Below are 57,671 nucleotides of genomic sequence, written 5' to 3'. Positions count from 1 at the left end.
TTCCCAGGTTTCCTTTTGACAAAAAGAAAAACCTTTTCCATATATACGGAAAAGGTGCAGAATTCGACTAAGTATCCTTCCCTACGCTGGCATTACCCAGATCAGGTGCGGTCGAAGTTTAACACTTCCTCTCAGACTGTACACAGACTCCCGTATCTTATATGGAGATATAGTAACGCAAATACAAGGAAAAGTCAAGGAAACTGTTTACAGAAAACCATGAAAAAGAATTTGAAGCCAATTGCTCCAAACTCTTTCTTAACTTTCTTATTTAGCCTCGTACCAGGTTGCTCCTTCATTTTCATCTGCAATGAGGGGAACACTGAGCTGGATGGCTTCTTCCATGGTTTGTTTCACTAGAGTTTTGACGGCTGCTAGTTCTGCTTTCGGAACCTCAAGGACGATTTCATCATGCACTTGCAAGAGCATCTTGGTCTGATAGCCACCTTCAACTAGAGCTTTGTCTAGCTGAATCATAGCAATTTTGAGAATATCCGCCGCCGATCCCTGGATAGGGGAGTTAATGGCTGTCCGCTCCGCAAAACCACGAATGTTAAAGTTGCGCGAATTGATATCTGGTAGCTCTCGACGGCGCTTAAAGAGGGTCTCTACATAGCCCTTATCACGCGCCTCACGCACCACTTCTTCCATATAGTTTTTGATTCCAGGAAAACGTTCAAAATAGGTATCAATATAGGCTTTGGCTTTCTTACGGCTAATACCAAGATTATTTGCCAAGCCAAAGTCTGAAATCCCGTAAACAACTCCGAAGTTAACCGCCTTGGCATTACGACGGTCGTTTGGAGTCACATCCTCAGGACGCTCAATTCCAAAGACCCGCATGGCTGTCGAAGTATGGATATCCGCCCCCTCTTGGAAGGCCTTAATCAAGTGCTCATCTTTAGAGATATGCGCCAAAACGCGCAACTCAATCTGTGAATAGTCGGAGCTAAGAAGGACACTATCCTCCCACTCTGGCACAAAAGCCTTACGAATGAGGCGACCTTGTTCCAAACGCACAGGGATATTTTGCAAGTTTGGATCTACACTAGACAGGCGCCCGGTTTGAGTCAAATCCTGCACATAGCGCGTGTGAATCTTGCCATCATCCAAAATCCAATCCTGCAAACCAATCACATAAGTGGATTGAATCTTAGCAATCTGACGGTAGTCTAAAATTTTCTTAACAATTGGCGCAATCGGAGCCAGACGCTCTAGCACATCTACGGCTGTCGAGTAACCTGTCTTGGTTTTCTTGGTGTATTCTAGGGGAAGACCGAGCTTTTCAAAGAGAAGCACACCCAACTGCTTGGGTGAGTTGATATTAAACTCCTCACCAGCTAGCTCATAAATCTCCTGAGTTAGCTTTTCAATGACAAGCTCATTTTCAGTCTGCATCTCAAGCAAGGTCTCTTTCTTGACCGTAATCCCAGCGATTTCCATCTTGGCAAGGACAAAGGCCAGAGGTTGCTCCATGTCATAGAGGAGATCTAACTGTCCATGTTCACTGAGTTTTTCAAGTAAAACCTGCTCTGTCTCAACCAATACAGCAACCTTGCGAGCCAAGTGCTCCAAGAATTTCTCTCTCTCAGGAATGGCTTTCTTGACCCCCTTACCGTAGAAGGTCTCATCATCGACCATGTAAGTCTGACCATAGAGACTCGCAATGGTTGAAATTTCATTATTCTCGACAGTAGACAGGAGGTATTTAGCCAAGCGACTGTCAAAAGCAGGGGCCTGCAAATCCAAACCAAAGCGATTTAAGAGGACTTTAGCTTTCTTAAAGTCATACACTTTCAGAGGTGTTTTTTCCAGAAATTCCTTGAGAATCGGCTCCTGCAAGAGCTCAAGTTTATCTGTAGCGTAGAGTGTATTTCCACAAGACCATGCAAAACCAACCAAGTCATCTGTATGGTAGTTCTCCCCAAAGAGTTCAAAGTGGAAGATGGAGTCGGCACTCAGCATGTCATGACTGACTTGCTCAACAATAGTGAAATCCAAACTTTCAGGCGCATCCGTCGACGAAATATTTAAAGCTTGCTTGAGTTGTTTGAAGCCCATCTCATCATAGAATTTCCCAAGATTTTCCACATTTGGTCCACTATAGACCAAATCATCAAGGCCAATCTCAATCGGTGCATTTGTTTCAATAGTCGCCAACGTTTTAGATAGGAAGGCTTGTTCCTTATCATTGATGAGATTTTCCTTCATCTTGGATGCCTTCATTCCATCGATATTTTCATAAATACCTTCGAGCGAGCCGTGTTCTAGCAAGAGCTTGATGCCCGTCTTTTCACCGATTTTCGTGACACCAGGGATATTATCAGACTTATCCCCCATCAGGGCCTTGAGATCTATAAACTGAGCTGGTGTGAGTCCCATCTTTTCCATGAGATAAGCTGGTGTAAAGGCCTCAAACTCAGCCACACCTTTCTTGGAAATCTCGACCACCGTACACTCATCCGTCAACTGGATCAAGTCCTTGTCCCCGCTGACAATGGTCACATCGAAGGAATCTTTCTCAGCCAAACGGCCTAGGGTCCCGATGATATCATCCGCCTCATACTGGGGCAACTCATAATGGCGAATTCCAAGATGGTCTAACAACTCACGAATGAAGGGAAATTGCTCACGAAACTCATCTGGAGTTTTAGCGCGACCACCCTTGTAGTCTGCATACATCTCTGTTCGGAAAGTCGTCTTACCTGCATCAAAAGCTACCAAAACATGGCTGGGTTCAACTCGCTCCAAGACATGATTCAACATGAGTTGAAAGCCATAGATTGCATTGGTATGAAGACCATTAGCATTTTTAAATCGATCCAGTTGCTGATAGAGCGCAAAAAAAGCTCGAAAGGCAACAGAAGATCCATCAATTAATAATAATTTTTTCTTGTCCATACACCCATTATAAAGGAAAGCGGGGAAAAATACCATCGGAAAGAATAGACAAATGGTCGTGAAGTCCTCTTTTTTATATTCCTTCTAAACTCTAGCTCCGTTACTATCTACTCGATAGCCATCCACAATGGTATTCACTGCTAAAGCTCCTGAAGCATTGACGTAGTAATATTTTCCTCCTACTTGGAACCACTGACTAGACTTCATAGCCCCTGAACTCTCCAAATAATACCATGTTCCGTTTTCCTTGAGCCATCCTGTCTGCATCTCCCCCGATGCCTTTAGATAGTACCAATGCGAACTATCCTTTACCCAACCTGTTGACATGGTCCCATTGTCTTTAAAGTGATACCAACTGCCGTTTATTTCCTTCCAACCAGTTGCGAGTTTCCCGTTCTCACGGTAATTCCAAATACCGTTTTGCTTCTTCCAACCATTTTCCACTGATTCTGTTTCCGTATGCTGGACGTATCTTCTCGTTCCACTATAGGATAGGTAGCTAAGCCATTTATAACCGTCCTTTTCTACGATTTGGTCGTAGCTAACATTTTCACCAGGATAGTAGTAGTCAATAACTTGTGCTGTACTTGACGGCTGGTTTCGAATGGCAGATTTTTGAGTAAACGTGTGAGTCCCACTAGACGCCAACCCTGACCTGATAGGATTTCCAGTTCTACCATCATTCCCTACCAAGTCCTTAAAATGGATAAAGCCTGTCATAGAGCTAGATTTTACGCTTCGACGATTGTATTTCTCCCTAACACCATAGTTATACTCTTCGATCTCAATCGTGTCCCCTGATACATTAGACACCCAGGCCACATGTCCGTAGTAACCTTCTGTCGACCAAGCAATAGATCCAACTTCTGGCTTAGTGTCAACACGGTAGCCTTCTCTCCTTGCGCGGTGCCCCCATTCATTCGCATTACCATAGGCAGGAGGGATCTCAAAGCCATTTACACTACTCAAACGAAAGGCTGCAAAAGACGTACACTGGCGAGAATACATCCGCCACTGATCGATTTCAACACTACCATTTTTGTAGTGAATCGGATAGTCATCTCCACGCGCTACACTGTCAGCCTGAACCGATTCCCCACCAAACAAAAAAGTACTCGTAACGAACAAAGTAGCCAGTCCTACACCCAACTGAGTATATCCACTCTTCTTAACTCCTGATTTTAAAAACGTCATTCATTCTCCTTAATAATATAAATTTCCGAGGTTACCCTCGTTTATACTATTCGGGAGAAAAAGAAAAAAGTGAGCAAAGCTCACTTCATTTTAGGATTCTTGGTCTAGATAGCGAATTAAATTCTTTTCTGTCAGGATATCTGAGTAGGTGAAGGATTCCACATAGACATTTGCTTGTTTGTCTCCCTCAACGTCCCCAAATTCAACGATAAATAGAGACGGATAAACTTCAATTAGCTTACCAAATCTATTTTTTTGGCGCTTACGGCCATTCTCCAAAGTCATTTCAACGACTTGTCCCTCATGCGCCTTGATTTCTTCTTTGATTTTTTTCATCTTGGCTACATCTGTAAATGCATCTGACATCTTATGCCTCCCTCTTTGAGATACTTGAAAATTTATTGTATTCTTTTTGGAAAATCAATTCCACCGTTCCACGAGCTCCACTACGGTTTTTCTCGATGATAACCTCTACCTTATTATTTGGTATGCCTTCTTCTTCACCACCACGCTCATAGTAGTCGTCACGGTATAGAAAAGCTACGATATCCGCATCCTGCTCAATGGAACCCGATTCACGAATATCAGACAAGACTGGTCTCTTATCCTGACGCTGTTCCACACCACGAGATAACTGACTGAGAGCAATAACTGGAACCTTTAGCTCCTTAGCTAGGATTTTTAACTGACGAGAAATTTCAGAGACTTCTTGTTGGCGGTTCTCACGACCAGTCCCTGTGATAAGCTGTAGGTAGTCTATCAAAATCAAGCCTAGATTGCCTGTTTCTTGAGCTAATTTACGTGAACGAGAACGAATCTCCGTAATCCGAATTCCTGGAGTATCATCGATGTAGATACTCGCGTTGGCTAGGTTTCCTTGAGCAATGGTATATTTTTGCCACTCCTCATCGGTCAATTGACCCGTACGGATAGAATGGGATTCCACCAAGCCTTCTGCCGCCAACATACGGTCTACTAGGCTTTCTGCACCCATTTCCAGTGAAAAGATAGCTACCGTCTTGTCCAACTTGGTTCCGATATTCTGAGCAATGTTCAAAGCAAAGGCTGTTTTACCAACCGCAGGACGAGCTGCTATAATAATCAGTTCCTCCTCATGCAATCCGGTCGTCATATGGTCCAAATCACGGTAACCTGTCGCAATACCTGTGATATCAGTTGTTTGTTGTGACCGAACTTCTAGATTCCCAAAGTTGATATTCAGAATATCACGGATGTTCTTGAAACCACTACGATTGGCGTTTTCACTGACATCAATGAGGCCCTTTTCAGCTTGAGCAATGATTTCATCTACAGGTTTAGAAGCTTCATAGGCTTGGTTGACAGACTCTGTCAACTTGGAAATCAAGCGACGTAGCATAGACTTTTCGGCTACAATTTTGGCATAATACTCTGCATTAGCTGAAGTTGGTACAGAGTTGACAATTTCAACAAGGTAGGACAAGCCACCAATATTTTGGAGATCTCCTTGACTATCCAAAATCGTCCGAACTGTTGTCGCATCAATTGCTTCACCACGATCTGACAAGTCCACCATCGCTTGGAAAATCAACCGATGAGCATACTTAAAGAAGTCTCGAGAATCAATGTATTCCCGTACAAAAACGAGCTTACTCTCATCTATAAAAATAGCCCCCAGAACAGATTGTTCTGCCAAAATATCCTGAGGTTGAACTCGTAGTTCTTCTACTTCTGCCATCCGACTTTCCTTTCTTTTACAATCTTGTCAAGAAGTTGTAAACTTACCCTTCCTTTACACGAAGATTGATGACACTTGTAACATCTTGGTAGATCTTCACTGGAACATCAATCAAACCTACTGCTCGAATTGGTGCTTTTACTTGAATGTGACGTTTGTCAATCTTGATACCAAATTGCTTTTGCAGTTCTTCCGCAATTTTCTTGTTGGTGATTGACCCAAATGTACGACCATCTGGTCCAACCTTTTCAACAAACTCTACAACAGTTTCTTCTGCTTCAAGCTTGGCCTTGATGGCCTTTGCTTCAGCAATCATCTCTGCATGAGCTTTTTCTTCAGATTTTTGTTTTCCACGCAACTCGCCCACTGCTTGAGCAGTCGCTTCCTTAGCCAAATTCTTTTTAATCAAGAAGTTTTGAGCGTAGCCAGTTGGCACTTCCTTGATTTCACCTTTTTTCCCTTTTCCTTTGACATCTGCTAAAAAGATTACTTTCATTCTTCTTTCTCCTTTTCCTTTAGTTCATCTAAGACAAGTTGAGTCAATTTTTCTCCTGCTTCTGACAGACTCATATTCTCGATTTGCGCAGCCGCTAGATTAAAGTGACCACCGCCACCCAACTCTTCCATAATGCGTTGGACATTGATTTTACTGCGGCTTCGAGCTGAGATTGAGATAAATCCTTGTGTATTTTTCGCTAGAACGAAACTGGCTTCAATACCGGACATAGCCAACATAGCATCGGCAGCCTTACTGATAACAACTGTGTCATAAGTGGTTGTGTCCTTAGCCTGAGCAATTAAGACATCTGAACCTAACTTACGACCTTGTAAAATGAGTTCATTTACCTCACGATATTCTTCAAAATCTGTCGCAGCAATCTCCTGAATAGCAATACTATCGCTTCCACGTGTCCTGAGGTAGCTAGCCACATCAAAAGTTCGACTCGTTACTCGCGACGTAAAGTTTTTGGTATCCAACATCATACCAGCCATTAGTACACTAGCCTGCATACGACTCAAACGATTCTTCTTAGAATTTTGGAACTGAATCAATTCTGTTACCAACTCGCTCGCACTACTTGCCCCACTTTCAATATAGGTGATTACTGCATTCTCTGGAAAATCCTGATCACGTCGATGGTGGTCAATGACAATGGTTTGAGTGAACAGTTTGTAAAAATCTTTCGACAAGGTCAAAGCCGTCTTCGAATGATCCACTAGAATCAACAAAGAGCGCTTAGTAACCAGCCTCATCGCATCAGACAGAGGCAAGAGCTTGGTGACACCCTCTTTTTCCAAGAAATTGACCGCACGCTCGATATCTGGCGACATTTGATCTGCATCGTAGACTGCATAACTGTCTTCTGTAATATTGCTCGCAAACAACTGCATACCGACAGCAGAACCCAAAGCATCCATATCTAGATTTTTATGACCAACTACAAATACCTGATCCACACTGCGAATCTTATCTGAAATAGCTGTCATCATCGCTCTCGTACGTGTTCTCGTTCTCTTAACAGAGGCTGCAGAGCCACCACCAAAATAGACAGGATTCTTGGTTTCATCATTTTCCTTGACGACCACTTGATCCCCACCACGAACCTCAGCCAAGTTCAAGTTCCTTAAAGCAACTTTCCCTATCTCATCATGATTTCCATCACCATAAGAAAAGCCCATGCTCAAGGTCAATGGCAACTGTCTCTGCTTTGCCTCCTCACGAAAGGCATCAATCACAGAGAACTTATCATTCATTAAGCCCTCAAGAACTGTGTAATCAGTAAATAAATAAAAGCGGTCCATCCCCACACGCCGAGAAAACATAGCGTACTTACTAGCAAATTCTGAAACAAAATTGGCTACAAAACTATTAATATGACTGATATCCGAGTCGGAGGTTGCGTCTTCTAGATCATCATAGTTATCTACCGAGATGACCCCAATCACTGGTCGACTAGTTACCAATTCGACAGTTGCTTCGTATTCCCCTGAAACGTCAAAGAAATACAGGACACCTGAAGCCTTATCCATATGAACGGCATAGCGTGTTTCCCCCAAGGTAGCGTAAGAACCAGGGTTCCCCACAGAAGCCTTGATGATAGTTTGAATTAACTCAACATCAATTTCGCCTTCTTCAGTCGTTAAAATCAACTCAGCATAAGGATTAAACCATTCGACTTCGCCAGTAGATAAGTCTAATTTCAGAACACCAACTGGCATTTGCTCAAGCAGCGTATTCAAACTCTCCTCTGCCTGATGATTTACATATTGGATTTGTTCAATTTCGCTCTTTTCATACTGTTTTTTTTGCCAAACGAATAAAAGCAGATAAAGAAGTACAAATAAAAACAAAACACTTATTGTTACAGCAATATTATGCGAAAAAATAATCAGCAATGTTAAGATTCCGAAAGTTGCAATCCCTAGTAGAACCGCAGAAATCGGAGTTAAATTATTTTTTTTCATTCTAAACCTCTTGCGCATTATTATATCACAAAAGCCCTTAAAAAGCGACCTTTAAAAAGAGGTAAGTCTCCTTTTACTTATTGATTTTTTATGGTTTGACTGCAAAAAGGAGAATAAGCCCATTATCCTCCTGCACATCTATATACTCTAGTTACTATCACCTAACGTTCCACGATAATAGCAATTCCCATCCCTCCCCCGATACAGAGAGTTGCTAAACCAGTCTTAGCATCACGTTTCATCATCTCATGTACCAGAGTCACTAGGATACGGCAACCTGAAGCCCCAATTGGATGACCAAGAGCAATGGCACCACCATTGACATTGACAATATCTGTGTTAAAGCCAAGTATTTTCCCAACCGCACAAGCCTGGGCAGCAAAGGCTTCATTTGACTCAATCAAGTCGAGATCATCAACTGTCAAATTGCCTTTTTCAAGAGCTTTGCGAGTTGCATAGATCGGTCCACATCCCATCATCTTAGAATCCAAACCTGCACTTGCATACGAACGAATACGAGCAATGACTGGAAGTCCTAATTCTTCAGCTTTTTCAGCACTCATGACCAAGACAGCCGCTGCTCCGTCATTGATACCTGAGGCATTACCCGCTGTAACAGAACCGTCTTTTTTGAAAACAGGATCTAGCTTAGACAAGCTCTCCAAGCTAGAATCTTTTCTAGGAAATTCATCTGTATCAAAGACGATAGGAGTGCCTTCACGTTGAGGAATGACCACCGGAACAATCTCTTCCTTAAAGCGTCCAGATTCTATAGCCGCCACTGCTCGTTTTTGTGATTCCAAAGCAAGAGCATCTTGTTCATCCCGGCTAATACCATATTCTTCGGCTACATTCTCAGCTGTAATCCCCATATGGTATTCATTAAAGGCATCAGACAAACCGTCCTTAATCATGGTATCTACAACTTTCGAATCGCCCATACGACCGCCCCAACGGAAGCTTGGCAAAACATATGGAGCCTGACTCATGTTTTCAGCACCACCAGCCACAACAATATCTGCATCGCCACACTGAATCGCTTGAGCAGCCAAATGCACTGCCTTCAAACCGGAACCACAGACCTTATTGATAGTAAAGGCTGGTGTAAATTCAGGGACTCCCGCATGAATACTCATTTGGCGAGCTACGTTTTGTCCTAAACCTGCGCCTAGGACATTTCCCATAATCACTTCATCTACCTGCTCTGGTTTAATATTCGCTTTTTCCAAAGCACTCTTAATTACCAAAGATCCCAAATCAACAGCAGAAACATTCTTCAAGCTCCCGCCAAAGGAACCTAAAGGTGTTCGCACTGCCGAAACAATAACTACGTCTTTCATGACTACCTCCATTTGAAACTATAAAATTCAAGATTTAGCATCAGAAAAGCTCAACCAAAAGCAAAAGTGGTTTACACAATTGTAAACCACTTTTACATAGCTGTCAAGATTTTATGATTCCTTAACTTCTAGCAAACCAACTTCACCATCCTCACGGCGATATAAAACATTTGTTGTTTGATCTTCTACGTCTACATAGATAAAGAAATCATGTCCCAACAAATCCATTTGAAGAAGCGCTTCTTCCAAATCCATTGGTTTCAAATCAATTTGTTTTGAACGAACCACTTTTGGTTGCACAACATTTGCATCTTCAACTAGAGCATCTGTAAAGAGTTGGCTTGTCGCAACCTTATTTTTATTCTTGCGTTCGATTTTTGTTTTATTTTTTCGAATCTGGCGTTCAATTTTATCTGTTACAAGATCGATAGAACCATACATATCTTGAGAAATATCTTCTGCACGAAGAGTAATTGACCCAAGTGGAATTGTTACTTCAACTTTTGCTGTTTTTTCACGGTAAACTTTCAAGTTGACACGTGCATCCAACTCTTGTTCAGGTTGAAAATATTTTTCGATCTTTTCGAGTTTAGAAACTACATAATTGCGAATTGCTTCTGTTACTTCTAGGTTTTCACCACGGATACTATATTTAATCATATAAGTACCTTCTTTCTAAACATTTTTATTTTTCTAACTATATTATAACGCTTTCATTTTCATTTTGCAAATTTTTTCCTCATCTTACAAGGGAAAAAGTTTTGACTTCCAATACACCTGCATCTTCAAAAAGTCGCTTTACACGATTGATAGTCGCTCCTGTCGTATAGATGTCATCAATGAGCAAAATCTTCTTAGGAAGAGGGGCTTCCGTTTTGATATAAAATGGAATTTCAGTAGCTAATCTTTCCGAGCGATTCTTAGAAGAACTAGCTTTCTCTTCTCTTTTCCCTAATAAGCCTTGAAAAGAGAATCCTGCTGCCTCAACCAAACCTTCAACCTGATTAAATCCTCTCTCAAGCAATCTTTCAGGACTTAAGGGAATTACTACAAATTCATAGCCTCTATACTTTTTCAATTCATTAGCAAGAACAGGAGCAAAAACCTTTCTAAGCAGAAAATCCCCATCAAACTTATATCGACTAAAGAAGTCTTTCATAGCTTGATTATAGGTAAATATCGCTTTATGGCTGACTTGAATGCCTTCTTTACACCAAAGTTTACAATCTTGACACTTTGTTGACACGTCTATTTTCATGCAGTTTGGGCAACAATCCTCACCAATCTTCTCAAAAGTAGACTCACAAGCTGAACAAATATAGTTGCGCTCATTCTTCAAAAGAAAGAGATGACTAAAAGTCAAGTCACTCTTTGTGGTCTGTCCACATAATAAACAGTTCATAGTCCCGCCTCCTTGTTCATCTGCTTGATTTCCTTGATTGCCTTTTTGATGGAAGTATTTAATCCATCATGAAAGAAGAGCAATTCACCAGTCGGTCTATCCATACTGCGCCCAACTCGCCCTCCAATCTGAATCAAGCTAGACTTGGTAAAAAGACGATGATTAGCTTCTACAACAAAAACATCCACACAAGGAAAGGTAACTCCACGCTCCAAAATTGTCGTACTGATAAGTATCGTCAACTCTCCATCTCGAAAAGCTTGCACCTGCTCTAATCTATTTTCTGTGACAGAGGACACAAAGCCGACTTTCTCATTGGGAAAATGCTCTTGCAAGAGTTCTTTCAACCTCTCACCTTTCTGAATTTCTGATGCAAAAAGAAGTAATGGAAAACCAGTTCGTCTCTGTTTCTCAATATAGGTTTTTAACTTTGGTGACAACTGACTCTTATCTAAATAACGATTAAAATCCGATAACCAAACTGGCTTTGGAATAATCAATGGATTTCCATGAAATCGTCTCGGCAAGCTTAACCTTTTTAATTCTCCTGTGCGAACCTTCTTATCTAACTCATCTGTAGAAGTCGCTGTAAGGAATATCCTTAACCCTTCCTCCTTTACACTTTGATTTACAGCATAGTAAAGCACCGAGTTGTCAACATAAGGAAAGGCATCTACTTCATCCACTATCAGCAAGTCAAAAGCATGATGAAATTTTAACAACTGATGAGTCGTTGCAACTACTAGGGGAGTTCGAAAATAGGGATCTGATTCGCCATGGAGTAGTGCTATGTCGCAAGCAAAGTCATTCTGAAGTCGCTTATACAGTTCCAAACATACATCGATTCGAGGACTAGCCAAACAAACTGCGCCACCATCATCAATCACTTTGGCCACAACTTGGTAAATCATCTCTGTCTTTCCAGCTCCTGTTACAGCGTGAACCAAGGTTGGCTCTTGTTTGTCTACCGCTTGAAGCAGTCCCTCTGACACTTTTTTTTGAAAAGGTGTTAACTGACCACGCCATTTAAGAACATCTTGCTTCGGAAAAACCTCCTGCGGAAAATAGTATAAGGCTTGATCACTCCTGACTCGCTTCATAATTAAGCACTCCCGACAATAGTAAGCACCGATGGGCAAATACCATTCTTCTAGAATAGTACTATTACAACGTTGGCAGAACAATTTTCCCTTCTCTTTTCTCATTGCTAGAAGTTTCTCAGCCATCTGACGTTCTTCTTTCGTTAATTCTTTCTCAGTAAACAAGCGACCTAGATAGTTTGGATTTACTTTCATACTTCTTTATTCGTAAAAATCTAGCGCTTTAGGTAATTTTTTAGTACAATTAAATCATGGAATTTAGAACAATTAAAGAAGACGGGCAAGTCCAAGAAGAAATCAAAAAATCGCGCTTTATCTGTCATGCCAAGCGTGTCTATAGCGAAGAAGAAGCTCGTGACTTTATCACTGCTATCAAAAAAGAACACTACAAAGCCACCCATAACTGCTCTGCTTTTATTGTAGGGGAACGCAGTGAGATCAAGCGTACCAGTGATGATGGCGAGCCTAGTGGTACTGCTGGAGTCCCTATGCTTGGCGTCTTAGAAAATCATAATCTTACTAATGTCTGCGTAGTGGTTACCCGCTACTTTGGGGGAATTAAGTTAGGTGCTGGCGGTTTGATTCGCGCTTACGCAGGAAGCGTAGCTTTGGCTGTCAAAGAAATTAGTATTATTGAAATCAAAGAGCAGGCTGGCATAGCCATTCAAATGTCTTACGCTCAGTATCAAGAATATGGCAATTTTCTTAGAGAACATAATCTCATGGAACTCGAGACAACCTTCACAGATCAAATTGATACCATAATTTATGTTGATAAGGAAGAGAAAGAAAATACCAAGGCTGCTCTTGTGGAGTTTTTTAATGGAAAGGTTACTTTAACAGATCAAGGTTTACGAGAAGTTGAAGTTCCTGTAAACTTAGTGTAAACAAAGGAGAACAATATGGCATTTGGAAAATTCATTCAAGGACTCGCTGGTAACTTTAGCGAGCAAAACAAAGAAACTCTTATCAAAGAATATGGACAATATCTACTAGAAAATGAAGAAATTCAAAGTGGATATAAACTGATTCGTGACTCAATTATATTTACAAATATCCGTATTATCTTTACAGATAAGCAAGGCGCTACTGGTCGCAAGATGTCTGTGAAATCTATCTTTTTGATGAACATTGTAAATGTTGAAATGGAAACTGCAGGAGCAGGTATAGATGATAGTGAAATTACTATAACTTATTTAGAAAATGTCTTTCTAAAAGCACATAATGAGCGTTTTAGTGTTCATAAATTTGAATTCCCTAAGAAAACGGATATTGTTCCACTTTATACCTATTTATTAGAATTGGCTTATCACAATCGCTTGAAAATTAATGGCTTAGACCTTTGATATAAAAAAATCCTATCACTTTGATAGGATTTCTATATTTTACAAATAGCCGAGAGCACGTTATACTAGTATCATCTTATATAAAGAGGTATATCTATGACTATTTATAACAATATCACTGAACTAATCGGACAAACACCAATTGTTAAACTCAACAATATCGTTCCAGAAGGTGCCGCAGATGTTTATGTAAAACTTGAAGCTTTTAACCCTGGATCGTCAGTAAAAGACCGTATTGCCCTTAGCATGATTGAAAAGGCTGAACAAGATGGTATTCTAAAACCAGGTGCTACTATTGTTGAAGCAACAAGTGGGAATACTGGAATCGGACTTTCTTGGGTTGGTGCTGCTAAAGGATATAAAGTTGTTATCGTCATGCCAGAAACGATGAGTGTGGAACGACGTAAGATTATCCAAGCCTATGGTGCTGAACTCGTCCTTACTCCTGGTAGCGAAGGAATGAAAGGAGCAATCGCCAAAGCTCAGGAAATCGCTGCTGAACGTGACGGATTCCTGCCGCTCCAGTTTAACAATCCAGCTAATCCTGAAGTACACGAAAGAACAACAGGAGCTGAAATACTAGCTGCTTTCGGTCCTGATGGACTAGATGCTTTTGTGGGTGGGGTCGGTACTGGTGGAACAATCTCAGGTGTTTCTCATGCACTCAAAGCAGCAAATCCAAACATTCAAGTTTATGCAGTTGAGGCAGACGAATCAGCTATCTTATCTGGGGAAAAACCAGGACCTCACAAAATTCAAGGTATCTCAGCTGGATTTATTCCTGATACACTTGACACAAAGGCCTATGACAGTATCGTTCGCGTAACGTCAGATGATGCTCTAGCACTTGGCCGTGAAATTGGTGGAAAAGAAGGCTTCCTTGTTGGGATTTCTTCTGCCGCAGCCATTTATGGAGCAATCGAAGTTGCCAAAAAATTAGGTACAGGTAAGAAAGTCCTTGCTCTAGCACCAGATAACGGCGAACGTTATTTGTCTACAGCACTCTATGAATTTGAAGTGTAGTCTCCTAAATGCACTTAGCCCTTATTAAAGGGCTTTTTATTTACCTATAGGGAACTCTCTTCAGCATAAGAAAAAGGAAGCAAATTGCTTCCTTTTCAATTAGTTATTCAAGGCTGCTGCCATTGTAGCTGCAACTTCAGCTTCGAAGTCGTTCGCAGCTTTCTCAATACCTTCACCAACTTCAAAGCGAGCGAACTCAACTACTGAAGCGTTAACTGAATCAAGGTATGCTTCAACCGTCTTGCTGTCGTCCATGATGTAGACTTGTGCAAGAAGTGTGTATGCTTGGTCAACTTTAGTGTTGTCAAGCATGAAGCGGTCCATTTTACCTGGGATGATTTTGTCCCAGATTTTTTCTGGTTTGCCTTCTGCAGCCAATTCAGCTTTGATGTCAGCTTCAGCTTGAGCAATTACTTCGTCAGTCAATTGAGCTTTTGATCCATACTTCAAGTGTGGAAGAGCTGGCTTACCAACCATTGCACGGCTTTCGTTGTCTTGGTCGATTACGTGGTTCAATTGTGCCAACTCATCTTTAACAAATTGTTCATCCAATTCTTTGTAAGAAAGAACTGTTGGTTTCATCGCAGCGATGTGCATTGAGATTTGTTTAGCAAGCGCTTCGTCTCCACCTTCAATAACAGAGATAACACCGATACGGCCACCATTGTGTTGGTATGCTCCAAAGTGTTGTGCATCTGTTTTTTCAAGCAAAGCAAAGCGACGGAACGAAATTTTTTCACCGATTGTAGCTGTTGCAGATACATATGCAGCTTCAAGAGTTTCACCTGAAGGCATTGTCAAAGCGAGAGCTTCTTCGTTGTTAGCTGGCTTTCCTTCAGCGATTACTTTCGCAGTAGCATTTACCAAGTCAACAAATTGAGCATTTTTCGCAACGAAGTCAGTTTCAGCATTTACTTCAACTACTGCTGCAACGTTCCCGTTAACAAATACACCAGTCAAACCTTCTGCAGCAACACGGTCAGCTTTCTTAGCTGCCTTAGCCATACCTTTTTCGCGAAGTAATTCGATCGCTTTTTCGATATCACCTTCAACTTCAACCAATGCTTTCTTAGCGTCCATAACACCGGCACCAGATTTTTCACGCAACTCTTTTACAAGTTTAGCTGTAATTTCTGCCATTTTGATTCTCCTATATTTTTTAAAAATAGGAGAGCTGGGCTACGCCCCGCCCTCCTAGGTAATTACTATTTATATGAATTAAGCGTTGTCGCCTTCTACTACTTCAACGATTTCTTCGATTGAGTCTGCTTGAGCTTCTGAAGCTACAAATTCTGCTTCAACTGCTGCTGCATCTTCACCTTGACGTCCTTCGATGATAGCATCAGCCAATTTAGCTGTGATCAATTTAACCGCGCGGATAGCGTCATCGTTAGCTGGGATGATTACATCGATATCGTCTGGATCAGTGTTTGTGTCAACCATCGCTACAACTGGGATACCCAATTTTTTAGCTTCTTTAACAGCGATTTGCTCTTTATGTGGATCAACTACATACATTACATCTGGGATACGAGGCATGTCTTCGATACCACCCAAGAATTTTTCAAGACGTGCACGTTGTTTGTTAAGAAGTGCAACTTCTTTCTTAGGAAGAACGTCGAAGATTCCTTCTTCTTCCATGCGTTTGATTTCTTTCAAACGAGCGATACGTTTTTGGATAGTTCCCCAGTTAGTAAGAGTTCCACCCAACCAACGGTGGTTGATAAAGTATTGACCTGAACGTACAGCCTCTTCAGCAACAGCGTCAGCAGCTTGTTTCTTAGTACCAACAAACAATACAACTGCATCGTTAGCTGCTGCATCACGCATAAAGTCGTATGCTTGGTCAGCGTATTTTACAGTTTGTTGCAAGTCGATAACGTGGATTCCGTTACGCTCAGTGAAGATGTACTTAGCCATCTTAGGGTTCCAGCGACGAGTTTGGTGACCAAAGTGTACACCAGCCTCAAGAAGTTGTTTCATTGAAATTACTGCCATGAGTATTTCTCCTTTTTGTTTTTTCCTCTTCTCGATTTCAACTTGCAAAACGACCCAAAGGCAACAGCTTCACAATTCATCAAGAATGAGTATTATCGTTTACACGACAAGTTTCATTCTACCATATTTTATCAACATTTTCAAGTGATTTAGTCGATTTTTAGTAGAAGTCACAGTTTAAAAACAATAAAAGAGGTTCAAAATCGAACCTCTCCTTTTCGTTCATTAGTTTGGATAGATGTATGTTACGTAACCTTCAGAAGTTGTAGTTGGGTTGAACCATCCACGTTTGTTTCCGATTGTACGATCTCCACCGTAGTTTGATTCTGATACTTGAATACGAGTTGATGATGAAACTGCTGTAACAACCGCTACGTGTCCATAACCACCATCATTCCAACATGCAATCGCACCAACTTGTGGAGTTGAACCTGTACGGAATCCTGCTGCAGCTGCACTTGTTGCCCACTGAGCTCCGTTGCCCCAGTAATCTCCAGCCCAAGGTGCCAATGTTTTAGCTCCCCAAGTACATTCACCAGTTGGGTAACTTGATGCATTTGAGCTATATGTTGGACGAGTTCTAGTTACAGTTGGAGCAGGTGCTGGAGTGTAGCTTGAATCCTCATCATCAGATGTTGATGTCGCTTGCACTTGAGCTGAGAAACTTGTGTTTCCAGAAGCAACAACTGACTGTTGTTGGCTTGTTTGACGAGCTTTGTAAGCTGCTTCTGCTTCAGCTGCTGCTTTCGCTTCTGCTTCTGCAGTTGCTTTTTGTTCTAGCAAACTAGCTTTTTCACCTTCTGCAGTAGCTTTCTCAGCAGCAAGATTCAACTCTGCAACCTTCAGCTCAGCTTGCTTAGTTGTCAATGCCTGCGCATCATCAGCCAGTTTTTGTTGGTTAGCAATAACTGTATTGATTGCTTCATTATTGGCTACTTGTTTATCAGAAATTGCTTTTTTATCAGCCTTTTGTTGCTCCAACATTTTGTTGTTAGCCGATACAATCTCGCTCATTGCAGCAACACGCGAAATGGCTTCCGTGATTGATTTTGAGTTTACAATTGTATTAATGTAGCTAGTCGCAGCTCCATTTGTCTGTGCGCTACGTGCTTGTTTTTCTAAAGAAGCATTACGAGCCACGATATTTTTAGAAAGCTCTGTAATTTCTCCCTCAAGTTTTTTAGATTCAGCTTGTAATTTTTCGTTTTCGGCTTGCAAGCTTGCTTGCTCTGCTTGAATTGTTGAAACTTGACCTTGGATTTGATCCACTTGCTTTTGAGCTTCTTGCTGTTGCGCTGTCAAATCACTAATCTTATTATCTTGAGCAGCAATTTTTTCATCAGTTGTTTCTGCACGAACAGTTGTCAATACTGCCGTTTGTGAAACCAATACTGTACTTAACAAAAGTGACGCTAAGATTTTTTTCTTCATATTCTGTCGATACTCCTTCTATTTGAGACATTACTAGTATACCAAAAAAAGACATAATAAATATTACGCCTTTGTTACATTTATATTTCTTTCTTATAGATAAATCTTTTCAAAAATAAATTGAAAAATGACAATCCATAAAAAGTTCAGAATCATTGATGGGACAAGGCTATAGACGATGAATACCGGCATGGAATCTACAGTCAATCCCACAGCAAGAGCCAAAAGATAGCTCCCCATATCAAACAGAAAACTGATCACAATAATGGTCAACATCCTTGTCCAACGATTTGTCAAAATCACGCTGTTAAACTTGTGGAGCGAAGCACCAATCACGATAAACAAAAGCGTGGCAATTCCAATCAAGTGGAAAAAATAAATATCGTAAACCAAACCAACTATACAACAATATGCTAGATAGAGATACTCCGATACCTCGATTGTCTCAAATAAGAGAAACAAAAATAGAAAATGACTGGCTAAATGAAAGTGGGGGAAAAAGGATTCCACCAGTTGTCCAATATGAGCATCAATTAGAACAACAAAAGGGAGTAAAAAGAAAATTCCAACTTGTTTTAACAGTCTCATTACTAATTCCCCACTAACTCTACCACATGAAGATTTTTGGTGTCAGCACTTAACTTTACAGTTACCTCTCGTGTTAGATAATCACTGCTGTGCGTTGTACCAACAACCTCGCCAACAGGAATATCCTTAACATTAAAGTTTCCAAGCCCCCCTGTAGTCACCTTGTCTCCTGCGCTAATGTCACTGTTACTATTTAATTGGCTAATTTTAAGCAGTTCTGACTCCTTATCATAACCAACGATAATCCCGTAAATTTCAGTAGAACCATGTAGGATTTTAACGGAAATTTTGTCGGAATTTTCAGTGTTTGTCAGCAAGTTGACTGTTGTTGAATGCTCCTCTACTTTTGAAACACTACCAATCAAGCCACCGTTTGCAATGACCAACATGTTTTCAGAAACTCCTTTTGAACTTCCTGCATCAATTGTTAACTCTTGCTTCCAAGATACTGGAGCACGCATAATCACATCTGCTGCTAAGGTTTTTGTAGCCTGTAATTTTGACTTCATATCCAGCAGCTGACGTAGTTGTTCATTCTCTGATTTTAAACGTTCTGATTGATTAGACTCCACCTCTAATTGATAGAGTTGTTTTTTCAGACTTTCGTTTTCATTGTAAGTCTGTGTCAAATGTTCCAAATCTGATTTGAAAGCATCAAACCACTGAAAAGGTTTTTGAACAATTCTATCTACTAAGGAAATTCCATCTCCTAGTTTTGTCACAATAGCACTTGAATAAGTTGTAACTAATAGTACAGAAACTGCCAGAACTGTGACAAAAACGATGATTAGATATTTTGATTTTTTAAAACGGTTCATATTCCTACCTTTTTACTAAAGATCTACTACTGTGATTTTTTATCAATCTTATAAATCCACTAAGATTTTAAGAAAAATAAGAGACATCCCAGCACCAGAATCACAAGAATCGCCAGTGTATCCTTTTGACTCCATCTCAACTGTCTATACTGACTTCTGCCCTTTCCTCCCTGATAACCACGCGCTTCCATGGCTATTGCCAATGAATCTGCACGCTTTAAGCTAGTAGCAAAAAGAGGAATTAAAATCGGAATCATAGCCTTTACTTTTTGAACGATACTGCCTTCGCCAAAATCAACTCCACGGGCTTTTTGAGCATTCATAATCCGTGTCGTATCATCCATCAAGGTTGGAACAAAACGCAAACTCATTGATAACATGAGACCAATTTCATGCACGGGAACTTTCACGCGTTTTAGAGGCGCTAAAAGAGATTCAACTGCAGCTGCCAAACTCAAAGGCATGGTCGTTAACGTTAGCAAAGTTGAAAAGAAAATAATCAACACAAAACGACAGAAAATAATCCCAGCTTGTTGCAAAGCATAATCCGTTATTCTTATAAAAGAAAACTCAAATAAGACATTTCCACTTGAAATGAAAAAGAGTTGAAATAGAGTCGTAAAAGCAATCAAGAAAAACATGGATTTTAATCCCTGAACAAAAAATGAGAGGGAAACACCCGACAAAGCGATAAATACGCCTGTCGCTACAAAAAGAATGAGATTGGCGAAGGGATTATTAGCCCAAAATACAATCAAAATCAACAGGATCATAGCGAGCAATTTACTACGGGGATCCAAGCGATGAATGATGGAATCTCCTGGTATATAACGCCCTAAAATCATACTATCCATTTAGCGACTCCTTAAACTCCTCTATCTTGATTGGCAGTTTTTTAAAAGCTACACCTCTATCTGCCAAACGTTTACAAAAGGCTGTGATTTTAGGCACACCTAACTGCACATTTTCCATAAAGGTTACATCTTGGAAAACTTCGCTCGGTTTACCGCTTTTGATCAAACACCCCTTTTCCATAACGTAAACCTGATCAGCATACTCAGCTACGTCATCCATCAAATGCGTTACCAGAACGATTGTCATTCCAGCAAGGTGAAGTTTTTTAAACAGGGTCATCAATTCTTTTCTACCCAAAGGATCTAGCCCTGCTGTTGGCTCATCTAAAACTAAGACCGTTGGCTCCATAGCTAGCATACCTGCTATAGCCACACGTCTCATCTGACCACCCGAAAGTTCAAATGGACTCCTCTCAAAGAGGGACTCATCAATGCCCACCAAGGCTAACTTTTCACGCGCAATTTTCTTAGCTTCTTCCTCAGAAACTCCAAAATTTTGCGGTCCAAACGCAACATCTTTCAAAACAGTCTCTTCGAAAATCTGATTTTCAGCAAATTGAAACACTAGACCGACTTGCTTTCGAATCTGGCGAATTTCTTTATTGGTTGATGTAGGAGTAATGACAGTATCAAAAACTCGAACAGAACCCTTACTTGGTACCAGTAGGCCATTTAAAAGCTGTAAAATCGTCGATTTTCCACTACCTGTATGTCCTATCAAAGCTGTATAGGAGCCGTCCTCAATCGTCAAGGAAACATCAGTCAAGGCTGATGAAGATAAGGGAGTCCCCTCTTGATAGGTAAAGCTCACATTTTCTAGAGTAATTCCCATAACTTGTCCTCCAGCTCTCCTTCTGTCAAATAATTGTCAGGCACCTGATAGCCACTTTTTTTCAAAGATTCTCTCAGTTGGTTAGTAAAGGGATTATCTAAGCCTATCTGGTCAAGGTCATCCCGAGAAAAAAGTTCTCTTGGGCTGCTGGTTGACTCCACTTGGCCTTTTTTCATGACCAAAACACGGTCACTCATCGCAACTTCTTCCAAGTCATGCGTAATGGAGACGACTGTCATCTGGTAGTCTTTTCGAATCTCTTGAACTGTCTGAATCAGTTCTCTACGCCCCTCGGGATCCAACATACTTGTAGCCTCGTCCAGAATTAAAATAGCTGGTCTCAGAGCAACAACTCCTGCGATAGCCACCCGTTGTTTTTGTCCACCAGATAAGCGAGCTGGTTCTCTCTTCTTAAAGTCCAGCATACCCACTAACTCCAAGGATTCAGCCACTCTCTTCTTCATTTCTTCACGAGGAAGTCCCTGGTTTTCTAAGCCAAAGGCGACATCATCTTCAACAGTTGCCCCTACAAATTGGTTATCTGGATTTTGAAAAACCATACCAATTTGACGACGCAAGTCCCAAACATTCTCAGAAGACAGCAGTTGGTCATCTATCCAGATTTCTCCAGACTCTGCTTCAAGCAAACCATCAATCAAACGAATAGTTGTTGACTTTCCACTCCCATTATGACCTACAATTGAGAGCCACTCCCCACGTTTCACGTGAAACGAGACATTATTAACATCATAATGATCTTGGTCTTCCTTATAACGAAAAGACAGATTTTTTACTTCAATAATCGATTTCATTTCGAACCAAATGTCCCTTTGAATACATGAGCACTACCCTTGAAATAATCATAACCAGAGTAGATAGTGAAAAACAAAGCTGTATAAAGCAACAGTTGCCCAATTAAATTCCAGTGTAAGAGCAAAAAGATAATGGCAAACATTTGACTGAAGGTCTTGATTTTCCCTGGCATTGCTGCCGCCAGAACCGTTCCACCCGTCTCAACGAGCAACAGACGTAGGCCTGTCACAGCGAGTTCACGACAGATGATAATAGCAACAACCCAAGCTGGAGCCATACCTAACTCAATCAACATGATGAAAGCTGACATAACGAGCAACTTATCAGCCATTGGATCTGCAAACTTTCCAAAGTTGCTAACCACATTCCATTTTCGAGCAAGATACCCATCGAGATAATCTGTTATACTAGCAACTGCAAAGATAATCGCTGCCAGCAGGTGACTGCCTTGTGAATGACCCAAAGTCAAAACAAGAATAAAGAGAGGTATAAAGAGAATTCTACCAATTGTTAATACATTAGGGATTTGTTCTTTTTTCATTGGTTCTTCCTTAATTTGTAGTGAATGTAAGTGTCACAGTTCCAGTCTGAGTTGTCAGCTTCGAGGTATCGATTGTTTGGTTGTCCACAGTTAAAGAAACTCCCTTCACTACACCCAAAGTGATCGTCACAGGTCCTTTGGTCGAAACTGTTGTTTTTGCATTTTTATTGTCTGCGGATAGTGTTACACCACCTTCCAGCTCACTTCCTGAAACACTTACCCAACTAGTTGCATCTGATACTGCCAGTTGAACAGTAGCGGTTTCCTTACTCGTTTTATACCGAGCTTCAATGCGGTTTCCTTCACCTGACACTGTAATAGTTGATTCCGCAGTAGAAGATGAGCTTGATGTCTGACTACTAGAAGATGAACTAGTTGAGGTTGTTGAACTAGTTGAGTTCACAACGCTATAATTGGCTGACGAAGGACTTGGCTGAGTTTGGATGTAGTTCCAAACATAGTAAGTAACAAAAATTAAAATTGATAAAGCAAATAGAACAAAATAAAATAAAGGGAGATAAGATGTTTTTTTCTTATTTGACCGTCTACGACCAGACAAGTCTTCTTCATCAACATCGACCTCTTCATAGGTGATCATACTACCTGAATCATAGGCATCCAATACAATTCTTTCATCTAACTCTACTGCCCAAGCATATTTTCTTAAAAAAGAACGAGCATAAAAGGTGCTAGGAAGTTGATCGAAGTCATCCGCCTCCATAGCTTCTAGAAAATTCAACTGAATTTCCGTTTTTTCCTGCAATTCTTCTAAACTCAATCCTTGGTTAATTCTAGCTAAACGCAGAACCTCACCAATTGTTTTTTTTCTCATACTTACCATTCCTTCTTTCTAGTATTCTTGCCTTATTTAGGCAGGAAAGATTGTAAAATCAACTAGATCACCATCATCTATCAAACGATGACCAGCTTCTAAAACATCCTCCAAAGTAATTTCTTGTAAAATTTTTGGCAAATCAAAAATGGTTTCTCCACCATATATAGGATCGTATTGTGTCGCAATAAACTCCAGGGAGTTCATGCTAGTAAAAAATTCCCCAAACATCTCACTCTTAACAAGATCAAGATGTTCCTCTGTAAGATCTGAATCTTTCGTGAAGTTGAGAATAGCCTTTCGAAATTGATGCGACAACGAAACAGGTTCTTTCGTTTCCATCGTCAACATCACAAAATGAAAGCGACTATTTACCTCAACCTCTAGTGACAGTGACGCATCTAACTTCCCTGTCTCGTATAATCTTTGAAAACGATCTGAAGTCCAGCCAAACATCATCGTAAATAGCAATTTCAATAAAATGTTGTAACGATAAGATTCCTCTTCCGTTATTTGACCAGATCCTCTAATAGCAACAGCAAGTTTTGGTGAAGAAACTTCCATCCGAAGGCTATCTGTTTCTTTGACAGGCTGTAAAGCAAGCTTCTCCTTCCGTACTACCATGTCTTCCAAATTTCTAAGTTTTTTTTGCGAAAAATACTTCTCAACCGTATCTACATCAAAATTCCCAACTAAAAACAAAGACATATTGACAGGTTTGTAAAAGGCTGTAAAGTTATTTTTTAAGTCATTTAGCTGAATATTGTTAATTGATTTTTCACTTCCAACAATATCTGCTGCCAGAGGAGTATTGGGATAAAGATTTGCTAAAGTTGCAAAAAACAGACGCGAATCTGGATCGTCTTGGTACATCTCACGTTCCTGTTGGATAATTTCCCTCTCTCTCTCAACTGACTCTTCTGTAAAATGAGCAACTGTTACCAATTCTTCAAGCAAATCCAAATTTTCTGATAAATGATCTATTGTTGAAAACAAATAACTCGTCTTTGTAAAACTTGTAAAAGCATTGCTATCAGCTCCCAAGCGTGTAAAAGACTCCATAATATCTTCAGCATTTTCTCTCTCAAACAGTTTGTGTTCAAGAAAATGTGCAATTCCAGCTGGATAACACTGTAAACCTTTTTTAGATAGTGTAAAATTTGTGTCTACTGATCCAAATCGAACTGTTACAACTCCGTAAACTTCATTAAATTGTTTCTTAGGAAGGAGAGAAACTGTCAATCCATTTGATAGACGAGTCTGATAAACTGTCTCCTTTACAGCAGGATAGTATTTTTCTTCAAAGGTAACTAATGTCATTCTATTCCTTCCATAAAGTATATCGCTTGTAACCGAACACTATTTGCTGCTTTGCAGATAGCTTCTTTGTCAACTTGGTTTAATTTTTCAACCCAACTGTCAAAATCTGATGTAGATTTCTCTAACAGACTATTCAAATAAACTCGCTCGATTAGTGAGGTCTGACTATCTTGCGCAAGCAACAAGGTTCTACGAATCATCTCCTTGGTCTGTTCAATCTCCAAATCTGTAAAATTACCTTTTTTTAGTTCAAGTAATTGATGATTCATCAATTTTCTGGCTTGATTGCGATTTCCCCGATCAATGCCAGCATACATCCTCAATTGGCCACTAGACAAATCCAATTGACTGGAGATAGTGTAGGCTAGACCAGCATTTTCACGAACATTTGTAAAAAGCTTAGAATGAGCAAAACCACCTAATAGACCATTCATTACTACCATGGCCAAATGATGCTTGTCTCCATAGCTCGTAGAACAATGGTAAGCCAATTCTAAAACGGATTGGCTCACATTCTTACGAACCATTCCTTCCCGAAGGACATTTGAATATGGTTGTTGGTACTGAGGCTTGACATCAATTTGACGCCCAGTAAAGGAGAATGACCTCAACCACTCCTTCACTTCTACTTCATTAAAATCACCCAAGAAAAAGAAATCAATTCGATCATTTTTCAGAGCATCTTGAAAACAAGTGTAGCTATTTTCTGGGGACTCATTTGAAATACGATTTCGTAAATCACTGTATCTCAATTTAAGACGTTCATCATGGAAGAACAAGCTATCCAACTCCTTATGAGCAAAATAAAATGAATCATCCATATCAGTAGCTAAGCTAGCCAATAATTGTTTTTTTTCAATTTCAAACAAGGTTGGCTCAAAAGCACCATCTTGAACTAAGGGAGCAAATAAAGTCTGTTTCACCAATTCCAAAATTTGAGAAGTCAAGAAATTTTTTTTACTCAAAAACTCATCCCGCACATAGGTAAATGTTAAGTCAAGAATATGTGCCTGTCCTCTACGATAAGCACTCGTAGAAATATCTGCTCCGTACAAACTTGCTAAATATCTACGAAAAGCTTGAGAAGTTGGGTAAGCTTTATTGGCAGTCTCCAACATACTCGCACTTAACATGCGTCCTGCTACTGTCTCAAGAGATAAGGAAGCAGTAAAACGAACAATGATTTTATTTGTTTTAAACTTTTTGGATTGAACAAAATGTGCTGAAATTCCAGGCACTAATTCCATACCTTACCTCCTTACATATAGAGTTCTATTATATCACGAAAAGGAAAATATTTCTTATTCTCTTTACCGCTTTTAAAATAAAAATCGTTTTCATTTCCAGTGATTTCGCTCACTTAATTCTAAGAAATATGGTATAATACCTTAGATTGAGGTGAATTATGGAATACAAATTATTTGAAGAATTTATTACGCTCCAAGCCCTCCTAAAAGAGCTTGGAATTATACAAAGCGGTGGTGCTATTAAATCCTTTTTGATGGAACATCAAGTTTACTTTAATGGTGAATTAGAAACTAGACGTGGAAAAAAGATCCGTATAGGAGATATAATTGACATCCCTGATTTAAAGATTGACATCACCTTGACACAACCAAGTTTAAAAGAGCAAGAAGAATACCAAGCAGATAAGATTGAAAAAGAGCGGATTGCTAAACTTGTCAAAGAGATGAATAAGGGTGTAAAGAAAGAAAAACAAAAAACTACTTTATCACCTAAAACCAAACAAGCTCCACGTTTTCCAGGAAGATAATCATGTGGCTCCAACATTTAACAATAAAAACCTTTCGCAACTACAAAGAGACGAAAATTGATTTTAATCCAAAATTAAACGTCTTTTTAGGTCAAAATGCACAAGGAAAGACCAATATTCTAGAAGCAATCTATTTCTTGGCCTTGACTCGTAGTCATCGTACTCGGACAGATAAAAATCTCATTCATTTTGATGAAGAACAACTCCATCTTTCTGGCTTGCTACAGAAAAAAACAGGCTCTATCCCTCTAGAAATTGATCTAACACCGAAAGGGCGTGTGACTAAAGTCAATCACTTAAAACAAGCTCGCCTCTCAGACTATATCGGACATATGAATGTGGTCCTCTTCGCACCTGAAGATCTCCAGCTAATAAAAGGAGCGCCCTCCGTTCGTCGAAAGTTTATAGATATAGAACTGGGACAAATTAAACCAATCTACTTGTCAGACTTGTCAAACTACAACCATATACTCAAACAAAGAAATACCTACCTAAAATCCAGCCAAAAGATTGACGAAACTTTTCTATCAGTCTTAGATGATCAGTTAGTAGAGTATGGTTGTCGCGTCATAAAACATCGGATAAAATTCATTAAAGACTTAGAAAAATTTGGTCAAAAAAAACACTTAGAAATTTCAAACCAATCAGAAGAGTTGTCAATATCTTATCAATCAACTGTCAACTTCACTAATGAAGAAGTCTTAAAGGATTCTTTTAAAATGGCTATAGAGAAAAGTAGATCAAGAGATTTATTTAAAAAGAATACTGGTGTTGGCCCTCATCGAGATGACATTGCTTTCTATATCAATGGTATGGATGCTAGTTTTGGAAGTCAAGGGCAACATCGTAGTCTTGTACTTTCTATCAAACTAGCAGAAATTGAACTAATGGAAAGCATTACTAACGAGTCTCCAATACTCTTGCTTGACGATGTTATGAGTGAACTTGACAACACACGACAACTAAAATTACTAGAAACTATTTCACAATCTATCCAAACCTTCATCACAACAACAAGTTTAGACCACTTGCAAAATTTGCCAGAAAATCTTAGTATCTTCAATATCCAAAGCGGTAAAATTTCTGTAAATCAAAATTGACAACTTTGTAAACAAAAAGAACTCCTGAAATTCAGGAGTTCTTTTTACTACTTACATGGAGTAGTTTGGCGCCTCATTAGTGATTTGTACATCATGAGGATGGCTTTCTTTTAGACCAGCCCCAGACATTTCAATAAATTGGGCATTATCGTGTAGTTCTTTAAGGTTAGCTGCACCACAGTAACCCATACCAGAGCGAATACCACCAATCATTTGGAAGACGATATCGGCTGCAGCACCTTTATAGGCAACACGGCCTTCAATTCCTTCTGGAACAAGTTTGTTTGCTTCATTGACAGAACCTTGGAAGTAACGGTCACTTGAACCTTTCTTCATTGCAGCGATTGATCCCATACCACGGTAAGTCTTGAACTTACGCCCCTGGAAAATTTCAGTTTCGCCTGGTGCTTCGTCTGTTCCAGCAAACATTGAACCAAGCATAACTGCATTTCCACCTGCAGCAAGGGCTTTTACAATATCTCCAGAATACTTGATTCCACCATCGGCAATAATCGTTTTTCCATATTCGCGCGCAATTGCTGCAGCATCATAAATTGCTGTCACTTGTGGGACACCCACACCTGCAATCACACGAGTAGTGCAGATAGAACCTGGTCCAATTCCAACTTTGACAACATCTACACCTGCTTCATAAAGAGCACGCGCACCTTCTGCTGTTGCAATATTACCAGCAATCAAAGTACGGTCTGGGAAGTGAGCACGAATTTCAGCAATTTTACGTAGAACCCCAGCAGAGTGACCATGTGCAGTATCAATAACAATTGCGTCGGCTCCTGCTTCAAAGAGAGCCTCTGCACGTTCAAATGTATCTGAAGTGACACCCACCGCACCAGCAACTAGAAGACGGCCAAATTCATCTTTGGCAGCATTTGGAAACTCAATAACTTTTTCAATATCCTTAATAGTAATCAATCCAGAAAGACGGCCAAATTCATCTACCAAGGGAAGTTTTTCAATACGGTGTTCTTGAAGAATATGTTCAGCTGTTGCAAGATCTGTACCAACAGGGGCAGTGACAAGATTTTCACTGGTCATATGGTTTGAGATTGGTTGATTGTAATCTGAAATAAAGCGAAGATCTCGATTTGTTAAAATACCAACCAATTTACGATTTTCAAGTGTTTCTACAACTGGAACACCACTGATACGGTAACGTCCCATCAGTTCGTCTGCCTCAGCAATGGTATGTTCTGGAGTCAAGAAGAATGGATCAATAATAACACCATTTTCAGAACGTTTTACCTTGCGAACTTCATCCGCCTGTTGCGCAATAGACATATTTTTATGGATTACTCCAAGACCACCCGCACGAGCAATAGCAATAGCCATTTGACTTTCTGTTACTGTATCCATGGCGGCTGTTATAATTGGGATATTTAAAGTCAGATTATCTGCCAATTTTGTTGTTAAATCTGCATCATTAGGCAACACATGACTTTCTGCTGGAATGAGCAATACATCATCAAAGGTAAAACCTTTTTTTAAAAATTTAGTATCCCAATTAGACATTGAAGTTTCCTCTTTTCTTTCTTTTTGAGCTTGACTCTTTTTGTATTGTATCTATCATACCATTCTATGAAAATTTGTCAATTATATTTATAACAGAAAACATAAAAAAACTATCCCTGTGATTCTATGGAAGAGATAGTTTTACGATTCATATTTTATCTATTATTTAAAATAATTTAGTCCCATTGCTCCCTTAACTTCAGATAGAGTTTGCCCCGCAACCTCACGAGCTTTTTCACTCCCTTTCTGAAGCATATTGTACACTTCACCCATATCCTTAGCAAATTCGATACGGCGCTCACGAATAGGACCAAGTTCGCGTTCGAGTATTTCAAGTAGATAACGTTTCGTCTTTACATCACCAAGACCACCACGTTGATAATGTTCTTTCATATCTGCAATGTCTTGAGCATCTTCTGGACGACCAAAAACATCTAGATAATGAAAAACCATATTTCCTTCAATCTTACCTGGATCCTCCACTCGAATATGGTCCGGATCAGTATACATGCTCATGACTTTTTTACGCAAGGTATCTGCATCATCAGCTAGATAAATACCATTATTAAGGGATTTAGACATTTTAGCATTTCCATCTAGACCAGGCAAACGTCCTGCTCTCTCATTTTCTGGATAAATACCTTCTGGTTCCACCAAAACATCACAGTTATATGCGTTATTAAAGGAACGAACAATTTCACGAGTTTGCTCAATCATTGGTTTTTGGTCTGTTCCTACAGGAACATAATTAGCCTTAAAGGCTGTGATATCAGCTGCTTGCGCAATTGGATAAACCAAAAATCCTGTCGGAATACTTTCTCCAAATCCTTTCTGAGCAATCTCTGTTTTTACTGTCGGATTGCGCTCCAAACGAGCTAGTGAAACCAAATTCATATAGTACATAGACAGCTCAGCCAACTCTGGAATTTGACTTTGAATAAAGATAGTCGATTTACTAGGGTCCAATCCAACTGCTAGGTAATCCAAGGCAACATTCCCAATCGATTCTACAATCGTTTGAGGGTCTTTGGCGTGATCTGTCAAGGCTTGTTGGTCCGCCAAAAAAACAAACATGTCATACTTGTCTTCTTCCTGCAGCAATACTCTATTTTTAAGACTCCCAACATAATGTCCAATATGCAGTTTTCCTGTTGGGCGATCTCCTGTTAAAATAATGGGTTTCGTCATTTTTTTCTCCTTCGAAATGGTCTCTTCAATTATAGCATTTTTTTGTTAAAATAACAGAAAATTATTTAAATCAAACAACTAACTCTTTGTAAATAAACCTGTAAACTTAATTGATACAAAATTGACAAACAAAAATTTGAATATTTCTCTCTTTTCTAGTAGAATAAATGTATTACATATTATAGGAGAAAAACATTGCTTACAGTATCTGATGTTTCACTACGTTTTAGTGATCGCAAACTTTTTGATGATGTCAACATCAAATTTACAGAAGGAAATACATACGGATTAATTGGTGCTAATGGTGCAGGGAAGTCAACATTCTTAAAAATCTTAGCTGGTGATATCGAGCCGACAACTGGTCATATCTCTCTTGGTCCAGATGAACGTCTCTCTGTTCTCCGTCAAAATCATTTTGACTATGAAGATGAGCGAGTTATTGATGTTGTCATTATGGGAAATGAAAAACTTTACAACATCATGAAAGAAAAAGATGCCATTTACATGAAGGAAGATTTTTCCGATGAAGATGGTGTTCGTGCAGCTGAACTCGAAGGTGAATTTGCCGAACTTGGAGGTTGGGAGGCAGAGAGCGAAGCATCTCAACTACTTCAAAACCTAAATATTCCAGAAGAATTGCACTACCAAAACATGAGCGAATTGGCCAATGGTGAAAAAGTGAAGGTTCTCCTTGCCAAAGCACTTTTTGGCAAACCAGATGTTCTTCTCTTGGACGAGCCGACCAACGGTTTGGACATCCAATCAATTACTTGGCTAGAAGACTTCTTGATTGACTTTGATAACACCGTTATCGTTGTTTCCCATGACCGTCACTTCTTAAACAAAGTATGTACTCACATGGCCGACCTTGACTTTGGAAAAATCAAACTCTATGTCGGAAACTACGACTTCTGGAAGGAATCTTCTGAGCTTGCTGCTAAATTGCTAGCAGACCGTAATGCTAAGGCAGAAGAAAAAATTAAGCAATTGCAAGAATTCGTTGCTCGCTTCTCTGCTAATGCTTCTAAATCAAGACAAGCAACGTCTCGTAAAAAAATGCTTGACAAGATTGAATTAGAAGAGATTGTGCCATCCAGTCGTAAATATCCATTTATCAACTTTAAAGCAGAACGTGAGATTGGTAATGATCTCTTGACAGTAGAAAACCTAACTGTAAAGATTGATGGTGAAACTATCTTGGATAATATTAGTTTCATCTTGCGTCCAGGTGATAAGACGGCTCTTATTGGACAAAATGATATCCAAACGACTGCATTAATTCGTGCAATCATGGGTGACATTGACTATGAAGGAACCGTCAAGTGGGGAGTTACTACTAGCCGTTCTTACTTGCCAAAAGACAACTCGGCTGATTTTGCAGGGGGAGAGTCAATCCTTGATTGGTTGCGTCAATTTGCAAGTAAAGAAGAGGATGATAATACCTTCTTACGTGGTTTCCTTGGTCGTATGCTCTTCTCTGGTGATGAGGTTAACAAACCTGTAAACGTCTTGTCAGGTGGAGAAAAAGTACGTGTCATGCTCTCAAAACTCATGCTCTTGAAATCAAATGTCCTTGTACTTGATGATCCAACAAATCACTTGGATTTGGAATCTATTTCAAGCTTGAACGATGGATTGAAAAACTTTAAAGAATCAATCATCTTTGCCAGTCATGACCACGAGTTTATCCAAACTTTGGCAAACCATATCATTGTTTTGTCTAAGAATGGCGTCATCGATCGTATTGATGAAACCTATGATGAATTCCTAGAAAATGCAGAAGTACAAGCAAAAGTCAAAGACCTTTGGAAAGACTAAATAAGACTTCAAAACTCAGTTGGGTTAACCAACTGAGTTTTCTATCATTCTACGAGGTAACATGAAATCATTTTTTAAAACATATTGGACCTATTTTATTTCTTTCATCATTCCTGTAGTGATTATGTCTGGAGTATATCTATCTCAAGGTATCTACTGGAATAGTGATACATCTCCACTATTAGGAGATGGTTTCCATCAATACGTTATTTTTGATGTGGCTTTACGGAATATTCTACATGGAAATGGTAGTTTGTTTTACACCTTTACAAGTGGCCTCGGACTGAATTTCTATGCTCTATCTAGTTATTACTTAGGTAGCTTTCTTTCACCTATAGTTTACTTTTTTAATCTGTCGAATATGCCAGATGCTGTTTATCTGACCACTCTATTAAAATTTGGATTGATTGGTCTGTCAACCTTCTTTAGTTTAAATAAATTATTTCAATCTATCCCTCAACCTTTAAAACTGGCCTTATCCACTTCCTATGCTTTAATGAGCTTCACTGTCAGTCAGTTAGAGATAAAAACCTGGTTAGATGTTTTTATCTTAATTCCTTTAATTATAACTGGCTTACACATACTTATAACACAAAAGAAGCGTCTACTATACTTTACAAGTCTGTCAATTTTGTTTATTCAAAACTATTATTTTGGATATATGACAGCATTGTTCCTTATTTTCTGGTATCTCTGCCAAATTTCTTGGGACTTTAAAAATCGAAAATCATCTTTTCTTGATTTTGTTGTTACTTCCTTTTTAGCAGGAATGGCTAGTTTAATTATGACTCTTCCTACATTGTTTGATTTACAAACTCATGGGGAGAAGTTAACTGCCATCACAAAATTAAAAACAGACAGTAGCTGGTATTTAGATATTTTCGCAAAACAATTCATTGGATCCTTTGATACAACTAAGTATGGATCTATACCAATGATTTTTGTTGGATTGCTTCCTTTTATTTTAACCATTCTATTTTTCACAATAAAATCTATTAAGTTTCACGTGAAACTTACCTATGCAATTTTCTTTATTTTTTTAATAACAAGCTTTTACATAGAGGCACTTGATTTATTTTGGCAGGGGATGCATACCCCTAATATGTTTTTACATCGCTATGCTTGGATTTTTTCTACTCTGTTAATTTATACTGCAGCAGAAGTCTTAAATCGCCTGAAAGAATTGAAGCTATGGAATCTATTTGTCTCACTTTTTCTTGTACTAACAGGATTTCTAGCTACTGTATACTTTAAATCACACTATTCTTTTTTAACAGATTTGAATATCTTACTCACACTTGAATTTCTACTAGTTTATTCTCTTTTATTCCTTGCAGTCATCAGAAAATTTATCTCTGTAAATCTATTTGCAATTCTTTTGTCTTTATTTATAACAGCTGAGATATGCTTAAACGCTTCATCTCAAATGGAAGGAATCGCTAAAGAATGGGCCTTTGCTTCTCGTAGCGCCTATAATAGAGATATCATTGCTATGGAATCCATTATAAACCAAATTGACGATCCATTTACACGTACTGAGAAACTGCAAATTCAAACTGGAAATGACAGTATGAAATTTAACTACAATGGAATCTCTCAATTTTCGTCTGTACGAAATCGTTCAGCTAGCACTAGTTTAGATAAACTTGGATTCAAATCTTCTGGAACCAATCTCAATCTCCGTTATGCAAATAACAGTATTTTGGCGGATAGTTTATTTGGAATCCAGTACAATATTTCAGAAACTCCCCTTTATAAATATGGATTTCAAGAGATTTATCAAAAGGATCATTTAACCTTATATAAAAATCAACTTTCCCTCCCCATTGCTTTTGCTACTCAATCTATTTACACAGATGTAAACTTTAATAATCATACTCTGGATAATCAGGCTTTATTTATAAACCAGCTCGCTAATCTCAACTTAGATTACTTTTCCCAAATAGCATATGATAAAACAGATACTTCAGATGGTTTAACGAGCATCACAGGTTCTGCGAATGAAGATGCAAAGATTGATTATCAAATTGAGGTTCCTCAAAATAGTCAAGTCTATCTCTCTTTTTCAAATCTTCATTTTACAAATGATAAGCAAAAGAAAGTTGACATCCTTGTCAACGGTGAAAAAAAGACTTTTACAACTGACAATACCTTTAATTTCTTTAATTTAGGCTATACAGAAGAACAAAAAACTTTCAATATCAATGTTAGCTTCCCTGGAAATTCTCAAGTGTCATTTGAAACTCCAACCTTCTATCGTTTAGATACCCAAGCTTTGACTGAGGCAATCCAAAAGATTAAAGAACAACCTGTAGAAGTATCTACCTCTAAAAACAAGGTCTTTGCTACATATGAAGTCAAACAGGATGCCTCTATTTTCTTCACCATTCCTTATGACAAAGGTTGGTCTGCTTATCAAGATGGAAAAAAACTTGAAATCAAGCAGGCTCAAACTGGTTTTATGAAGGTTGATGTTCCAAAAGGAAAAGGAACCATTACACTTTCCTTCATTCCCAATGGTTTTGTTATTGGAGCAGTCTGCTCAGTAACTGCCATTCTTCTTTTTGGGATCTATAATTACAAACGAAATTCATCTATGACATAAAAAAATCGACCAATTCCTTGGTCGATTTTTTTAATCTTCTTCTATTTTCTTAGGTTGATAAGCTAGCATACCTAAAGCAGTAAAGAAAGCTAGTGTTATAATAAGGAAAATCACTTGGTGATGAATATTTCCTGTCATAGAGATTGTTTGTCGTAAGCCTGATACCGAGTAACTCATTGGTAACCATGGGTTGATAGTTTTAAAGAAATCATTTGTCAAAGCAAGTGGATAAGTTCCTGCACTTGATGCTAACTGTAGTAATAGTAGAATAAGAGAGAAGAAGGCTCCTAAACGGCTATTCCAAGTTGTTAAAGCTGTCACCATAGACATGAAGGCTAAACTTGTGATTATAATTAGAATTAAGGTTCTTATCTCATGGTTAGCAGTCAATCCAATAAGATGGACACCTCCATAAACTAAAACACCTGCTAAGACAGCTATAATCCCATTTATTTCAGATCGAGACTTCAACCAAGCCCAACGGCTCTCTGGATGACGTCCAGAAGGCAACTTCGCAAAAATCATATTAGTAGATATAGCAGCAACAAAAAGAGCAACTGATATCATATAAGGAGCCATGGCAATCCCATTTACAGGAACTTGGTCATTATCTATTTTTGAGAGAACTAGAGGCTCAGATAATGTTTCTGCATTCTCAGATTCTGTTGATGCTGATTTGAGCTGATTATTAGCATTTCCTAATCCTTGTCCTAATGAATCAACTCCTGTCTGTAAATCTTCAAGTCCAGAAGTTAAGTTTGTTCCACCTTCTGCTAGTTTTCCAGCACCATCTGCAATCTTCATAGCACCACTTCCTAGTTGAGATGCTGCAGAAAGTAACTGTGTTGATTTATCTGTTAATTGACCAGAGCCAAATTGTAATTTAGTAAGACCTGCTATTAACTCTGGACTCTTATTATTCAATTGAGCAGAACCAGATGACAAACTTTCTATACCTGATACTAATTCTGGAGCTTTTCCAGCTAACGCATCTACTCCAGCTGTCAAGGTTGATGTATTTTCTGTCAACTTACTTGATCCAGAAACTAATTGATTTAGACTAGTTGTTAAATTTGCATTTTTTTCACTTAGTTTATTGGCACCTATAGAAATTGTGTCCAGTCCCTTAGTGTAGTTTACAACTCCTTTTTCAATTGACTGACTTCCAGGAACTAAATGATTGTCTACAGTAGTTTGCAACTTTGTAAAACCACTTGACAAAGTTGTCAAGGAGCTAGATGCTAAGGGTAAAAGTTGATTTGCCTTCGTCTGCACATCAGATAGATTAGAGACTTGTTGTTCTGAATTCTCTATACCTTCTTTCAATCCTCCTACTGTCGTTAAAATTGTTTTTGCTGACTCAATAGTAGAATTAGAATTTTTAGAAATAGCTTCTGTCAGTTCTTTCTTCTGTTCATCTGTGAGAGATTGATAAGTAGCTGTTGATTGAAGGTTAGCAATAGTTTTCTCTTGTTCTGTCTGACTTTTGGTCACAATGTCCTGTGCAAGAGTTGTTAGATTTGGCAAAACTTCTGACAATATACTTTTCAGTTGAGTATTATCTGATATTGTAAGAGCTTGTAGTGTTTTATTCAGTTCTCCTAGACTAGTTGCCAATTGAGTAATTTGTTTATTTTGTTGAGATGAGGACTTTAATTGACTTGAAATTTCTTTAATACCAGTATTTAATTGCTCTATTCCATCTCTTAGTGTATCTGATTGATTGGATAATTGACTTGTTCCATTAGAAAGTTTTTCTACACTACTTGTATAAGCATTTACACCAACTGAAAATTGACTGAGACCTGTATCCAATTGTGAAACCCCACCTGTATAGGACTTTATACCTGTATTCAGCTGATTTACACCTGCCACCAATTCAGGAGTTCTTGAGGCCAATTGACCAAGTCCAGTGTCAACCTGTGAAACTGCATTTGTATAACTTTGTAAACCACTATTAAAAGTTCCTAAACCAAGATGTAATTGCTCTATGGCAGACACATAGGCAGACAATCCTTTTGTAAATTGATTAGCTCCATTTGAAAAAGTTACACTTGAGTTAGCTAGAGTATTGAGATTTGTCGTCAATGTTTGACTTCCTTTTGCTAACTGATTAGTCCCATCAGCCAGTTGTTCACTTCCATCAGCTGCTTTATTTATCCCAGACTTCAAGTCACTCATTTTTTGAAATAGTGCCTTGGTATATGTTTCAGTTACATTCGTAGAGACGGTTTGTTTTAATTGTGTCATTGCAGAATCACTCATCTTGCTTGCAATAAAGCTATGTCCACTTGAAGTTTGATAATCAATTTGCATCTGTTCAGGGTGATTTGTTAGGATTGAAGTAGCTTTTTCAGATAGATCACTTGGTAAAGTCACTAACATATAGTATTCGCCATCATCTAGCCCCTTTTCCCCCTCTTCTTCATTGACAAAATGAAAATCTAAAGTCTTATTTTCTTTTAAATTAGACACCATGTCTTCACCTATTGTCATTGTCTGTCCATTATAAGAAGCTTCCTTATCTTTATTGACAACTGCTACAGGTAACTCTGACAATTGACCATATGGGTCCCACATGGATGATAAAAATATGATGTTGTATAATGCTGGAATGAGAGAAATCCCTATCATTACAATGATAAAGGTCGGTTTTTTAAATATTGCTTTCCATTCTTTAAACATGTCTCCTCCTTTTTTAAACATATTGTCTAAAATTTTGATATAATAGATTATACATCAAAAAATCCAAATTTCAAGGTAAAAAAATTATTTTTTAGACATATTGTCTAATTTGTCTACAAGGAGGAATTATGAAAGAAAGTAACAAACGTTTAAAAACAAAACGAATCATTGAAAATGCCATGGTTCAATTATTGATGGACCAACCCTTTGATCAAATTTCTACGGTCAAGTTAGCAGAAAAAGCCGGAATTAGTCGTTCCAGCTTTTACACTCACTACAAGGATAAGTATGATATGATTGAGCACTACCAAAGTAAACTCTTTCATACCTTTGAGTATATTTTCCAAAAACATGCTCATCATAAAAGAGATGCTATTCTAGAAGTATTTGAATATTTAGAGTCTGAGCCACTCCTGGCTGCACTCTTATCTGAAAATGGTACAAAAGAAATCCAAAATTTTTTGAGAAATAAGCTTCACATTATGCTTAGCACAGACCTTCAGAAGCGCTTTATGAAACTACAACTCAATCCAATTGAACTCGAGTATAGTAGCATTTATCTAACAAATGCCCTATTTGGTGTTTGCCAGACGTGGATTGCTCACGGAAAAAAAGAAAGCCCGCAAGAAATGACAGACTTCCTTATGAAAATGCTAGGTGATACCAACTAAAAGAAAAAAGAACACCAATGGTGTTCTTTTTCTAACTCCGCCAGTAGGACTCGAACCTACGACATCATGATTAACAGTCATGCGCTACTACCAACTGAGCTATGGCGGATAAAATAGTCCGTACGGGATTCGAACCCGTGTTACCGCCGTGAAAAGGCGGTGTCTTAACCCCTTGACCAACGGACCATCTATCTGTAGCAGATATAACCATTATATCAATTTCTTACTAATTGTCAATTACTTTTTAGATTTTTTCTCCAGAATATCTCTCAGTTTGCGAACTTTCAAACGGGTAATGGGACAACGATGATCTTCATAAAAGACAACTTCTAGATTCTTTCGATCAATTTCTCTAACATTTCCAATATTGATTAGGAAAGATTTATGAGGAGAATAGAATCGCTGGGTATGTTTGTCCTTTTCCTGAATATCTGTCATGGTTCCATAGAACTCTTTGGCAAAATTCTTACCGATAATTCGCAGTTTATGAGAAACACCTGTTGTTTCGATATACAAAATATCATGGTAAGGGATTTTCAAATCATTTCCCTTATAGTTGTAATCAAAATAGTCTACAACATCTTCGTTTTCAAGTAGCATGCTTTTGGTATAGAAAATATTCTGCTCAATACGTTTTTTAAACAATTCATCATTGATATCTTTATCAACAAAATCTAGAGCTGATACCTGGTATTTGTACGTTAAGGTAGCAAATTCAGATCGGCTGGTAATAAAGACAATAATAGCATAGGGATTGTGATGACGGATAAACTGTGCCACTTCAAATCCCTTTTTCTCAATCCCGTGAATATCGATATCTAGGAAATAAAGCTGGTTTACTTCATCGTTTTCGATATATTCCTTAAACTCACGAACTTTTCCTGTTGTCTTGTAAGAAATAGGAATATTTGATTCCCCAGAAATTTCATTCAATATTCTCTCAAGTCTCACTTGATGCTCAATAACATCTTCTAAAATTAATACTTTCATTCGAATTCCCTCTTAAATCTAATAATTTGTCTAAATGTGTTGTCTTCCATCTCTGTTTCTAAAATAATGTTGTCATACTTATCTAGAATCTCTTTGACATTATTAAGTCCTAGACCTCTATTTCTTCCCTTGGTAGAGAAACCCAAAGCAAATAGGTCTTCTGAAGGCGTCATAGTAATTTTACATGAATTCTGGATAACTATAACTGTTTCAAAATCCATTTTAATGACTGCAACTTCCATTTGTTTCAAGTAACTATCCGCGGCCCCTTCAACAGCATTGTTTAAGAGAATACTCATGATACGAACAAGATCAAGTAAGTCCATTGACAATCTAGTAATAATATCCTTTACTTCCAATGTAAACTCTACATCATTATTTCGTGCATAGACAATGGATTGAGCAATCAAACTACGTAAAGCTGAATCTTCTATATTATTCAAATCAAAGTAAGTATATTTCTCTGAACGAAGTTTTTGATTCGCTTTTACTAATACTTCATTGTAAACTCTGTCAATTTCTTGTAAATCTTCACTGTCAATTGCCATTTGCATGCTGACAAGCATACCTGCATAGTCATGACGAAAACCTCGAATTTCATTATACAAACCTACAATTTCATCTGTATAAGTCTGTAAATACTTTTGTTCAAATTTTTTCTGCTTCAAAGCAATCTCTTTTTCAACTTGAACCTTGTAAGAGTTCATTGCAAAGAAGGTTAAGAGGAGCCCAACAAAAACTACGGATGATAAAATACTTCCAAAACTATTTAAATGAGAAATAGTACTCACGATATCTGAAATAAAAGAGACGATATGTAGGAAGATAAATGCATATAGCACTTTTTTCAAAAAAGGATAGAGATAATCTTTGTCAAAATAGGTAAGTTCTAAATGGAAATAGGTAATAATTTTTTTAATAACAAAATATGTTAGTAATAATACTCCTAAATAAAACATCCCTTCATGTTCTATGACAAAACCATCACCTGTTATAGAGGATAGGGTTACGGATATAAAAGTATGGGTACTGTGATATAAGAGAGAAAATAGGAAACTCAGGAATATTCCCCTATACTTATCGAACTTTTTAAACCATATAAAATAAGCGTATAAAATAAATGGATATAAAAGTTTTTCAATCCCAAATCCACTTAAATATATAGAATAAAAGAAAAATTCAACTACCAATTCTACTACTACTGTATAAAGAATAAAGAAGTATTGTTCTTTTCTAGTTGTGTTACAAATCAAATTATAACTTTTACTAGTAATAAAAATATGTAATACAACGCTTATTATTGCGAAAAAATCCATTCTTTTCTCCCTTTACTTTCTTTTAAAAAAATAAAATAAAAAATTATTTTCCTTTCTAACTTCCCCACCTTGAATCTCCTGCAATTCTTTCTCTGTAAGCTTTGTGAACTGTTCCAATTTAACTGTGTTTTTCATAATAAAATCTCCTGTATTGTTTTTCTTGTAAATTAACTTACAAGTTTATTATACAAAATGAAGATTATTTAAGAAAAATTTCTTCTCAACTGTACTTTTTTGCACCTGAAATGCACTTTTTTAAGAAAAAAGCTGGGAGTAATCCCAGCTTCTTCTCTAATGTACTGATCCCAGCAGGATTCGAACCTGCGACCGTTCGCTTAGAAGGCGAATGCTCTATCCAGCTGAGCTATGAGACCTAACATGACCATTCTATCAAAAAATAAGAGCTAAGTCAATCTTCTATTTATGATAAGGGAATCCCTGCTGAATGGTAAAAGAACGATAAATTTGTTCAACAAGGACTAATCTCATTAACTGATGTGGCAAGGTCAAACGCCCAAAACTAACAGAAAGATTCGCTCGATGCTTCACAGCAGGGGATAGTCCCAGACTTCCACCAATAATAAATGTAAGAGTAGAAAATCCCTTTATGGAAGCTTGTTCTAACTGTTTACTGAATTCTTCTGAAGAGAGAGTTTTTCCTTCAATTGCCAACACAACGACAAAATCTCTTTCTCCAACTTTAGAAAGAATTCGATTTCCCTCTACTTCTAATATTTTGTGATTTTCTGACTCACTTGCCTTATCTGGAGTTTTTTCATCAGCTAACTCAATGATTTCTACAGTGGCAAAACGAGATATACGTTTCGTATATTCAGCAATACCATCTTTAAGATATTTTTCTTTCAGTTTTCCAACTGTTACAATTTTTATTTTCATGCTTCCATTCTATCATATCCACACTTTATTTCACATTTTATACACATCAAAATCATCTAAAATAACAAGCAAATTCACAGAATAACGTAAGTTATCCACAGCTTGTGCAAAACTTTCAAACTTTTAAGTTTGAATTAAGTTAATAGGTTTATAATCTGAGTAAATAAATAACAAACGGAGGCGTTTATGAAACACTTACAAAAATTTTACAAAAAAGGAGTTACCTTTCTTATCATCATTCTGATAGGATTTTTGAGTGGTGCTCTGGGAAGTTTTGCAACACTGCAACTTTATCAAAAACAAGGAAGTCAAGCCGCAAATAACACTACAAACACTGTTACTCAGACTTCCTACAAAAATGAAAATGCAACAACTCAGGCCGTTAATAAGGTCAAAGATGCCGTTGTGTCGGTCATCACTTATTCAGCAAATCGGCAAAATAGTGTTTTTGGAAATGACGAGACAGATACGGATACCGACTCTCAACAGGTAGCAAGTGAAGGTTCTGGTGTTATTTACAAAAAGAATGGGAAAGATGCCTATCTTGTGACAAATACCCACGTTATCAATGGAGCTTCAAAAGTCGACATCCGTTTAGCAGACGGTACAAAAGTTCCTGGTGAAATTGTCGGTTCTGATACGTTCTCTGATATTGCTGTCGTAAAAATTTCTTCAGAAAAAGTCACAACCGTAGCAGAATTTGGAGATTCTAGCAAACTAAATGTTGGTGAGACTGCAATCGCAATTGGTAGTCCTCTAGGATCCGAATATGCCAATACAGTTACCCAGGGAATCATTTCAAGCCTCAATCGAAATGTCTCTCTAAAATCTCAAGATGGTCAAGCTATTTCTACCAAAGCCATTCAAACAGATACTGCCATTAATCCTGGTAACTCTGGTGGTCCACTTGTAAACATTCAAGGACAAGTTATCGGTATTACATCAAGTAAAATTGCAAGTAATGGTGGGACCTCTGTCGAAGGTCTTGGTTTTGCAATCCCATCAAATGATGTTCAAAATATTATTAAACAGCTTGAAAGTGACGGTAAAGTGACTCGCCCTGCTCTTGGAATTCAAATGGTTAATTTGGCTAATATCGGAGCTAATGATCTTAGAAAACTCAATATTCCAAGTAGCGTAACTTCTGGTGTAGTGGTGAAATCTGTTCAAAGTAATATGCCTGCATCTGGTCACCTTGAAAAATACGACGTTATTACCAAAGTTGACGACAAGGAGATTTCTTCGTCAACAGATTTACAGAGTGCTCTTTACAACCATTCTATTGGAGACACCATTAAAATCACCTACTATCGAAATGGGAAAGAGGAGACTACAACTGTTAAGCTAGATAAAAGTACAAGTGATTTAGAATCTTAATTGACATCAGTGTAAAGAAAACTTTACATATAATAAAAGATATGTTAGTGTAGAATCATGGAAAAATTTGAAATGATTTCTATCTCAGAAATACAAAAAAATCCCTATCAACCTCGAAAAGAATTTGATGCAGATAAACTAAGGGAATTGGCCCAATCAATCAAAGAAAATGGGGTCATCCAACCCATCATCGTTCGCCAATCTCCTGTAATTGGTTACGAAATCCTTGCAGGAGAGAGACGATATCGGGCTTCTCTCTTAGCTGGTCTCACTTCTATTCCAGCTGTTGTAAAGCAACTCTCAGATCAAGAAATGATGATTCAGTCTATCATTGAGAATTTACAGAGAGAAAACTTGAATCCAGTTGAAGAGGCACGCGCCTACGAATCTTTGGTAGAAAAAGGATTTACTCACACTGAGATAGCGGATAAAATGGGGAAGTCTCGTCCTTATATCACTAATTTTATTCGTTTACTTTCCCTACCAGAGCATATCTTAGCTGAAGTAGAAAATGGAAAAATTTCTCAAGCTCATGCACGTTCACTAGTTGGTTTGGATAAAGAGCAGCAAGACTATTTTTTTCAACTAATTAAAAATGAAGACATCTCTGTGAGAAAGTTAGAAACACTGCTGACAGAGAAAAAACAAAAGAAGCAGAAAAAAAGTGACTCTTTCATTAAAGATGAGGAAGATAAATTAAAAAAACTACTTGGATTAAATGTAGAAATTAAACTTTCTAAAAAAGATACTGGAAAGGTTATTATTTCTTTTTCAAGCCAAGAAGAATATGACAGAATTATCAACAGCCTGAAATAAGGCTGTTCTTTTATTTTTTCAACCCACAAATTTATCCACGATTTTTTATAGCAAAAAACCAAAGAATTCAAGGGAATCCCTCACTTATCCCCAACCTGTGGATAAAAAGTGTAAACATTGTGGATTCTTTTCCACAGATTGTGGAAAAATGCCAGCATCTATGGTAAAATAAGTCTAACAGTAAACCTTTTTATATCAAATATAGCAAAGGAGGGGATAATTGGTGAAAGAAAAACAATTTTGGAATCAAATCTTGGAATTGGCTCAAGAAAGATTGACACGTTCTATGTACGATTTCTATGCCACACCTGCTGAACTCATAAAAGTGGAGGGAAATGTAGCTACTATCTTTTTACCTAGACCTGAAATGGAAATGGTTTGGAAAAAACAGCTCAAGGATATTATTGTGGCTGCTGGTTTTGAAGTTTATGATACTGAGATAAAAACTCAATTTGTCCTAACAAAACCTGAGGAAGAATCTTCAACCTATGTCATGGATTCTGAAAATAGCAATCATTATGTTGCTTCACAGGCCAATCTTGCTATTCCATATTCTGAAACAGGATTGAAGGAAAAATATACCTTTGATAACTTTATTCAAGGAGATGGGAATATCTGGGCCAAGTCTGCTGCTCTGGCTGTTTCCGAAGACCTCGCCTTGACTTATAATCCCCTTTTCATTTATGGTGGTCCTGGACTAGGGAAAACCCATTTACTGAATGCTATCGGAAATGAAATTCTAAAAAATATCCCTGAAGCTCGGGTTAAGTACATTCCTGCTGAAAGTTTTATCAACGACTTTCTTGAGCATCTGAGGCTCGGGGAAATGGAAAAATTTAAAAAAACTTACCGAAGCCTTGATCTCTTACTGATTGATGATATCCAATCTCTCAGTGGCAAAAAGGTTGCAACTCAAGAAGAGTTTTTCAATACTTTCAACGCTCTTCATAGCAATCAAAAACAAATCGTTCTGACTAGTGACCGAAGTCCCAAACACCTAGAAGGCCTTGAAGAAAGACTTGTCACACGCTTTAGCTGGGGATTGACTCAAAATATCACCCCTCCTGACTTTGAGACACGTATCGCCATTCTTCAAAGTAAAACGGAACATTTAAACTACCATTTCCAGAGTGATACCCTAGAATATCTGGCTGGCCAATTTGATTCAAATGTTCGAGAATTGGAAGGAGCAATTAACGATATCACTTTAATTGCCAGAGTAAAGAAGATTAAAGACATCACTATTGATATTGCTGCAGAGGCTATTAGAGCTCGCAAACAAGATGTTAGCCAACTGCTAGTCATTCCAATTGACAAAATTCAAACTGAAGTTGGTAATTTTTATGGAGTGAGTGTCAAAGAAATGAAGGGGACGAGACGAGTTCAAAACATCGTTTTGGCGCGTCAAGTAGCCATGTATCTAGCTAGAGAACTGACAGATAATAGTCTTCCAAAAATCGGAAAAGAATTCGGAGGAAAGGATCACACCACCGTTATTCATGCCCATGCTAAAATTAAATCATTGATTGATGAAGACGATAATTTACGCTTAGAAATCGAAGCAATCAAAAAGAAAATTAAATAGTTTGTGGATAACTTTTCCTTTTCTATCTTTTTTATCCACATTTTTTAAACAAGCTAAAAAGCTTGAAGTCACTAAATAGAAATCAGTTTTCCACAGAATTCACACACTCTATTATTTCTATTATCCTTCTAATACTAAAAAATAAACAAAGGAGAATCCATGATTCATTTTTCAATCAATAAAAATTTATTTCTACAAGCCTTAAATACCACAAAAAGAGCAATTAGCTCAAAAAATGCTATTCCTATTTTATCAACTATCAAAATTGATGTTACCAATGAAGGCATTACTTTGATTGGTTCCAATGGTCAAATCTCCATTGAAAATTTCATTTCTCAAAAGAATGAAGATGCTGGTCTTTTGATTACTTCCTTAGGTTCGATTCTTCTTGAAGCCTCTTTCTTTATTAATGTTGTATCTAGTCTTCCAGATGTAACGCTTGATTTCAAAGAGATTGAACAAAAACAAATTGTCTTAACAAGTGGCAAATCAGAAATTACCCTAAAAGGGAAAGATAGCGAACAATATCCACGTATTCAAGAAATTTCAGCAAGCACTCCTTTGGTCCTTGAAACCAAACTACTCAAGAAAATTATCAATGAAACAGCTTTTGCTGCAAGTACGCAAGAAAGTCGTCCAATCTTAACAGGTGTCCACTTCGTATTGAGCCAACACAAAGAACTAAAAACGGTTGCGACAGACTCTCATCGCCTTAGCCAGAAAAAATTGACTCTTGAAAAAAATGGTGATGATTTTGATGTGGTGATTCCTAGCCGCTCTCTACGCGAATTTTCAGCTGTTTTTACAGATGATATCGAAACAGTGGAGATTTTCTTTGCCAATAATCAAATCCTCTTTAGAAGTGAAAATATTAGCTTCTATACTCGTCTCCTAGAAGGAAACTATCCTGATACAGATCGTTTGATTCCAACTGACTTTAACACGACAATTACTTTTGATGTTGTCAACTTGCGTCAATCAATGGAACGCGCACGTCTCTTATCAAGTGCGACTCAAAATGGTACTGTGAAGCTTGAAATTAAAGGTGGTGTTGTTAGCGCCCATGTTCATTCTCCTGAAGTTGGTAAAGTAAACGAAGAAATCGATACGGAGCAGGTGACTGGGGATGATTTGACCATAAGTTTCAACCCAACTTACTTGATTGATTCTCTTAAAGCTTTAAATAGCGAAAAGGTGACCATTAGCTTTATCTCAGCTGTTCGTCCATTCACTCTTGTCCCAGCAGATACTGATGAAGACTTCATGCAGCTCATCACACCAGTTCGTACAAATTAAGTGAAAGAGGTTGAGCCTGGCTCGCCTCTTTTATGATATAATCAAAAAAGAAAAGGAGAGTAGTATGTATCAAGTTGGAAATTTTGTTGAGATGAAAAAACCACATGCTTGCACAATCAAGTCAACAGGGAAAAAAGCCAATCGTTGGGAAATTACACGTGTTGGGGCAGATATCAAAATCAAATGTAGCAATTGCGACCACCTTGTCATGATGAGTCGCCATGATTTTGAACGAAAAATGAATAAGATTATTGACTAAGAACCTTTAGTTAGAGAGTTAGCAAGTTTTCCCTTTTTGTGTTATAATGTTAGGGATTGAAATGAGAACGGAGAATGAGAAAATATGGCTTTAACAGCAGGTATCGTTGGTTTGCCAAACGTTGGGAAATCAACCCTTTTTAATGCAATTACAAAAGCAGGAGCAGAGGCAGCAAACTACCCATTTGCGACTATTGATCCAAACGTTGGAATGGTAGAAGTTCCAGATGAACGCCTACAAAAACTAACTGAAATGATTACTCCTAAAAAGACAGTTCCAACAACTTTTGAATTTACAGATATTGCAGGGATTGTAAAAGGCGCATCGAAAGGGGAAGGTCTAGGGAATAAATTCTTGGCCAATATCCGTGAAGTAGATGCTATTGTTCATGTTGTGCGTGCATTTGATGATGAAAATGTTATGCGCGAGCAAGGACGTGAAGATGCCTTTGTGGATCCACTTGCAGATATTGATACCATTAACCTGGAGTTGATTCTTGCAGACTTAGAATCAGTTAATAAACGCTATGCGCGTGTAGAAAAGATGGCACGTACGCAAAAAGATAAGGAATCTGTGGCGGAATTCAATGTTCTTCAAAAAATTAAACCAGTCCTTGAAGATGGAAAATCAGCTCGTACGATTGAATTTACAGATGAAGAACAAAAGGTTGTCAAGGGTCTCTTCCTTTTGACCACCAAACCAGTTCTTTATGTAGCGAATGTGGATGAGGATGTAGTTTCAGATCCAGATTCTATCGACTATGTCAAACAAATTCGTGAGTTTGCAGCGACAGAAAATGCTGAAGTAGTCGTTATTTCTGCGCGTGCTGAGGAAGAAATTTCTGAGTTAGATGATGAAGATAAGCAAGAGTTTCTTGAAGCACTTGGCTTGACAGAATCAGGCGTTGACAAGTTGACTCGAGCTGCTTACCACTTACTTGGACTTGGAACTTACTTCACAGCTGGTGAAAAAGAAGTTCGCGCTTGGACCTTTAAGCGTGGTATGAAAGCTCCTCAAGCAGCTGGTATTATCCACTCAGACTTTGAAAAAGGTTTTATTCGTGCAGTAACCATGTCATATGAGGATCTAGTGAAATATGGATCTGAAAAGGCTGTAAAAGAAGCTGGGCGCTTGCGTGAAGAAGGAAAAGAATATATCGTTCAAGATGGCGATATCATGGAATTCCGCTTTAACGTTTAATAACATTTAATAAATAGTGTCAATTAGGTTGGAAAAAAATTCCAACCCTTTTGGCTTTTGAAAGGAAAAATAAATGACCAAATTACTTGTTGGATTAGGAAATCCAGGAGATAAATATTTTGAAACCAAGCACAATGTTGGCTTTATGTTGATTGACCAACTAGCTAAAAAACAAAATGTCACCTTTACACATGACAAGATATTTCAAGCTGACCTAGCCTCTTTTTTCTTCAATGGAGAAAAAATTTATCTCGTCAAACCAACAACATTTATGAATGAAAGTGGAAAAGCAGTTCATGCTTTATTGACTTACTATGGTTTGGATATTGAAGATTTACTCGTTATTTACGACGATCTTGACATGGAAGTCGGGAAAATTCGTTTAAGAGCAAAGGGCTCAGCAGGTGGTCATAATGGTATCAAGTCTATTATTCAACATATTGGTACTCAGGTCTTTAACCGTATTAAAATAGGAATTGGAAGGCCCCAAAAAGGCATGTCAGTTGTTCACCATGTTTTAAGTAAGTTTGATCAGGGAAACTATGTAGGTATTTTACAGTCAATTGACAAGGTTGACGATGCTGTAAACTACTATTTACAAGAGAAAAACTTTGAGAAAACGATGCAGAGGTATAACGGCTAAATGGTGACTTTATTAGATTTATTCTCAGAAAATGATCAGATCAAAAAATGGCATCAAAATCTGACAGATAAGAAAAGACAACTAATACTAGGTCTGTCAACTTCTACCAAGGCTCTTGCAATTGCAAGTAGTCTAAAAAAAGAAAATAAGATTGTGTTATTGACATCAACTTATGGAGAAGCAGAACGAATTATTAGTGATCTTCTTTCTATCTTAGGAGAGGAATTTGTCTATCCATTTTTGGTAGATGACTCTCCTATGGTAGAGTTTTTGATGTCTTCACAAGAAAAAATCATTTCGCGAGTTGAAGCCTTGCGTTTTTTAGCTGATTCATCTAAGAAAGGGATTTTAGTTTGTAATATCGCAGCAAGTCGTTTGATTTTACCTTCTCCAACTGGATTTAAAGAAAGTATTATAAGGATTGCAGTCGGTGAAGAATATGACCAACATGACCTTCTTCACAAATTAAAGGAAATAGGCTATCGTAAAGTTACGCAAGTACAAACTCAAGGTGAGTTTAGTATTCGAGGAGATATTTTAGATATTTTTGAGATGTCTCAGTTAGAACCTTTCCGAATCGAGTTTTTTGGTGATGAAGTAGATGGAATTCGGACTTTTGAAGTCGAAACACAATTATCAAAAGAAAATCAAACAGAACTCATTATCTTTCCAGCTAGTGATATACTTTTAAGAGAAAGAGACTATATACGAGGTCAGTCAGCTTTAGAAAAGCAAATTTCGAAGACCTTATCACCAATTTTAAAATCATACTTGGAAGAGATTTTGTCAAGTTTTCATCAAAAACAAGTACATTCAGATAGTCGCAAGTTTTTATCTTTATGTTACGATAAAACATGGACTGTCTTTGATTATATTGAAAAAGATACGCCAGTATTATTTGATGATTACCCAAAATTAATGAATCAGTATGAAGTATTTGAAAGAGAATTAGCGCAATACTTTACAGAAGATTTACAGAACGGTAAATCTTTTGCTGGTATGCAGTATTTTGCAGATACAGAGCACACCTATAAAAAACAAAGTCCAGTTACCTTTTTCTCCAATCTACAAAAAGGATTAGGGAATCTCAAGTTTGATCACATTTATCAATTTAATCAATATCCTATGCAGGAGTTTTTTAATCAATTTTCTTTTCTTAAAGAAGAAATTGAGCGATATAAAAAAATGGACTACACCATTATTCTGCAGTCTAGCAATTCAATGGGAAGTAAAACATTGGAGGATGTTTTAGAGGAATACCAGATTAAATTGGATTCAAGAGATAAGTCAAGTATCTGTAAAGAATCTGTAAACTTAATCGAAGGTAATTTAAGACATGGTTTTCATTTTGTGGATGAGAAAATTCTCTTGATTACTGAACATGAGATTTTTCAAAAGAAATTAAAACGTCGTTTTAGAAGACAACATACGTCAAATGCAGAGCGTTTAAAAGATTATAATGAACTTGAAAAAGGGGACTACGTTGTTCACCATATCCATGGAATTGGTCAATATCTAGGCATTGAAACAATTGAAATCAAAGGCATTCACCGTGATTATGTCAGTGTACAGTATCAAAATGGTGACCAAATCTCCATCCCAGTAGAGCAGATTCAGTTACTGTCCAAATATGTTTCAAGTGATGGGAAAGCTCCAAAACTTAATAAATTAAATGACGGTCATTTCAAAAAAGCCAAGCAAAAAGTTAAGAACCAGGTAGAGGATATAGCTGACGATTTAATCAAGCTTTATTCTGAGCGTAGTCAGTTGAAGGGTTTTGCTTTCTCAGCTGACGATGATGAGCAACATGCTTTTGATGATGCTTTCCCTTATGTTGAAACGGATGATCAACTTCGTAGTATTGAGGAAATCAAGAGAGATATGCAGGATTCTCATCCCATGGATCGACTTCTGGTTGGAGATGTTGGTTTTGGGAAGACTGAAGTTGCAATGCGTGCAGCCTTTAAGGCGGTCAATGATCATAAACAAGTTGTCGTTCTAGTTCCGACGACGGTTTTAGCGCAACAACACTATACCAATTTTAAGGAACGATTCCAAAATTTTGCAGTTAATATTGATGTGTTGAGTCGCTTTAGAAGTAAAAAAGAGCAGGCGGAGACACTTGAAAAATTAAAGAATGGTCAAGTCGATATATTGATTGGAACGCATCGTGTTTTGTCAAAAGATGTTGTGTTTTCAGATTTAGGCTTGATGATTATTGATGAAGAGCAACGATTTGGTGTCAAGCATAAGGAAACATTGAAAGAACTGAAGAAGCAAGTGGATGTCCTAACCTTAACAGCTACTCCAATACCTCGTACTCTTCATATGTCTATGTTGGGAATCCGAGATTTGTCTGTTATTGAAACTCCGCCAACTAATCGCTATCCTGTTCAGACTTATGTTTTGGAAAAGAATGATAATGTGATTCGTGATGCTGTCTTGCGTGAAATGGAGCGTGGAGGTCAAGTTTACTATCTTTACAACAAAGTTGACACGATTGATCAGAAGGTTTCAGAATTACAGGATTTGATTCCAGAAGCTTCAATTGGGTATGTTCACGGACAAATGAGTGAAATTCAGTTAGAAAACACTCTATTGGACTTTATTGATGGCCAATATGATATTTTGGTGACAACTACCATAATTGAAACAGGCGTTGACATTCCAAACGCCAATACCTTATTTATCGAAAATGCAGACCATATGGGATTGTCAACCTTGTATCAATTAAGAGGAAGAGTTGGTCGGAGTAATCGCATTGCCTATGCCTATCTTATGTATCGTCCAGAAAAATCAATCAGTGAAGTCTCTGAAAAGAGATTAGAAGCAATCAAAGGATTTACAGAATTGGGATCTGGATTTAAGATTGCTATGCGAGATCTTTCAATTCGTGGAGCAGGAAACCTTTTAGGAAAATCCCAATCGGGCTTTATTGATTCTGTTGGTTTTGAATTGTATTCTCAGTTACTAGAAGAAGCTATTGCTAAACGCAATGGCAATGAGAACACAAGAACCAAAGGAAATGCTGAGTTGATTTTACAAATCGATGCCTATCTTCCTGATACTTATATTTCTGACCAACGACATAAGATTGAAATTTACAAGAAAATTCGTCAAATTGACAGTCGTGTCAACTATGAAGAATTACAAGAAGAGTTGATGGACCGTTTTGGGGAGTATCCAGATGTGGTGGCCTATCTTTTAGAGATTGGTTTGGTCAAATCATACTTGGATAAGGTCTTTGTAGAACGTGTGGAAAGAAAAGAGAATAAGATTACGGTTCAATTTGAAAAAATTACTCAGCGACTGTTCTTGGCTCAAGATTATTTTAAAGCCCTATCTGCAACAAACTTAAAAGCGGCTATAGCTGAGAATAGAGGATTGATGGAAGTCGTATTTGATGTCCGAAACAAGAAGGATTATGAAATTTTAGAAGGTCTGCTGATTTTTGGAGAAAGTTTATTAGAGATAAAAGAATCAAAGGAAATTAATTCTCTTTGACGTTTTTCTTCTATAAAAGGGATAAAAATGGTACAATAATAATTTGAGGTAATAAAAATGAGATTAGACAAGTATTTAAAAGTATCACGAATTATTAAGCGCCGTACAGTCGCAAAGGAAGTAGCAGATAAAGGTAGAATCAAGGTAAATGGAATTTTGGCCAAAAGTTCAACGGATTTGAAAGTTGATGACCAAGTTGAAATTCGCTTTGGAAATAAGTTGTTGCTTGTAAAAGTACTGGAAATGAAAGATAGTACAAAAAAAGAAGATGCTGCTGGCATGTATGAAATTATCAGTGAAACACGGGTAGAAGAAAATGTCTAAAAATATTGTACAGATGAACAACCCTTTTATTCAAAATGAACACCAACGTCGTCGTTACCTGATGAAGGAAAGACAAAAACGAAATCGTTTCATGGGTTGGGTTTTGATTTTGATGATTTTATTGTTTATTTTACCGACCTATAATCTGGCCCAAAGCTATAATCAGTTACTACAACGTCGTCAGCAATTGACAGAGTTGAAAGAACAGTATCAAACTCTCAGTGATGAAAAGGATAAGGAATCCGCTTTTGCTAAAAAGTTGAAAGATGAAGACTATGTAGCAAAATATGCACGCGCCAAGTACTATTACTCAAAGACACGAGAAGCGATTTACACAATTCCTGATTTGCTTCCGAGGTAATGTCATGGAAAATTTATTAGAAGTTGTTGAGAAGTTTTTAAGTTTGTCAGATGAAAAATTAGAAGAATTAGCAACTAAAAATCATTTATTACGATTACAAGAAGAAAGGGAAGGAAAGAATGCGTAAGTTCTTAGTAGTGTTATCACTACTATCTGTTTTTATCATAACTTCAAGAGTAGTTAGCACAGAAAAACAGCTTCCTTACTCTTCACAAGAAATTTATTATCTAACTGAGTCTGATTATGGATTTTACTATAAAGAACCTCTTGAATCGCCAATGGTTTATGGAGAAACGGCTATCTATGCAAATGAGGATTTGATTAAGGAGTCTGGAAAATTGACTCCTGGAACCACCTTTAAAATCGTAGAATGGCGTTTGAATAGACAAGGTGTTCCTGTTTTTAAATTAAACAATCATCAGTTTGTCGTTGCAGATAAGCGTTTGGTCTATGATCGAAGTAATGTTCAAACTCAAAATAGACAAGTATGGTTGGAGCCGGGGTTTGTCATCTATAACAGTCCTTATGGTGCTAAAGAAATTTCTTCATCCCTCTCTCCCTATCAACGCGTAACAGTGGATAGAACCCTTTTTGCTGAGGGACAAGAATTTCTTCATATTGATCAAGTTGGATGGGTATCAAAAGAGTTTGTTTCAGAAGAGGATAATCGCATCCAGAAGGTTCAAGAAATCTTATCAAACAACTATCAGAATGAAAATTATTCTATTTATGTTAAACAACTGAGTACAGGTAAAGAGGCTGGGGTGAATGAAGATAGCAAACTCTATGCAGCTAGCATCTTGAAACTAGCCTACCTTTATTATGCTCAAGATAAGATAAATCAAGGGGAATATACACTAGACAGTAACTTCAAGTATATTCCAGAAGTGAATAATTTCCCTGGATCCTATAAACCAGAAGGTAGTGGTAGTTTACCTAAAACAGGAGACAACAAAAACTACAGTCTCCAACAATTAATTACCAAGGTAACAAAAGAGTCTGATAATGTTGCTCATAATATTTTAGGTTATTATGTGACCAATCAATCTGACGGGACTTTTAAAGAAAAAATGTCTACTATTATGGGTGAAGATTGGGATGTGAATGATAAATTAACTTCTTCAAAAATGGCTGGAAAGGTCATGGAAGCTATTTATAATCAGAATGGCTTTGTCCTAGAGTCTCTGAGCAAGACGAATTTTGACAACCAACGAATTGCAAAAGGTGTTTCGGTTAAGCTAGCTCATAAAATCGGAGATGCTGACGAGTTCAAACACGATACTGCGATTGTTTATACGGACTCTCCTTTCGTTCTTTCCATTTTCACCAAAAATTCTGATTATGACACTATTGCTAAAATAGCCAAGGATGTCTATGAGGTTCTAAAATGAGGGAGCAGGATTTTTTAAATCATTTTCTCAGAAAAGAGTATTTCAAAAAACATTCTAAAGTCGTGTTGGCTTTGTCTGGCGGACTGGATTCGATGTTTTTATTCCATTTATTGTCTACTTATCAAAATGAGTTGGGAATTGAGCTGATTTTAACTCATGTCAATCATAAGCAGAGAAGTGAGTCTGACTGGGAGGAGAATGAACTAAGGAAGTTAGCTGATGTAGCTGGACTTCCTATTTATATCACAAGCTTTTCAGGAGAGTTTTCAGAAGCGTGTGCTCGAGAATTTCGTTATGATTTTTTTAGGAAAATCATGAAAGAGGTTGGGGCGACAGCCTTGCTCACTGCCCACCATGCGGATGATCAGGTTGAAACGATTTTGATGCGCTTCATTCGCGGAAGTCGACTACGTCATCTAACAGGAATAAAAGAAAGTCAAGTAGTTGATGATATTGAAATCATCCGTCCCTTGTTGCATTTTCACAAAAAGGATTTTCTACCAATTTTTCATTTCGAAGATCAAACAAATCGTGAGAACAGCTATTTTCGCAATCGTATTCGAAATAGGTATTTACCAGAGCTTGAAAAAGAAAATCCTCGACTTAAATCCGCTCTTTTAGATTTAGGAAGGGAGATTTCAGATTACCAAGCAGCCATAACGGAACTTTCTGAACAGATTGATGTGGAAGATTTGAATGAGCTCTTTTCATACTCAAAACAAACTCAAGGGGTCTTGCTCCAGAACTATCTCAATCAATTCCCAGACTTAAATCTTACGAAGTCCCAGTTTGATGAAGTTCGACAGATTTTAGCAAGGAAAAGTCAGTATCGTCACCCACTGAAAAATGGTTACGAATTGATAAAAGAGTATCAGAATTTTCGAGTTTGCAAAATCAGTCCTCAGGCTGATGAAAAGGAAGATGAACTTGTGTTACACTATCAAAATCAAGTTCAACATAAGGGCTATTTATTTTCCTTTGGCATTCCTATTGAAGGGGACGCTGTTCAAAAAATAATGGTTTCACGGGAAACATCTGTACATATTAGATGTCGAAAACCTGGTGATGTTCTGCTTATAAATGGTCACCGAAAGAAACTGAGACGTCTATTTATAGATTTGAAAATCCCTATTAAAAAACGAAGAACAACTCCTATTATTGAGCAATTTGGAGAAATTGTCTCAATTTTGGGAATTGCGATCAGTGATTTGAGTAAAAACACGAAAAATGATATAATGAACACTGTACTTTATATAGAAAAAATAGATAGGTAAAAAGATGTTAGAACACGATATTAAAAAAATCCTCATTTCACATGATGAAATTACAGAAGCAGCTAAAAAGCTAGGTGCACAATTAGCTAAAGATTATGAGGGAAAAAATCCAATTCTTGTTGGAATTTTGAAAGGATCGATTCCTTTTATGGCTGAATTGGTCAAACATATTGATACGCATATTGAGATGGACTTTATGATGGTATCTAGCTACCATGGTGGAACTGCAAGTAGTGGTGTGATCAATATCAAGCAAGACGTAACTCAAGATATCAAAGGAAGACATATTCTATTTGTAGAAGATATCATCGATACAGGTCAAACTTTGAAGAATTTGAGAGATATGTTTATTGCAAGAGAAGCGGCTTCTGTTAAGATTGCAACCATGTTAGATAAACCAGAAGGGCGAATTGTTGAAATCGAAGCTGATTATACCTGCTTTACTATTCCAAATGAGTTTGTAGTAGGTTATGGTCTGGATTATAAAGAAAACTATCGTAATCTTCCTTATGTTGGAGTCTTGAAAGAGGAAGTTTATTCAAATTAGAAAGAGCATTCTTTAATGAAAAAACAAAATAATGGTTTAGTTAGAAATCCATTTCTATACTTATTAATTATCTTCTTCCTTGTAACAGGATTCCAGTATTTTTACTCTGGAAATGCTGCTGGGAAAAGTGAAAAAATTAACTATACAGAATTGGTAAAAGAAATTACAGCAGACAATGTAAAAGAATTAACCTATCAGCCAAATGGTAGCATCATTGAGGTGTCTGGTGTTTATAAAAATCCTAAGACTAGTAAAGAAGAAACAGGGATTCAATTTTTCACTCCTGCTGCTACAATAGTAGAAAGATTCTCAAGTACTATTCTTCCGTCTGATTCAACAGTTTCAGAATTGCAAAAACTTGCTTCTGAACATCAGGCTGAGGTAACGGTTAAACATGAGAGTTCTAGCGGTATGTGGATCAATATCCTTGTTTCTGTTGTGCCATTTGCTATTCTCTTCTTCTTCCTATTCTCTATGATGGGAAATATGGGAGGAAATAATAGTAGGAATCCAATGAGTTTTGGACGTAGCAAGGCCAAAGCTGCTAACAAAGAAGATATCAAGGTACGATTTTCAGATGTTGCAGGTGCCGAGGAAGAAAAACAAGAATTAGTTGAAGTTGTTGAATTTTTAAAAGATCCAAAACGATTTACAAAACTTGGTGCGCGTATTCCTGCGGGTGTTCTTTTAGAGGGACCTCCGGGAACAGGTAAGACTTTGCTTGCTAAGGCGGTTGCCGGAGAAGCAGGTGTTCCATTCTTTAGCATCTCAGGATCTGATTTTGTAGAAATGTTTGTCGGAGTTGGTGCAAGTCGAGTTCGTTCTCTTTTTGAGGATGCAAAAAAAGCAGCGCCAGCTATCATCTTTATCGATGAAATTGACGCTGTTGGTCGCCAACGTGGTATCGGCCTCGGTGGAGGAAATGATGAACGTGAGCAAACTCTGAACCAGCTCTTGATTGAAATGGATGGTTTTGAGGGAAATGAAGGAATTATCGTTATCGCTGCGACGAACCGTTCAGATGTTCTAGATCCAGCTCTTCTCCGTCCAGGACGTTTTGATAGAAAAGTCTTAGTTGGTCGCCCTGATGTTAAAGGTCGTGAAGCAATCTTGAAAGTTCACGCTAAAAACAAACCTCTAGCAGAAGATGTTGATTTAAAATTAGTTGCCCAACAAACTCCAGGTTTTGTTGGTGCCGACTTGGAAAATGTTCTAAACGAGGCGGCCTTGGTTGCTGCCCGTCGCAACAAGTCAGTCATTGATGCTTCAGATATTGATGAGGCAGAGGACAGAGTGATTGCTGGACCGTCTAAGAAAGATAAAACAGTATCACAAAGAGAACGTGAATTAGTTGCCTACCACGAGGCTGGACATACCATTGTTGGTCTAGTCTTGTCAAATGCCCGTGTTGTTCATAAAGTGACCATCGTACCACGTGGACGTGCAGGCGGATACATGATTGCACTTCCTAAAGAAGATCAAATGCTCCTTTCTAAAGAAGATATGAAAGAGCAATTAGCAGGTTTGATGGGTGGTCGTGTAGCTGAAGAGATTATCTTTAATGTCCAAACTACAGGAGCTTCAAATGACTTTGAACAAGCTACACAGATGGCGCGTGCAATGGTCACTGAATACGGTATGAGTGAAAAACTAGGTCCAGTTCAATATGAAGGCAATCATGCTATGTTTGGTGCACAAAGTCCTCAAAAATCAATTTCAGAGCAAACAGCCTATGAGATTGATGAGGAAGTTCGTTCATTATTAAATGAAGCACGGAATAAAGCAGCTGAAATAATTCAATCAAATCGTGAAACTCACAAACTGATTGCAGAAGCATTGTTGAAATATGAAACATTGGATAGTACTCAAATTAAATCTCTTTACGAAACAGGAAAAATGCCTGAGACTGTAGAAGAGGAATCCCATGCCTTATCCTATGATGAAGTAAAATCAAAAATGAGTGAAGAAAAATAACCCCGGAGAGGCTATGCCTCTCTTTTTGTG

The 57,671-nt window shown here is 37.9% G+C and carries 52 protein-coding genes and 3 tRNA genes; 23 read left to right on the top strand and 32 right to left on the bottom strand.

Annotated elements, in window-relative coordinates; genetic code table 11:
• Positions 1-267 precede the first annotated feature (267 nt).
• The 10 genes from polA to HMPREF9184_RS07345 all read right to left on the bottom strand — a co-directional run bounded on the left by polA (position 268) and on the right by HMPREF9184_RS07345 (position 12,315).
• Positions 268-2,901 carry a DNA polymerase I gene (gene polA, locus HMPREF9184_RS07390; protein WP_033586040.1) on the bottom strand — a complete coding sequence of 878 codons (2,634 nt, stop codon included), beginning with the start codon at positions 2,899-2,901 and terminating at the stop codon, positions 268-270.
• Between the two features lie 84 nt (positions 2,902-2,985).
• Positions 2,986-4,095, bottom strand: a complete 1,110-nt coding sequence (locus tag HMPREF9184_RS07385; RefSeq protein ID WP_000143403.1) for an SH3 domain-containing protein — start codon at positions 4,093-4,095, stop codon at positions 2,986-2,988.
• A 90-nt stretch (positions 4,096-4,185) separates the two neighbouring features.
• On the bottom strand, positions 4,186-4,461 hold the full coding sequence (locus HMPREF9184_RS07380; protein ID WP_001278161.1) for a Veg family protein: 276 nt from the start codon (positions 4,459-4,461) through the stop codon (positions 4,186-4,188).
• 1 nt (position 4,462) lies between these two features.
• Positions 4,463-5,812: a replicative DNA helicase gene (gene dnaB / locus HMPREF9184_RS07375; protein WP_000852479.1), complete on the bottom strand. Its 1,350-nt coding sequence runs from the start codon at positions 5,810-5,812 to the stop codon at positions 4,463-4,465.
• Between the two features lie 43 nt (positions 5,813-5,855).
• Positions 5,856-6,308 carry a 50S ribosomal protein L9 gene (gene rplI, locus HMPREF9184_RS07370; protein ID WP_000864209.1) on the bottom strand — a complete coding sequence of 151 codons (453 nt, stop codon included), beginning with the start codon at positions 6,306-6,308 and terminating at the stop codon, positions 5,856-5,858.
• Positions 6,305-8,278 carry a DHH family phosphoesterase gene (locus tag HMPREF9184_RS07365; protein WP_000739992.1) on the bottom strand — a complete coding sequence of 658 codons (1,974 nt, stop codon included), beginning with the start codon at positions 8,276-8,278 and terminating at the stop codon, positions 6,305-6,307. Before HMPREF9184_RS07365 ends, rplI begins: the two co-directional genes overlap by 4 nt.
• Before the next feature lie 161 nt (positions 8,279-8,439).
• Entirely contained in the window at positions 8,440-9,618 is a 1,179-nt protein-coding gene (locus tag HMPREF9184_RS07360; protein ID WP_000656065.1) for an acetyl-CoA C-acetyltransferase, read from the bottom strand.
• Positions 9,619-9,729: 111 nt separating this feature from the next.
• On the bottom strand, positions 9,730-10,278 hold the full coding sequence (gene hpf, locus HMPREF9184_RS07355) for a ribosome hibernation-promoting factor, HPF/YfiA family (RefSeq protein ID WP_000599119.1): 549 nt from the start codon (positions 10,276-10,278) through the stop codon (positions 9,730-9,732).
• A 79-nt stretch (positions 10,279-10,357) separates the two neighbouring features.
• Positions 10,358-11,020: a ComF family protein gene (locus HMPREF9184_RS07350; RefSeq protein ID WP_000995718.1), complete on the bottom strand. Its 663-nt coding sequence runs from the start codon at positions 11,018-11,020 to the stop codon at positions 10,358-10,360.
• The gene (locus HMPREF9184_RS07345) at positions 11,017-12,315 is read right to left on the bottom strand and encodes a DEAD/DEAH box helicase (RefSeq protein WP_000867715.1); all 1,299 of its coding nucleotides are present in this window, start codon (positions 12,313-12,315) and stop codon (positions 11,017-11,019) included. The genes HMPREF9184_RS07350 and HMPREF9184_RS07345 overlap by 4 nt, the downstream gene beginning before the upstream one ends.
• 56 nt (positions 12,316-12,371) lie before the next feature.
• On the opposite strand from HMPREF9184_RS07345, the gene HMPREF9184_RS07340 reads away from it, so the two are divergent.
• The 3 genes from HMPREF9184_RS07340 (at position 12,372) to cysK (ending at position 14,489) form a co-directional block, all read left to right on the top strand.
• Positions 12,372-13,007 carry a YigZ family protein gene (locus HMPREF9184_RS07340; RefSeq protein WP_000395753.1) on the top strand — a complete coding sequence of 212 codons (636 nt, stop codon included), beginning with the start codon at positions 12,372-12,374 and terminating at the stop codon, positions 13,005-13,007.
• Between the two features lie 15 nt (positions 13,008-13,022).
• The gene (locus tag HMPREF9184_RS07335) at positions 13,023-13,466 is read left to right on the top strand and encodes a PH domain-containing protein (protein WP_000863908.1); all 444 of its coding nucleotides are present in this window, start codon (positions 13,023-13,025) and stop codon (positions 13,464-13,466) included.
• Positions 13,467-13,562: 96 nt separating this feature from the next.
• Complete coding sequence (cysK, locus tag HMPREF9184_RS07330) at positions 13,563-14,489, top strand: cysteine synthase A (protein ID WP_000158477.1); 927 nt, start codon at positions 13,563-13,565, stop codon at positions 14,487-14,489.
• A 99-nt stretch (positions 14,490-14,588) separates the two neighbouring features.
• On the opposite strand, the gene tsf is transcribed toward cysK, so the two are convergent.
• The 12 genes from tsf to yfmF all read right to left on the bottom strand — a co-directional run bounded on the left by tsf (position 14,589) and on the right by yfmF (position 25,763).
• Positions 14,589-15,629: a translation elongation factor Ts gene (tsf, locus tag HMPREF9184_RS07325; protein ID WP_000808086.1), complete on the bottom strand. Its 1,041-nt coding sequence runs from the start codon at positions 15,627-15,629 to the stop codon at positions 14,589-14,591.
• 78 nt (positions 15,630-15,707) lie between these two features.
• Entirely contained in the window at positions 15,708-16,487 is a 780-nt protein-coding gene (gene rpsB, locus HMPREF9184_RS07320) for a 30S ribosomal protein S2 (protein ID WP_033586011.1), read from the bottom strand.
• 225 nt (positions 16,488-16,712) lie between these two features.
• On the bottom strand, positions 16,713-17,918 hold the full coding sequence (pcsB, locus tag HMPREF9184_RS07315; RefSeq protein ID WP_000726995.1) for a peptidoglycan hydrolase PcsB: 1,206 nt from the start codon (positions 17,916-17,918) through the stop codon (positions 16,713-16,715).
• A gap of 93 nt (positions 17,919-18,011) precedes the next feature.
• Complete coding sequence (gene mreD / locus HMPREF9184_RS07310) at positions 18,012-18,506, bottom strand: rod shape-determining protein MreD (protein ID WP_001237924.1); 495 nt, start codon at positions 18,504-18,506, stop codon at positions 18,012-18,014.
• A 2-nt stretch (positions 18,507-18,508) separates the two neighbouring features.
• A complete protein-coding gene (gene mreC / locus HMPREF9184_RS07305) occupies positions 18,509-19,324 on the bottom strand; it encodes a rod shape-determining protein MreC (RefSeq protein WP_001078964.1) in 816 nt (271 codons plus the stop codon).
• A 59-nt stretch (positions 19,325-19,383) separates the two neighbouring features.
• Positions 19,384-20,178, bottom strand: coding sequence for an energy-coupling factor transporter transmembrane component T family protein (locus tag HMPREF9184_RS07300; protein WP_000377873.1), 795 nt, complete (start codon positions 20,176-20,178; stop codon positions 19,384-19,386).
• Positions 20,171-21,010, bottom strand: a complete 840-nt coding sequence (locus HMPREF9184_RS07295) for an energy-coupling factor transporter ATPase (RefSeq protein ID WP_000513203.1) — start codon at positions 21,008-21,010, stop codon at positions 20,171-20,173. The genes HMPREF9184_RS07300 and HMPREF9184_RS07295 overlap by 8 nt, the downstream gene beginning before the upstream one ends.
• Complete coding sequence (locus HMPREF9184_RS07290; protein ID WP_000835740.1) at positions 20,995-21,822, bottom strand: energy-coupling factor ABC transporter ATP-binding protein; 828 nt, start codon at positions 21,820-21,822, stop codon at positions 20,995-20,997. The genes HMPREF9184_RS07295 and HMPREF9184_RS07290 overlap by 16 nt, the downstream gene beginning before the upstream one ends.
• On the bottom strand, positions 21,819-22,364 hold the full coding sequence (pgsA, locus tag HMPREF9184_RS07285; protein WP_000712153.1) for a CDP-diacylglycerol--glycerol-3-phosphate 3-phosphatidyltransferase: 546 nt from the start codon (positions 22,362-22,364) through the stop codon (positions 21,819-21,821). Before pgsA ends, HMPREF9184_RS07290 begins: the two co-directional genes overlap by 4 nt.
• Positions 22,365-22,374: 10 nt before the next feature.
• A complete protein-coding gene (rodZ, locus tag HMPREF9184_RS07280; RefSeq protein WP_001227982.1) occupies positions 22,375-23,196 on the bottom strand; it encodes a cytoskeleton protein RodZ in 822 nt (273 codons plus the stop codon).
• Positions 23,197-23,232: 36 nt separating this feature from the next.
• Entirely contained in the window at positions 23,233-24,516 is a 1,284-nt protein-coding gene (gene yfmH / locus HMPREF9184_RS07275; RefSeq protein WP_000177098.1) for an EF-P 5-aminopentanol modification-associated protein YfmH, read from the bottom strand.
• Positions 24,513-25,763 carry an EF-P 5-aminopentanol modification-associated protein YfmF gene (gene yfmF, locus HMPREF9184_RS07270; RefSeq protein ID WP_000424563.1) on the bottom strand — a complete coding sequence of 417 codons (1,251 nt, stop codon included), beginning with the start codon at positions 25,761-25,763 and terminating at the stop codon, positions 24,513-24,515. Before yfmF ends, yfmH begins: the two co-directional genes overlap by 4 nt.
• 158 nt (positions 25,764-25,921) lie before the next feature.
• On the opposite strand from yfmF, the gene yaaA reads away from it, so the two are divergent.
• Together yaaA and recF are read left to right on the top strand one after the other, a co-directional pair.
• Positions 25,922-26,290, top strand: coding sequence for a S4 domain-containing protein YaaA (gene yaaA / locus HMPREF9184_RS07265; protein WP_000455885.1), 369 nt, complete (start codon positions 25,922-25,924; stop codon positions 26,288-26,290).
• Positions 26,291-26,292: 2 nt separating this feature from the next.
• A complete protein-coding gene (gene recF / locus HMPREF9184_RS07260) occupies positions 26,293-27,390 on the top strand; it encodes a DNA replication/repair protein RecF (protein WP_000266696.1) in 1,098 nt (365 codons plus the stop codon).
• Between the two features lie 51 nt (positions 27,391-27,441).
• Here recF and guaB read toward each other — a convergent pair whose 3' ends face one another.
• Positions 27,442-28,920, bottom strand: coding sequence for an IMP dehydrogenase (gene guaB, locus HMPREF9184_RS07255; RefSeq protein ID WP_000073409.1), 1,479 nt, complete (start codon positions 28,918-28,920; stop codon positions 27,442-27,444).
• Positions 28,921-29,082: 162 nt separating this feature from the next.
• Positions 29,083-30,108, bottom strand: coding sequence for a tryptophan--tRNA ligase (trpS, locus tag HMPREF9184_RS07250; RefSeq protein ID WP_000165453.1), 1,026 nt, complete (start codon positions 30,106-30,108; stop codon positions 29,083-29,085).
• Positions 30,109-30,303: 195 nt separating this feature from the next.
• On the opposite strand from trpS, the gene HMPREF9184_RS07245 reads away from it, so the two are divergent.
• Together HMPREF9184_RS07245 and HMPREF9184_RS07240 are read left to right on the top strand one after the other, a co-directional pair.
• Positions 30,304-31,926: an ATP-binding cassette domain-containing protein gene (locus HMPREF9184_RS07245; RefSeq protein WP_000958792.1), complete on the top strand. Its 1,623-nt coding sequence runs from the start codon at positions 30,304-30,306 to the stop codon at positions 31,924-31,926.
• A 61-nt stretch (positions 31,927-31,987) separates the two neighbouring features.
• Positions 31,988-34,531: a YfhO family protein gene (locus HMPREF9184_RS07240; protein ID WP_000834491.1), complete on the top strand. Its 2,544-nt coding sequence runs from the start codon at positions 31,988-31,990 to the stop codon at positions 34,529-34,531.
• A gap of 30 nt (positions 34,532-34,561) precedes the next feature.
• Here the strand turns inward: HMPREF9184_RS07240 and HMPREF9184_RS07235 are convergent, their stop codons facing one another.
• Positions 34,562-37,216: a YhgE/Pip domain-containing protein gene (locus HMPREF9184_RS07235; protein ID WP_000472061.1), complete on the bottom strand. Its 2,655-nt coding sequence runs from the start codon at positions 37,214-37,216 to the stop codon at positions 34,562-34,564.
• A gap of 128 nt (positions 37,217-37,344) precedes the next feature.
• Here HMPREF9184_RS07235 and HMPREF9184_RS07230 point away from each other — a divergent pair, with 128 nt between their 5' ends.
• Positions 37,345-37,887: a TetR/AcrR family transcriptional regulator gene (locus HMPREF9184_RS07230; protein WP_000665075.1), complete on the top strand. Its 543-nt coding sequence runs from the start codon at positions 37,345-37,347 to the stop codon at positions 37,885-37,887.
• A gap of 35 nt (positions 37,888-37,922) precedes the next feature.
• Here the strand turns inward: HMPREF9184_RS07230 and HMPREF9184_RS07225 are convergent.
• The 7 genes from HMPREF9184_RS07225 to rlmH all read right to left on the bottom strand — a co-directional run bounded on the left by HMPREF9184_RS07225 (position 37,923) and on the right by rlmH (position 41,090).
• Positions 37,923-37,996 (bottom strand) — tRNA-Asn (locus tag HMPREF9184_RS07225).
• A gap of 5 nt (positions 37,997-38,001) precedes the next feature.
• Positions 38,002-38,073 (bottom strand) — tRNA-Glu (locus HMPREF9184_RS07220).
• 51 nt (positions 38,074-38,124) lie between these two features.
• Positions 38,125-38,877, bottom strand: a complete 753-nt coding sequence (gene comE / locus HMPREF9184_RS07215; protein WP_000866083.1) for a competence system response regulator transcription factor ComE — start codon at positions 38,875-38,877, stop codon at positions 38,125-38,127.
• A complete protein-coding gene (gene comD / locus HMPREF9184_RS07210) occupies positions 38,874-40,193 on the bottom strand; it encodes a competence system sensor histidine kinase ComD (protein ID WP_000345272.1) in 1,320 nt (439 codons plus the stop codon). Before comD ends, comE begins: the two co-directional genes overlap by 4 nt.
• Positions 40,194-40,205: 12 nt before the next feature.
• Positions 40,206-40,328: a competence-stimulating peptide ComC gene (comC, locus tag HMPREF9184_RS07205; protein WP_000799682.1), complete on the bottom strand. Its 123-nt coding sequence runs from the start codon at positions 40,326-40,328 to the stop codon at positions 40,206-40,208.
• Positions 40,329-40,493: 165 nt separating this feature from the next.
• Positions 40,494-40,567 (bottom strand) — tRNA-Arg (locus tag HMPREF9184_RS07200).
• 43 nt (positions 40,568-40,610) lie between these two features.
• Positions 40,611-41,090 (bottom strand): 23S rRNA (pseudouridine(1915)-N(3))-methyltransferase RlmH, encoded by a 480-nt coding sequence (gene rlmH / locus HMPREF9184_RS07195; protein WP_000694223.1) that lies wholly within the window; start codon positions 41,088-41,090, stop codon positions 40,611-40,613.
• A 186-nt stretch (positions 41,091-41,276) separates the two neighbouring features.
• On the opposite strand from rlmH, the gene HMPREF9184_RS07190 reads away from it, so the two are divergent.
• The 15 genes from HMPREF9184_RS07190 to ftsH all read left to right on the top strand — a co-directional run bounded on the left by HMPREF9184_RS07190 (position 41,277) and on the right by ftsH (position 57,641).
• The gene (locus tag HMPREF9184_RS07190) at positions 41,277-42,467 is read left to right on the top strand and encodes a S1C family serine protease (protein WP_000681808.1); all 1,191 of its coding nucleotides are present in this window, start codon (positions 41,277-41,279) and stop codon (positions 42,465-42,467) included.
• Between the two features lie 57 nt (positions 42,468-42,524).
• The gene (locus tag HMPREF9184_RS07185) at positions 42,525-43,283 is read left to right on the top strand and encodes a ParB/RepB/Spo0J family partition protein (RefSeq protein ID WP_000410358.1); all 759 of its coding nucleotides are present in this window, start codon (positions 42,525-42,527) and stop codon (positions 43,281-43,283) included.
• Positions 43,284-43,506: 223 nt separating this feature from the next.
• A complete protein-coding gene (gene dnaA, locus HMPREF9184_RS07180) occupies positions 43,507-44,868 on the top strand; it encodes a chromosomal replication initiator protein DnaA (RefSeq protein WP_004244340.1) in 1,362 nt (453 codons plus the stop codon).
• A 159-nt stretch (positions 44,869-45,027) separates the two neighbouring features.
• A complete protein-coding gene (dnaN, locus tag HMPREF9184_RS07175; RefSeq protein ID WP_000581146.1) occupies positions 45,028-46,164 on the top strand; it encodes a DNA polymerase III subunit beta in 1,137 nt (378 codons plus the stop codon).
• Positions 46,165-46,228: 64 nt separating this feature from the next.
• Positions 46,229-46,423 carry a DUF951 domain-containing protein gene (locus HMPREF9184_RS07170; RefSeq protein WP_000285183.1) on the top strand — a complete coding sequence of 65 codons (195 nt, stop codon included), beginning with the start codon at positions 46,229-46,231 and terminating at the stop codon, positions 46,421-46,423.
• An 84-nt stretch (positions 46,424-46,507) separates the two neighbouring features.
• Complete coding sequence (gene ychF, locus HMPREF9184_RS07165; protein WP_001218700.1) at positions 46,508-47,623, top strand: redox-regulated ATPase YchF; 1,116 nt, start codon at positions 46,508-46,510, stop codon at positions 47,621-47,623.
• Positions 47,624-47,696: 73 nt separating this feature from the next.
• Positions 47,697-48,266: an aminoacyl-tRNA hydrolase gene (pth, locus tag HMPREF9184_RS07160; RefSeq protein WP_000163920.1), complete on the top strand. Its 570-nt coding sequence runs from the start codon at positions 47,697-47,699 to the stop codon at positions 48,264-48,266.
• A complete protein-coding gene (mfd, locus tag HMPREF9184_RS07155; RefSeq protein WP_000258123.1) occupies positions 48,267-51,770 on the top strand; it encodes a transcription-repair coupling factor in 3,504 nt (1,167 codons plus the stop codon).
• A 57-nt stretch (positions 51,771-51,827) separates the two neighbouring features.
• Positions 51,828-52,094 (top strand): RNA-binding S4 domain-containing protein, encoded by a 267-nt coding sequence (locus tag HMPREF9184_RS07150; protein ID WP_001234973.1) that lies wholly within the window; start codon positions 51,828-51,830, stop codon positions 52,092-52,094.
• A complete protein-coding gene (locus HMPREF9184_RS07145; RefSeq protein ID WP_000041918.1) occupies positions 52,087-52,455 on the top strand; it encodes a septum formation initiator family protein in 369 nt (122 codons plus the stop codon). Before HMPREF9184_RS07150 ends, HMPREF9184_RS07145 begins: the two co-directional genes overlap by 8 nt.
• 4 nt (positions 52,456-52,459) lie before the next feature.
• Positions 52,460-52,582 (top strand): SP_0009 family protein, encoded by a 123-nt coding sequence (locus HMPREF9184_RS10025; RefSeq protein ID WP_000429342.1) that lies wholly within the window; start codon positions 52,460-52,462, stop codon positions 52,580-52,582.
• Positions 52,575-53,846: a serine hydrolase gene (locus HMPREF9184_RS07135; protein ID WP_001224825.1), complete on the top strand. Its 1,272-nt coding sequence runs from the start codon at positions 52,575-52,577 to the stop codon at positions 53,844-53,846. Before HMPREF9184_RS10025 ends, HMPREF9184_RS07135 begins: the two co-directional genes overlap by 8 nt.
• Entirely contained in the window at positions 53,843-55,120 is a 1,278-nt protein-coding gene (gene tilS, locus HMPREF9184_RS07130) for a tRNA lysidine(34) synthetase TilS (RefSeq protein ID WP_001209066.1), read from the top strand. Before HMPREF9184_RS07135 ends, tilS begins: the two co-directional genes overlap by 4 nt.
• Positions 55,121-55,124: 4 nt before the next feature.
• Positions 55,125-55,667: a hypoxanthine phosphoribosyltransferase gene (gene hpt / locus HMPREF9184_RS07125; RefSeq protein ID WP_000889397.1), complete on the top strand. Its 543-nt coding sequence runs from the start codon at positions 55,125-55,127 to the stop codon at positions 55,665-55,667.
• Positions 55,668-55,682: 15 nt separating this feature from the next.
• Entirely contained in the window at positions 55,683-57,641 is a 1,959-nt protein-coding gene (gene ftsH, locus HMPREF9184_RS07120) for an ATP-dependent zinc metalloprotease FtsH (protein WP_000744574.1), read from the top strand.
• Positions 57,642-57,671 lie beyond the last annotated feature (30 nt).

The sequence above is a fragment of the Streptococcus sp. oral taxon 058 str. F0407 genome (genome assembly GCF_000235485.1).
GTDB lineage: Bacteria > Bacillota > Bacilli > Lactobacillales > Streptococcaceae > Streptococcus.
Note: the sequence above shows the minus strand (reverse complement) of the source record. Positions and strands in the feature narration are given on the sequence as shown.

What these genes read in the sequence shown, in the direction of transcription:
- pgsA (WP_000712153.1), bottom strand. Translation starts at nt 22,364, where the DNA reads ATGAAAAAAGAACAAATCCCTAATGTATTAACAATTGGTAGAATTCTC.
- yfmF (WP_000424563.1), bottom strand. Translation starts at nt 25,763, where the DNA reads ATGGAATTAGTGCCTGGAATTTCAGCACATTTTGTTCAATCCAAAAAG.
- comD (WP_000345272.1), bottom strand. Translation starts at nt 40,193, where the DNA reads ATGGATTTTTTCGCAATAATAAGCGTTGTATTACATATTTTTATTACT.
- HMPREF9184_RS07290 (WP_000835740.1), bottom strand. Translation starts at nt 21,822, where the DNA reads ATGAAATCGATTATTGAAGTAAAAAATCTGTCTTTTCGTTATAAGGAA.
- dnaN (WP_000581146.1), top strand. Translation starts at nt 45,028, where the DNA reads ATGATTCATTTTTCAATCAATAAAAATTTATTTCTACAAGCCTTAAAT.
- HMPREF9184_RS07150 (WP_001234973.1), top strand. Translation starts at nt 51,828, where the DNA reads ATGAGATTAGACAAGTATTTAAAAGTATCACGAATTATTAAGCGCCGT.
- mreC (WP_001078964.1), bottom strand. Translation starts at nt 19,324, where the DNA reads ATGAACCGTTTTAAAAAATCAAAATATCTAATCATCGTTTTTGTCACA.
- HMPREF9184_RS07365 (WP_000739992.1), bottom strand. Translation starts at nt 8,278, where the DNA reads ATGAAAAAAAATAATTTAACTCCGATTTCTGCGGTTCTACTAGGGATT.
- HMPREF9184_RS07380 (WP_001278161.1), bottom strand. Translation starts at nt 4,461, where the DNA reads ATGTCAGATGCATTTACAGATGTAGCCAAGATGAAAAAAATCAAAGAA.
- hpt (WP_000889397.1), top strand. Translation starts at nt 55,125, where the DNA reads ATGTTAGAACACGATATTAAAAAAATCCTCATTTCACATGATGAAATT.
- cysK (WP_000158477.1), top strand. Translation starts at nt 13,563, where the DNA reads ATGACTATTTATAACAATATCACTGAACTAATCGGACAAACACCAATT.
- ychF (WP_001218700.1), top strand. Translation starts at nt 46,508, where the DNA reads ATGGCTTTAACAGCAGGTATCGTTGGTTTGCCAAACGTTGGGAAATCA.
- mreD (WP_001237924.1), bottom strand. Translation starts at nt 18,506, where the DNA reads ATGAGACTGTTAAAACAAGTTGGAATTTTCTTTTTACTCCCTTTTGTT.
- HMPREF9184_RS07230 (WP_000665075.1), top strand. Translation starts at nt 37,345, where the DNA reads ATGAAAGAAAGTAACAAACGTTTAAAAACAAAACGAATCATTGAAAAT.
- mfd (WP_000258123.1), top strand. Translation starts at nt 48,267, where the DNA reads ATGGTGACTTTATTAGATTTATTCTCAGAAAATGATCAGATCAAAAAA.
- HMPREF9184_RS07360 (WP_000656065.1), bottom strand. Translation starts at nt 9,618, where the DNA reads ATGAAAGACGTAGTTATTGTTTCGGCAGTGCGAACACCTTTAGGTTCC.
- HMPREF9184_RS07300 (WP_000377873.1), bottom strand. Translation starts at nt 20,178, where the DNA reads ATGGATAGTATGATTTTAGGGCGTTATATACCAGGAGATTCCATCATT.
- HMPREF9184_RS07190 (WP_000681808.1), top strand. Translation starts at nt 41,277, where the DNA reads ATGAAACACTTACAAAAATTTTACAAAAAAGGAGTTACCTTTCTTATC.
- comC (WP_000799682.1), bottom strand. Translation starts at nt 40,328, where the DNA reads ATGAAAAACACAGTTAAATTGGAACAGTTCACAAAGCTTACAGAGAAA.
- HMPREF9184_RS07295 (WP_000513203.1), bottom strand. Translation starts at nt 21,010, where the DNA reads ATGGGAATTACTCTAGAAAATGTGAGCTTTACCTATCAAGAGGGGACT.
- HMPREF9184_RS07235 (WP_000472061.1), bottom strand. Translation starts at nt 37,216, where the DNA reads ATGTTTAAAGAATGGAAAGCAATATTTAAAAAACCGACCTTTATCATT.
- recF (WP_000266696.1), top strand. Translation starts at nt 26,293, where the DNA reads ATGTGGCTCCAACATTTAACAATAAAAACCTTTCGCAACTACAAAGAG.
- yaaA (WP_000455885.1), top strand. Translation starts at nt 25,922, where the DNA reads ATGGAATACAAATTATTTGAAGAATTTATTACGCTCCAAGCCCTCCTA.
- HMPREF9184_RS07335 (WP_000863908.1), top strand. Translation starts at nt 13,023, where the DNA reads ATGGCATTTGGAAAATTCATTCAAGGACTCGCTGGTAACTTTAGCGAG.
- HMPREF9184_RS07340 (WP_000395753.1), top strand. Translation starts at nt 12,372, where the DNA reads ATGGAATTTAGAACAATTAAAGAAGACGGGCAAGTCCAAGAAGAAATC.
- rlmH (WP_000694223.1), bottom strand. Translation starts at nt 41,090, where the DNA reads ATGAAAATAAAAATTGTAACAGTTGGAAAACTGAAAGAAAAATATCTT.
- rplI (WP_000864209.1), bottom strand. Translation starts at nt 6,308, where the DNA reads ATGAAAGTAATCTTTTTAGCAGATGTCAAAGGAAAAGGGAAAAAAGGT.
- dnaB (WP_000852479.1), bottom strand. Translation starts at nt 5,812, where the DNA reads ATGGCAGAAGTAGAAGAACTACGAGTTCAACCTCAGGATATTTTGGCA.
- pth (WP_000163920.1), top strand. Translation starts at nt 47,697, where the DNA reads ATGACCAAATTACTTGTTGGATTAGGAAATCCAGGAGATAAATATTTT.
- tilS (WP_001209066.1), top strand. Translation starts at nt 53,843, where the DNA reads ATGAGGGAGCAGGATTTTTTAAATCATTTTCTCAGAAAAGAGTATTTC.
- HMPREF9184_RS07185 (WP_000410358.1), top strand. Translation starts at nt 42,525, where the DNA reads ATGGAAAAATTTGAAATGATTTCTATCTCAGAAATACAAAAAAATCCC.
- HMPREF9184_RS07145 (WP_000041918.1), top strand. Translation starts at nt 52,087, where the DNA reads ATGTCTAAAAATATTGTACAGATGAACAACCCTTTTATTCAAAATGAA.
- tsf (WP_000808086.1), bottom strand. Translation starts at nt 15,629, where the DNA reads ATGGCAGAAATTACAGCTAAACTTGTAAAAGAGTTGCGTGAAAAATCT.
- rpsB (WP_033586011.1), bottom strand. Translation starts at nt 16,487, where the DNA reads ATGGCAGTAATTTCAATGAAACAACTTCTTGAGGCTGGTGTACACTTT.
- HMPREF9184_RS07350 (WP_000995718.1), bottom strand. Translation starts at nt 11,020, where the DNA reads ATGAACTGTTTATTATGTGGACAGACCACAAAGAGTGACTTGACTTTT.
- rodZ (WP_001227982.1), bottom strand. Translation starts at nt 23,196, where the DNA reads ATGAGAAAAAAAACAATTGGTGAGGTTCTGCGTTTAGCTAGAATTAAC.
- hpf (WP_000599119.1), bottom strand. Translation starts at nt 10,278, where the DNA reads ATGATTAAATATAGTATCCGTGGTGAAAACCTAGAAGTAACAGAAGCA.
- comE (WP_000866083.1), bottom strand. Translation starts at nt 38,877, where the DNA reads ATGAAAGTATTAATTTTAGAAGATGTTATTGAGCATCAAGTGAGACTT.
- guaB (WP_000073409.1), bottom strand. Translation starts at nt 28,920, where the DNA reads ATGTCTAATTGGGATACTAAATTTTTAAAAAAAGGTTTTACCTTTGAT.
- HMPREF9184_RS07170 (WP_000285183.1), top strand. Translation starts at nt 46,229, where the DNA reads ATGTATCAAGTTGGAAATTTTGTTGAGATGAAAAAACCACATGCTTGC.
- trpS (WP_000165453.1), bottom strand. Translation starts at nt 30,108, where the DNA reads ATGACGAAACCCATTATTTTAACAGGAGATCGCCCAACAGGAAAACTG.
- HMPREF9184_RS07385 (WP_000143403.1), bottom strand. Translation starts at nt 4,095, where the DNA reads ATGACGTTTTTAAAATCAGGAGTTAAGAAGAGTGGATATACTCAGTTG.
- HMPREF9184_RS07345 (WP_000867715.1), bottom strand. Translation starts at nt 12,315, where the DNA reads ATGAAAGTAAATCCAAACTATCTAGGTCGCTTGTTTACTGAGAAAGAA.
- HMPREF9184_RS07135 (WP_001224825.1), top strand. Translation starts at nt 52,575, where the DNA reads ATGCGTAAGTTCTTAGTAGTGTTATCACTACTATCTGTTTTTATCATA.
- polA (WP_033586040.1), bottom strand. Translation starts at nt 2,901, where the DNA reads ATGGACAAGAAAAAATTATTATTAATTGATGGATCTTCTGTTGCCTTT.
- yfmH (WP_000177098.1), bottom strand. Translation starts at nt 24,516, where the DNA reads ATGACATTAGTTACCTTTGAAGAAAAATACTATCCTGCTGTAAAGGAG.
- HMPREF9184_RS10025 (WP_000429342.1), top strand. Translation starts at nt 52,460, where the DNA reads ATGGAAAATTTATTAGAAGTTGTTGAGAAGTTTTTAAGTTTGTCAGAT.
- pcsB (WP_000726995.1), bottom strand. Translation starts at nt 17,918, where the DNA reads ATGAAGAAAAAAATCTTAGCGTCACTTTTGTTAAGTACAGTATTGGTT.
- HMPREF9184_RS07240 (WP_000834491.1), top strand. Translation starts at nt 31,988, where the DNA reads ATGAAATCATTTTTTAAAACATATTGGACCTATTTTATTTCTTTCATC.
- ftsH (WP_000744574.1), top strand. Translation starts at nt 55,683, where the DNA reads ATGAAAAAACAAAATAATGGTTTAGTTAGAAATCCATTTCTATACTTA.